The organism is Thioalkalivibrio sp. ALMg11, from assembly GCF_000377905.1.
GTDB lineage: Bacteria > Pseudomonadota > Gammaproteobacteria > Ectothiorhodospirales > Ectothiorhodospiraceae > Thioalkalivibrio.
In genome coordinates, this window is the sequence record NZ_KB898881.1 from 1 (window position 1) to 45701 (window position 45701).

General features: G+C 64.9%; 36 protein-coding genes and 1 pseudogene. 24 read left to right on the forward strand and 13 right to left on the reverse strand.

Annotated features, from left to right (window positions below; all coding sequences use genetic code 11):
• From D578_RS0113950 to D578_RS0113985, 8 genes are all read right to left on the reverse strand, one after another.
• Positions 1–832 (reverse strand): hypothetical protein (locus D578_RS0113950; protein WP_042798481.1); only part of this gene is annotated, 832 nt, incomplete at its 3' end.
• A gap of 486 nt (positions 833–1318) precedes the next feature.
• Positions 1319–3577, reverse strand: a complete 2259-nt coding sequence (locus D578_RS0113955; RefSeq protein ID WP_018950547.1) for an RND family transporter — start codon at positions 3575–3577, stop codon at positions 1319–1321.
• Positions 3577–5250, reverse strand: a complete 1674-nt coding sequence (locus tag D578_RS0113960; RefSeq protein ID WP_026289363.1) for a hypothetical protein — start codon at positions 5248–5250, stop codon at positions 3577–3579. The genes D578_RS0113955 and D578_RS0113960 overlap by 1 nt, the downstream gene beginning before the upstream one ends.
• The gene (locus D578_RS0113965; protein WP_018950549.1) at positions 5228–6043 is read right to left on the reverse strand and encodes an outer membrane lipoprotein-sorting protein; all 816 of its coding nucleotides are present in this window, start codon (positions 6041–6043) and stop codon (positions 5228–5230) included. The genes D578_RS0113960 and D578_RS0113965 overlap by 23 nt, the downstream gene beginning before the upstream one ends.
• Positions 6044–6047: 4 nt before the next feature.
• Positions 6048–6950 (reverse strand): ThiF family adenylyltransferase, encoded by a 903-nt coding sequence (locus D578_RS0113970; RefSeq protein WP_018950550.1) that lies wholly within the window; start codon positions 6948–6950, stop codon positions 6048–6050.
• Positions 6947–7822 (reverse strand): PEP-CTERM/exosortase system-associated acyltransferase, encoded by an 876-nt coding sequence (locus tag D578_RS0113975; protein ID WP_018950551.1) that lies wholly within the window; start codon positions 7820–7822, stop codon positions 6947–6949. The genes D578_RS0113970 and D578_RS0113975 overlap by 4 nt, the downstream gene beginning before the upstream one ends.
• A 2-nt stretch (positions 7823–7824) precedes the next feature.
• A complete protein-coding gene (locus D578_RS0113980; protein WP_018950552.1) occupies positions 7825–8541 on the reverse strand; it encodes an acyl-homoserine-lactone synthase in 717 nt (238 codons plus the stop codon).
• Between the two features lie 128 nt (positions 8542–8669).
• Positions 8670–9242 (reverse strand): PilZ domain-containing protein, encoded by a 573-nt coding sequence (locus D578_RS0113985; RefSeq protein WP_018950553.1) that lies wholly within the window; start codon positions 9240–9242, stop codon positions 8670–8672.
• Positions 9243–9608: 366 nt separating this feature from the next.
• On the opposite strand from D578_RS0113985, the gene D578_RS0113990 reads away from it, so the two are divergent.
• From D578_RS0113990 to D578_RS0114055, 14 genes are all read left to right on the forward strand, one after another.
• Positions 9609–11129 (forward strand): XrtA system polysaccharide chain length determinant, encoded by a 1521-nt coding sequence (locus D578_RS0113990; RefSeq protein WP_018950554.1) that lies wholly within the window; start codon positions 9609–9611, stop codon positions 11127–11129.
• Between the two features lie 114 nt (positions 11130–11243).
• The gene (locus D578_RS0113995; protein ID WP_018950555.1) at positions 11244–12140 is read left to right on the forward strand and encodes an XrtA-associated tyrosine autokinase; all 897 of its coding nucleotides are present in this window, start codon (positions 11244–11246) and stop codon (positions 12138–12140) included.
• 22 nt (positions 12141–12162) lie between these two features.
• Positions 12163–13638 carry a TIGR03016 family PEP-CTERM system-associated outer membrane protein gene (locus D578_RS0114000; protein ID WP_026289364.1) on the forward strand — a complete coding sequence of 492 codons (1476 nt, stop codon included), beginning with the start codon at positions 12163–12165 and terminating at the stop codon, positions 13636–13638.
• Positions 13639–13641: 3 nt separating this feature from the next.
• Positions 13642–14721, forward strand: coding sequence for an XrtA/PEP-CTERM system-associated ATPase (locus D578_RS0114005; protein WP_018950557.1), 1080 nt, complete (start codon positions 13642–13644; stop codon positions 14719–14721).
• A gap of 15 nt (positions 14722–14736) precedes the next feature.
• On the forward strand, positions 14737–15642 hold the full coding sequence (locus D578_RS0114010; RefSeq protein WP_018950558.1) for an XrtA system polysaccharide deacetylase: 906 nt from the start codon (positions 14737–14739) through the stop codon (positions 15640–15642).
• Positions 15626–16693 (forward strand): FemAB family XrtA/PEP-CTERM system-associated protein, encoded by a 1068-nt coding sequence (locus D578_RS0114015; RefSeq protein WP_018950559.1) that lies wholly within the window; start codon positions 15626–15628, stop codon positions 16691–16693. The genes D578_RS0114010 and D578_RS0114015 overlap by 17 nt, the downstream gene beginning before the upstream one ends.
• Before the next feature lie 82 nt (positions 16694–16775).
• On the forward strand, positions 16776–17147 hold the full coding sequence (locus D578_RS0114020; RefSeq protein WP_018950560.1) for a GxxExxY protein: 372 nt from the start codon (positions 16776–16778) through the stop codon (positions 17145–17147).
• Positions 17148–17192: 45 nt separating this feature from the next.
• The gene (locus D578_RS0114025) at positions 17193–18443 is read left to right on the forward strand and encodes a TIGR03087 family PEP-CTERM/XrtA system glycosyltransferase (RefSeq protein WP_026289365.1); all 1251 of its coding nucleotides are present in this window, start codon (positions 17193–17195) and stop codon (positions 18441–18443) included.
• Positions 18433–19983 carry an exosortase A gene (gene xrtA, locus D578_RS0114030; protein WP_018950562.1) on the forward strand — a complete coding sequence of 517 codons (1551 nt, stop codon included), beginning with the start codon at positions 18433–18435 and terminating at the stop codon, positions 19981–19983. The genes D578_RS0114025 and xrtA overlap by 11 nt, the downstream gene beginning before the upstream one ends.
• Positions 19984–20030: 47 nt before the next feature.
• A complete protein-coding gene (locus tag D578_RS0114035) occupies positions 20031–21155 on the forward strand; it encodes a TIGR03088 family PEP-CTERM/XrtA system glycosyltransferase (protein ID WP_026289366.1) in 1125 nt (374 codons plus the stop codon).
• A gap of 198 nt (positions 21156–21353) precedes the next feature.
• Positions 21354–23249: an XrtA/PEP-CTERM system amidotransferase gene (locus D578_RS0114040; RefSeq protein WP_018950564.1), complete on the forward strand. Its 1896-nt coding sequence runs from the start codon at positions 21354–21356 to the stop codon at positions 23247–23249.
• Positions 23250–23262: 13 nt separating this feature from the next.
• Positions 23263–24480, forward strand: a complete 1218-nt coding sequence (locus D578_RS0114045) for a TIGR04063 family PEP-CTERM/XrtA system glycosyltransferase (RefSeq protein ID WP_018950565.1) — start codon at positions 23263–23265, stop codon at positions 24478–24480.
• Positions 24473–25714 carry a glycosyltransferase gene (locus tag D578_RS0114050; RefSeq protein WP_018950566.1) on the forward strand — a complete coding sequence of 414 codons (1242 nt, stop codon included), beginning with the start codon at positions 24473–24475 and terminating at the stop codon, positions 25712–25714. The genes D578_RS0114045 and D578_RS0114050 overlap by 8 nt, the downstream gene beginning before the upstream one ends.
• 2 nt (positions 25715–25716) lie before the next feature.
• Entirely contained in the window at positions 25717–27090 is a 1374-nt protein-coding gene (locus D578_RS0114055) for a phenylacetate--CoA ligase family protein (protein ID WP_018950567.1), read from the forward strand.
• 413 nt (positions 27091–27503) lie between these two features.
• On the opposite strand, the gene D578_RS0114060 is transcribed toward D578_RS0114055, so the two are convergent.
• The gene (locus tag D578_RS0114060; RefSeq protein WP_042798478.1) at positions 27504–29333 is read right to left on the reverse strand and encodes an asparagine synthase; all 1830 of its coding nucleotides are present in this window, start codon (positions 29331–29333) and stop codon (positions 27504–27506) included.
• A 330-nt stretch (positions 29334–29663) separates the two neighbouring features.
• On the opposite strand from D578_RS0114060, the gene D578_RS0114065 reads away from it, so the two are divergent.
• The 5 genes from D578_RS0114065 (at position 29664) to D578_RS0114085 (ending at position 33535) form a co-directional block, all read left to right on the forward strand.
• Entirely contained in the window at positions 29664–29915 is a 252-nt protein-coding gene (locus D578_RS0114065) for a phosphopantetheine-binding protein (RefSeq protein WP_018950569.1), read from the forward strand.
• A 9-nt stretch (positions 29916–29924) separates the two neighbouring features.
• Positions 29925–30728, forward strand: coding sequence for a hydrolase 2, exosortase A system-associated (locus D578_RS0114070; protein WP_018950570.1), 804 nt, complete (start codon positions 29925–29927; stop codon positions 30726–30728).
• Complete coding sequence (locus tag D578_RS0114075; RefSeq protein WP_018950571.1) at positions 30725–31612, forward strand: hydrolase 1, exosortase A system-associated; 888 nt, start codon at positions 30725–30727, stop codon at positions 31610–31612. Before D578_RS0114070 ends, D578_RS0114075 begins: the two co-directional genes overlap by 4 nt.
• Positions 31612–32628, forward strand: a complete 1017-nt coding sequence (locus tag D578_RS0114080; RefSeq protein ID WP_018950572.1) for a glycosyltransferase — start codon at positions 31612–31614, stop codon at positions 32626–32628. The genes D578_RS0114075 and D578_RS0114080 overlap by 1 nt, the downstream gene beginning before the upstream one ends.
• 82 nt (positions 32629–32710) lie before the next feature.
• Positions 32711–33535 carry a GNAT family N-acetyltransferase gene (locus D578_RS0114085; protein WP_018950573.1) on the forward strand — a complete coding sequence of 275 codons (825 nt, stop codon included), beginning with the start codon at positions 32711–32713 and terminating at the stop codon, positions 33533–33535.
• Positions 33536–33578: 43 nt separating this feature from the next.
• Here the strand turns inward: D578_RS0114085 and D578_RS0114090 are convergent, their stop codons facing one another.
• A complete protein-coding gene (locus tag D578_RS0114090; protein ID WP_026289367.1) occupies positions 33579–35186 on the reverse strand; it encodes an amino acid adenylation domain-containing protein in 1608 nt (535 codons plus the stop codon).
• Positions 35187–35446: 260 nt separating this feature from the next.
• On the opposite strand from D578_RS0114090, the gene D578_RS0114095 reads away from it, so the two are divergent.
• The 4 genes from D578_RS0114095 to D578_RS0114110 all read left to right on the forward strand — a co-directional run bounded on the left by D578_RS0114095 (position 35447) and on the right by D578_RS0114110 (position 41632).
• The gene (locus tag D578_RS0114095; RefSeq protein ID WP_018950575.1) at positions 35447–37249 is read left to right on the forward strand and encodes an ABC transporter ATP-binding protein; all 1803 of its coding nucleotides are present in this window, start codon (positions 35447–35449) and stop codon (positions 37247–37249) included.
• 713 nt (positions 37250–37962) lie between these two features.
• Positions 37963–38871, forward strand: a complete 909-nt coding sequence (locus D578_RS0114100) for a hypothetical protein (RefSeq protein WP_018950576.1) — start codon at positions 37963–37965, stop codon at positions 38869–38871.
• A gap of 8 nt (positions 38872–38879) precedes the next feature.
• Positions 38880–39884: a hypothetical protein gene (locus D578_RS16210; RefSeq protein WP_231364130.1), complete on the forward strand. Its 1005-nt coding sequence runs from the start codon at positions 38880–38882 to the stop codon at positions 39882–39884.
• Between the two features lie 203 nt (positions 39885–40087).
• Complete coding sequence (locus tag D578_RS0114110; RefSeq protein ID WP_018950578.1) at positions 40088–41632, forward strand: asparagine synthetase B family protein; 1545 nt, start codon at positions 40088–40090, stop codon at positions 41630–41632.
• A gap of 338 nt (positions 41633–41970) precedes the next feature.
• Here D578_RS0114110 and D578_RS15735 read toward each other — a convergent pair whose 3' ends face one another.
• Together D578_RS15735 and D578_RS0114120 are read right to left on the reverse strand one after the other, a co-directional pair.
• Positions 41971–43191, reverse strand: a complete 1221-nt coding sequence (locus D578_RS15735; RefSeq protein WP_081617386.1) for a hypothetical protein — start codon at positions 43189–43191, stop codon at positions 41971–41973.
• A gap of 212 nt (positions 43192–43403) precedes the next feature.
• On the reverse strand, positions 43404–44264 hold the full coding sequence (locus tag D578_RS0114120; protein ID WP_018950580.1) for a hypothetical protein: 861 nt from the start codon (positions 44262–44264) through the stop codon (positions 43404–43406).
• Between the two features lie 109 nt (positions 44265–44373).
• Between D578_RS0114120 and D578_RS0114125 the strand changes: the two genes are divergently transcribed.
• Entirely contained in the window at positions 44374–45384 is a 1011-nt protein-coding gene (locus tag D578_RS0114125; protein ID WP_026289368.1) for a glycosyltransferase family 2 protein, read from the forward strand.
• 14 nt (positions 45385–45398) lie between these two features.
• Here the strand turns inward: D578_RS0114125 and D578_RS16220 are convergent.
• A pseudogene (locus D578_RS16220) lies at positions 45399–45701 on the reverse strand (hypothetical protein); the annotation flags it as partial.

Sequence of the window (45701 nt, forward strand, 5' to 3'; positions counted from 1 at the left end):
CATCGTGGGTGGACTGGGTTTCGCTGAACAGGGACTGGCCTTCCTGGGTGTCGCCGTACACGTTGTTGGCATCTTCACCGAAGAAGGTCTCCGGCGGCGGTTCCTGGATGGTGCCGGCGCTGGCGAAGGCCGTGACCTGGAAGGTCGGGGCGCCTTCCTCGTCCATGATCAGGTCGGCGAAGTCGATGCCGTCGCTGGTGAACCAGAAGCCCGGCAGTACGTCCACCACCTGGAATTCGAAGGTGAAGGTCCCTTCGATGAAGGCCCCGCCCTGGCTCTGGAATTCCAGGATGCTGTTCCCGGACTTCAGGGCCAACTCCATGATCTGTTCGCCGGCGGTGTAGTGTGCCGCCGCCGCTTCATAGTCCTGACCGAAACCGGGCGTCACGCCGGACATGAACAGCTGGAAGTTGTCGGTGCCCACCGCGGTGTAATTGGCGTTGACCACGTAATTGCCGCCGACCGTATCGGTGCCGGTTACCACGCCGCGGAGTTGGTCCCAGAGGAGCCCCATGGAGTAGTCGTTACCGAGGATGTCGCCGGACTGGGGCGCGGCCGCGTTGGTGGAGGTCCGGTAGGACGTGGCGTCGCCGTATCCGCGGTCATAGAACACATCGCCGACCTGAACCGGGTTGTTCGGGTCCTGAATGTACTGGAAGGTCTGGGTGTTCAGGTCGAACTGGATCCGGCGGACGTTTTCGACCGAGCCGCTGTAGTCCGCGGTGGCGTCGAGGTTCATGTCGAAGTCGATCACCTCCGCTGTCGCGGTACTCGCACCTGCGGCGAAAATGCCGACGCAGAGCGAAGAAAGAAGTACTTTTTTCGCGTTCAAGGGATTCTCCTGATACTCAATTTAAAGCGATTCAACCATCGCCGGGGTTTGGCCTGGTGGCCGAGTCTGTTGCTGTCGCAGTTGTTACAAAGCAGATGTCGTGCCAATTTCGGCCTCGAGAATTAATCGTTCACAACCCATTGTTTTTGAAAGAGAGATTTTAGGGGCTTGGCGGCGGGTTTTGGATTCGCCGCCGCATGCTGGTGGTTTGCCCGCGATCCCGGGGCGGAACTGTAAAGGGGGTCGACGAAGGCTGGCGTGGGTTCGGGGCTTCAGGCCGACGGGCAGGGGCCCATGGAAAACAAGTTTCATAAAATCAGCGACCTGTGGGCAATGGCTTCTTGTAAAGCCTATCGACAACGGGCCACGGGAGGCCCCGGGGTCGGCAAAGGACCGGGGCGACGGGCCGATTGGGAGGGGGAGTGGTGATGGGCGGGGGCGCGCGAACACCGAAGGACCGGTCGCGCCTCGCGGGGAGCGATGGGGTCAGGCCGTGCGCGCCCGCGACAGTCGATGCGCGACGACCAGCATGGCGGGGAGTACCAGCAGGTCGAACAGCAGGGCTGCGATCAGCCCGAAGGCGGTGAGCAGGCCAAAGGCGCGGGTCGGTTCGAAGTCGGACATGGCCAGCAGCAGGAACTGGCCTACCAGCACGATGGTGCTGGCGGTGATCGCGCGGCCACTGCGGCGAAAGCTACGCGCGAGTGCCCAGGCAACCGGGCTGCCACGACCGCGGCGCTGGCGGTAGTTGTGCAGTACGTGAATGGTGTCGTCCACGGCGATCCCGATGGCGACACTGGCAATCATGGCCGTCGCCATGTCCAGCCAGATGCCCAGCAGGCCCATCAGGGCAAAGATCATCGCCACTGGTGCCAGGTTGGGGATCATGCTGAGGATGGTCAGGGGAACGGAGCGCCACATCAGCAGCATCAGCAGCGTGATCATCGCGGCCACGGCAAACAGGCTGTGGAGCTGGCCCTGAATCAGCAGGCGCTCCTGGTCCGCAAACAGCCTTGCCATTCCGGCCATGTCCCATTCGAGGTCGGCTGGCGGGTTGGCCTCCAGATACCCGCGCAGGTCGTCCATCAGGTCGTTGATGGCGCGGGCCCCGTGCGCGTTCAGGTTGAGCAGGATGCGGCTGCGTTCGAAGTCGCGGTCGACGGCATCGAACAGGTCGCGCCCGTCGTAGATGAACAGGTACTGGGCGACCAGGTTCGGGTCGTCGGGGATCCGGCGGTAGTCCGGGTCTTCCTCATTGAAGGCCCAGTGCATTTCCGCGACCAGGTCCGGCAGGGACAGGCTGTAGTCGACCTCTGGTCGCTGGTCCAGCCAGTGTTGTACGCGCTGGATCGCCTGCAGTCGGCCCGGATCCTGGAGGCTGTCCCAGTCCGGGCCGTCGAACACCACCTCCAGTGCCATCACCCCGGAGAGTTCGCTCTCCACCGCGCGGGTGGCCTGGGTAATCGAGTGGTTGTCGTCGAAGAAGGCGTACAGATCGGTCTCGACCTCGACGTGCCGGATTTGCGGGATCGCCAGTGCCAGCAGGATGGCCGCGGCCAGCAGCACCCAGCCGGCCCGGCGGATCGCCAAATGCGCCGCCAGCGTGGTCACGCGGTCGAGCAGGAGCAATCCGCGCTTGGGCGTGAGCCAGTCGCCGCGGTCCCAGCGCCCCATGATCGCGGGCAGCAGCAGCAGCACGATCGCGGCGGCGATGAGTACGCCGAAGGCGCCGATCAGGCCGAAGGTCTCGATTGGCCGGATGCTGCTGACCTGTAGCGAGGCGAGCCCCGCCGCGGTGGTCAGTGCCATGAACCAGGTGGGCCGGGCCACGGCGGCCAGCGCCACCTCCACACGCGCGCGGCCGCGGTGGCCGCGTTGTGCGGCATGCAGCATGGCGTTGAAGAAGTGCATCAGCATCGCCACGGTGAGCGCGGTCAGCAACGGCGGCAGGATGGCGGAGATCAGGGTGAACGGGCGGTCGAGCAGGATGAGCAGGGCGATCGCGGGACCGGTCACTGCACTGATGGTGGCTGCGGACAGCACGACCACCAAAGGGCGGCGGAAGAGCCACCAGAGCAGCAGCAGGCCCACGGTCATGGTGCCCGGGATCAGCAAGGCGAGGTCCTTGACCATCGCCCGGAGCTGGGCGACATCCAGCGCAATATGTCCGGCAATGGCCGCCAGCTCGTCTTCCAGGTCGTGTTCGCCGATCCGGTCGCGCAGCAGGCGTTCCAGCTGCAGGCGTTGCAGGCTGTTGTCGAGGGCATGCGGACGCACGATCACGGCGAGCGCCTCGCCTCCAGCGCCAGCCACCAGGCCGGGGGCAAAGCGATCGCGCAGCACCCGCTCGCGCCATTGTTCCGGGGAGCGCTCGTCCAGTGCCTGGGCGTCCACCAGGCGGTCCACCGTGAACCCGTCCGCCGTCGCCCGGATGTGATCCAGGGTGGTGACCGACAGCACCCGTTCGACGGCGGGGTCGGCCTCCATGTCCCGTGCCAGCGCATCGATGCGTTCCAGGAAGTCCTTCTCGAACAGATCGCTTCCGGTGAACAGGCCGACCAGCACCTGGTCCTGGGGGAAGCGTTCGCGCAGTTCACGATCGAAGGTGACGGCCGCTGCGTCCTCGGGGAAATAGGATTCGGGTGCGTTGTCCAGATTGACCTGTAGCAGGATGGGACCGGGCAGGAGGATCAGCAGGGCCAGGATGCCCAGTGCCAGCAGTGGTCGCCCCCGAAGCCACTGCATCAGAATTGACCCCGCCATCCGGTGACCAGCATGCGGTTATCGCGGTAGAAGCCCCCGGCCGTGCCTTCCCGGCCGTCCAGCCAGTGCAGGCCGATATAGAACTCCATGGGCTCGCGCGCGATCCATGCGAGTTCCGGATTCAGGTAGATGTCGCGCTGGTCGAGCCCGACGGAATAGCGCAGGCGGGCGCGCCATGCGTGGTCACGAAACGGGCTCTCGAGCTCGCCGGTAAGGAAGTAGGCATCCCGGTTGTCGAGGATGTCGCCCGCATTCAGCAAGTGCTGGCCGGCGAGCTGGGTGGTCATGCGGAAGTCCCCGTCACCGGGGAAGCCCTCGAGCCCGACGACCCAGTCGAGGCCGCGTGCCGTGTCCATGGCCAGGTCGTTCGACCGGGTGACCGGGACGTCGCTGAGCCAGGCGGCCTCGGCGCGCCAGGTCCAGGCCCCGGTGGCGAGGGCGGCATCCCCGCCCAGCACCCAGGTGCGCGGATGCACTGCCTCCAGTACCGGAGTGGATTCGGGCGTGGTGCCGGCAAGGACCGCTTGCCGGGTGGCATCGTCCAGGCGGTAGTAGGGCTCCGAATGACGGGCCCTCTGGGCGGTCAGTGCGAAGTCGATGCCGCGTCCGGTGCGCGCGAGGCGGACGCCCCCGCCCCCGGTGCCGGAGACGTCGTCGTCCACTTCCGCCGCGCGGATCAGGGGCGCCAGTCCGGGCTGGTCGGGCACGCCCAGCAGGCGCCCGCGCGTACGGTCGACCGGGTGCCACAGGCTGTCGCGGTGAGGCAGCTCGGCGGCCCGGAACAGCGGCAGAAAAACCATGTCGGCATGCCAGGGGCCCTGGAACCATTCCAGCCGCAGGGCCGGGCTGGCGCGCCGGCGGTCGGCGAGGTCGTCGAGGGCGAACCGCGTGAGGTCACGGGTTGCGAGGCGGTCGGTGGGCGGGATTTCGTCCACCCGTCCCCACAGGATCTTTTGCGCTCCGGCGGTGAAACGCAGGCGATCGCCGTTGTAGCGCAGGTAGGTCTCGTCGTAGTCCCCGCGAACGCGCGCGAGGTCCGGGCGATCGCCGCCCTGCTGCAGCCGGACATCGAGGCGGGCGCCCAGGCGCAGGTCCCAGGCCTCGTTCAGGTCGCGGCGGGCGCTGACCACGCCGCGACCGTATTGCACGTAGTCCACCGGGCGGTCGGAGGTGCCCAGGGCGCCCAGTTCGATCGCCGCGTCATCCACGCGGATGTCCCAGGCCGGGGCGAACGCCTCGTCTTGTGGGTCCGCGTCTTCCTCTTGCTCCTCGCCAAAGACAAACGCGCGCCGCGCGCCGTCGTCGGTACTGGCGGTCGCGACCGCGCGGGATTGCGTGGGGGTGCTGACCGCTGTGGCCTGCTGGCCGACCGTATCGGGGATCTGCAGAACGGCGCCCACCTTCAGGTTTTCCGGCCCGCCGGAGAAGGCATGCGGGTTGTGGGCATACAGCGCCTCCATCGTTCGCGGGAGACTGCTGGATGGATCGGGGCGCAGCCGATTGGCTACGACCGAGAGATTGTCACCCGACTGGACAGTGTAGGAGTCCGCAGACGCGGCCGCCGCCGGCAGGGGTGCCAGCACCAGCAGCGCGGCGAGTATCGCCGCGCACCGCCGCCCCTGCGGGTGGGCCTCATGGACGATGGGGGCGCGCAAGGCTCGGGTCCGAAAGGCCGCGGATGGTGAACAACTCGCTCGGCAGGCCGCTGTTGTAGGTCACGTCCTCGACCTCGAGGATGGTGGTGCGGTCGCTGGCAAGATCGGTCATGGTGCTGCGGATTACCGTCCAGTAGCCCTGGATGTCCTCGATCCGCTGTACTTCCAGGCGTTTTCCGGGTTCGTCGCCTCCTTCGTACAGGTCGATTCGCAGCGGGAGCATGGTCTCTTTGTGGACCCAGCTGACGCGCTTGCTGTAGACGGAGTTGCCGCTGTCCACGGGAATGCTCTCGAGGATGGTGACGGGCGTTCCTTCGTAGGTGTCCTCGCCCAGGATGCGATGGTGGTCCTTGTGTGGTTCGCGGTCTTCCAGGTCCTCGAAATAGAGTTCGGACTGTACGAAGCTGCCACCCCGGTTCTCGCTGCTGATGCGGCGCTCGCGCTGGATGGCGGGGAGATAGAGCCACTGGTCCACGTCGTTGCCCGGGTGGTTGTGGATCAGGATGGCCGTGTCGGCGATGTTGCGCGGCGAGGTAAAGCGGATCAGGTTTTGGCTTGCACCGGGTTCTTCGCCTTCAAGACGGTATTCGTAGCTTTCGCGCACCCGCTCGCGGCGGCCGCCCCCGGTCAGCGTCATGATCCCGCGGGTGATGGCGTCGTCGCCGTCCGGGCGCTCGTGTACCGCGCGAGCCAGCTCGCGGGCCGCACTTTCTTCGGCCAGGGCCGCGGAGGGCAGGGTGCCGGCAGACAGCAGCAGGGCGGTACCGACGAGCATGGCGATCCGGTTCTTCATGGCGTCATTGTACTCCCGAGGTTGCCGCCCGCTGCCGGGCGCGCTGGGCGTGCAGCTGCCTGCGGGCCATGCGGATCAGCAGGCGATGGAGCGGATTGCGGTTGCCGCCGGGGCGCCAGGTCCGCGCGAGACGCTGGCTATAGGCGTCGAAATGCACGCCCCGGGGGGCCCAGGTTAGCCGGCCGCGGCCCAGCAGCAGCTTGAGAACCTCGGTGCCCATCACCCCGGCGCACAGGTCACAGGCCATGGGGGTGGAGGGTCCGCGTCGCGCGGCCAGGTCGACGGCCGCGGGGTCGGCCAGGTAGCCCATCTGCAGCATGGAAGGTGCCAGGCCGATCATGAAGCGCAGCGCCAGCTCTTCGTCGTCCAGGTCGTCGTGCAGGTCGAAGTAGGCATCGAAGCTCATCCCGCCGGGACGGAAATTCAGGAGCGCCGCCCCCATACCGAGGGGCGCCACCGTGACGGCAGGGATGCCGCGTTCGGCGCAGGCCGCGAATACCCGGCGCCGGATGTCGAAGGCGAAGAAGTCGAGGCCATCGACATAGACGTCCACGTCGGCGAGGAACGCATCCAGATTGTCCGGGTGTACGCCCTGCGGAAAGGCGTCGATCTCGAGTTCCGGGTTGATGTCCCGGGCCATCTCCTCCAGCACCTCGACCTTGGGACGGTCCAGGCGCGACAGGGCCGCCCCGACCTGACGGTTCATGTTGTGCAGTTCGAAGATATCCGGATCGGCAATCCGGAAACGGCCTACCCCGAGGCGCACGAGTGTCAGCAGATGAGCACCGCCAACACCGCCCAGGCCGGCGATCGCAATCCGCGCCCCGCGCATCCGCTGCAGTTCGCTGGCGGTCACCCAGCCGACGGTGCGAGCGAATGCCGTCTGGTAGTCGAAGGCGGAACTCAATTCCTCAACCCGTGGTATCCATTTTCAGGTCTCGTTGGTTGCGGGCGCCACGTCCGCCCGGCCGGCAAGCCTGCGGGGCGCATGGGGGCAGCGCGTGGCCGGATGGCCTTCATCGGCATCGCGGTGGGGAGTGGATGTGGTCTGCGCAGCAGGGTCGACTCCACGTGCCGGCACAGCTCGCTCAGCGCACTGGATCGCCGGATGCTTTCGTACGCCTCCCCGGAATCGATATAGAACGCCGCACGCTTGCCGTGATAGTGCACCATCTCGCCGATTTGGGTGAACTCGAGTCCGGTGTGCCGCAGGATGCGGGCGAGTGCTGGCTCCATCATGGCAAAGGCATGCTGCTTGCGGTGGTGCACGCAGAGGAGGGTGGCGGCCACGAACAGGCTGACCGCCAGGATCGGGAATACGCGAACCTGGTCGGGCGAGATTTCCAGTGCCTCGATGTCGCCGAACGGTGTGGCGGCCTCGCCATGGCGCCGCCGGAACATGCCGTGGACGGCGAGGCGGGATACCTCGCAAATGTTGTCGCGGTCCAGCCGGTCGGGACGCCAGGCGCTGTCGAAAAAGCTCTCGCTGCAATGGCGTTCCATCGGCAATTGCGTGATCGAATCATGGGCGTCGACATGGACCACTCGAACGCATCCGGCCGCCATGGCGCTGGGCTTGTGCTCCAGCAGGCAGTGCCAGGCCTGGGTATCGTACTCGTCGATCTCCTTGTGCCCCGGGCAGTCTTCCTCGCGCTCAAAGCCGAACTCCTTGCAGTACACCTGATAGCGAAGATGCTGGATCTCCTCCAGGCTTTGCCCGGTACGCGTGGAGAGGTCGAAGTACCGATTGAATGCACTCACCACCGAGTCGTTTTCCACGACTAGTTCCCTCCTACTGCAAGCCCCGCCGTATCCGAGGGCGGACCCCATGGCTCGGGAGCATCCGCATGGCGCGGCGTGCATTCCGGTCCGGGACTCTCCCATGCAGTGTAGTGTGGAACTTCCGAAAGTGCCGGAAGCTGCAATCGCTGCCGCCAGGCCTTCAGGGCCTCGCCCGCTTCGTCCGTGTACGCCAGGCAGGGTACGCGTGTGCCGCGATGCCGGTGCGGCGCGCCACATACCTCGACGGGCAGGCCATGACACCGCAGCAGTCGGGCGAGCGCCGGGCGTACCAGAAAGAACATGCGCGCGTATCCATGCCGTCGCGCGTATTCCTGCGACGCCTGACACAAGTGATAAAGCACCTCGGGCGAAGCCCCGCGCACGATCAGGCGCGAAACCTCCACTGCCGGAACATCGGCATCGGCCTCCACCTCCGGGAACAGTCGGCAGTTCGCCGTGGTCGGCAGGGGCTGCTTGCCCGGGAGGATCAGGCGCATCGCGCCGACCCAGCGCTTTTCCGGCGGGCGACCCTCGTGGCCGATCAGGAAGTGTTCGGCATGCTCGTCGTAGGCGTCGCGCTCGATTCCTTCCGGGTGCTGCTCGGCGGGTTCGAACCCGGTTTCACGGCAGTACACCTCGTAACGCAGCCGGTAATGGATGCGTCGAGCGGTCTCCGAACGGGCGAGGTAGGCGCGGATCCGGCCGGGGCTACCCATCTGAAAGGGCGCGTCCGAAATCGGACGCGACGAGCGGTTGCGGGGTCGCTTTTGCGATTTCGGTCTGAATGGCCATCCAGTGATTCATCTGTTTGCTCCCAATGGTCGGAGATTGGTAGCCGCTCGTTTCAGGCAGCGGCATTCGCGAACTGCAGCCCGACCCCCCGTGGACTGGAAAACACAACGACGCCGTCACGCGCGCCGCCATCCGGCACTATTACCCGGATAGCGGTCCCGGGCGGCAGCCGCGGCTCGTAGAGCAGCGGCATGACGCGCGCGCCGGAGCGCGAGACATCCACCAGTCGACAGCGAGCTGGCCGTCCCTGGACCCACATTTCCGTGCGCAGGTTGACCGCCTCGCGCGGCCAGCGCCGTCGTTCCCTCTGCTCGCGTGCGGCCTCGTCGGCCTCTTGTCCCTCTCCGAACTGCCACGCGATGGCTGCACTCCAATGCTGCTCCTCCGCCGATCCGGCGTAGATCCGTGCCTGTGCCGGATGGGTGATCGGGGGCGACCCCAGCCGGTCGATCAACGCCGCGACGAAGCTGGCGGAGACCTGTTCGTACTCCCCGGCGGTTTCCAGGTCCTGGTATAGCTGGCCATGGATCTCGTCGAGGATGCGGAGGCGTTTATCCCACGTCTCGTTTGCGATTGCCGGGAACCAGAAGTCCGCGAGTTCCAGTGCCAACTTTTCGTGACTCATCAGCGATCCTTGATGGTCGGTGCAGGGGCCGCTGCAGTTGTGAAACTCTACCCTGTGTGCCCAGCAGCAAACTCTGTACCAGTACACAGAAACGACAGGGATTCGCTCACCCTCGCGCGAGTAGCCTGCGCCGTGATGTGCCCGTCAGTTCGCCAGCTGTAAACAATCCCGACATCTGTGGACAGTCCCTGGCAAACCCACTTCAATGAACCTGGGATTTCTCCCAACCCGGCCTCACCGGCACGCCGGTGTCGAGCCGGGGGGTCCCGGCGCAACGCAGGCGCGTCCGGGGGGGCAGGTATTTGTTAGCAGATCGGCCCGCGGGCGCTACCAGGCGCCGGTGCGGTCGGCGGGAAGCTGGGTTGTATGGAAAAGATCGTTCAAGAACTCTGGCAACATGTCCGGGCCACCTGGCGCAAACGCTGGTGGATCCTGCCCATTGCCTGGCTGATCTCTCTCGGCGGCTGGGCCTATGCCCACAACCTGCCGGATACCTATCAGGCGGATGCCCGGGTCTATGTGAATACCCAGTCGGTTCTGGATCCGCTGCTGCGCGGGATGACGGTGCGCCCGAATACCGAGCAGCGCCTGCGCATGATCACCCGCACCCTGTTCAGTCGTGACAACCTCGAGGAGATCGCCCGCGAGAGTGATCTCGACGTACTGACCGGAAACTCCAACCTGGATGCCCAGGTAGCGTTGCTGCGCGCACGGCTGACGTTGGACGTCGGCGAGCGCGACAACATCTACAGCGTGAATTTCCGTCACGGAAACCCCGAGGTGGCCTATCGCGTGGTTCGCGAGACGGTTGACCTGTTCATGGCCCGCGGCATGGGCGACTCGCGCCTCGATCTCACCACCTCGCAGCAGTTCATCGAGCGCCAGCTCGATAACTACGAGCAGCAGCTGCAGGAGAAGGAGGCCAAGATCGAGGAGTTCAAGCGCGACAATGCGCGCTTCCTCAGCGGCGACGGAAACTTTTACTCGCGTCTGGAGCGCACCCGTGACCAGCTGCAGCAGGCGCGCCTGCAAGAGCGGGAGGCGCAGAGTCGGTTGCAAACCCTCCAGCGGCGAGCCGGAAGCGGACCGGGGAGTTACGAAAACGCGGAGCTGGATCGGCGTATCAGCGACCTGCAGGAAAGCATCGATTCGATGCGTCTGCACTACACCGACGAGCACCCGGATTTGGTCTCGTCACGGCGCATTCTGGAGGAGCTCGAGGCGCGTCGTGAACAAGAGGCGCGGAACCCGCAGGCCATCCAGCGCCCGGGTAGCGGAAACGAGGCGCTGCAAAACGCCATCGGCGAAACCGAAAGCGAGATCGCGTCGCTGACCACTCGGATCGCCGAGTTCGAGGACCGGGTTGCGCGGCTGGAGGGCGACGTGGATCGCGCACCGGCGGTGGAGTCCGAGCTGACATCCTTGACCCGCAATTACGACGTCATGCGCAACTCCTATCGCCAGTTGCAGGATCGTCGCGAGCAGGCGGTGATGTCGGGGGCCGTCGAGAGCCAGACCGACGCGGTCGACTTCCGTGTGCTCGAGCCGCCGCGTCAGCCCACGGCGCCGGCCTCGCCGGATCGACCCATGCTGGCCACGGCAGTACTCCTGGTCGGTCTGGGTGCGGGCACCGGCTTTGCGTTCCTGCTGTCGCAGCTGCGCCGAACGATCAGTAGCAGCCAGCAGCTGGCGGCGGTTACGGGCCGGCCGGTTCTGGGCAGTGTCTCGCGGGTGCGTACGCCGATGAGCCGCCATCGCCGGTTGTCCGAGCTGATGGTGTTCACCGCCGCATTGGGGACGCTGGTGCTGGTATATGCCGTGGTTATGGGACTTTACGCGACCGGATCGGAAGCCGTTCTGGACGATCTCCTGGGGCTGTTGCGATGACGGCACCGCGCAGGTGCGGGATGGGATGCCCCGGCAATCCGGGGCGTGCCGACTATCTTTCAGGGAACCGGCCGACTCGACGGAGTCGGTTGCCGGCAAGGGGCTGACAGCATAATGAGCATTATCGAGAAGGCACTGGACAAGAACCGGGCGCGTCCGCCGGTCCATGAAGAAACGGCCGAACAGGCGGCCGCCCCCGAAGCCGCCGAGCGCGAGCCCGAACGCTGGCGAGAGCCGGTGTCGCAGGAAGTCAGCATCGATTTTGCCTGGCTGCGCAAGCAGGGGCTCATCGTTCCGGGGGATCAGCGTTCCAGCGTGGCGGAAGAGTTCCGCATGATGAAACGCCCCCTGCTGAACAATGCATTCGGGCGTCATGCCGCGATGCGCGTGCCCAAGGGCCGGCTGATCATGATCACCAGCTCCCTGCCGGGGGAGGGCAAGACCTTCACCAGCGTGAATCTGGCCCTGAGCATGGCGATGGAGCTGGAACGCACCGTGTTGCTGGTGGATGCCGATGTATCGCGACCGGCCATCCCCCGCACCCTCGGTTTCAGTGCCGATCTCGGGCTGATGGATGTCCTCAGCGAACCCGATATCCAGATCCCCGATGTCCTCCTGCGCACCAATGTGGAAAACCTGACCATTTTGCCCGCAGGTCGCCCTCACGGACGTTCGACCGAGATCCTGGCGAGCGACGTGATGCGGGATCTGGTCGATGACCTGCATGACCGGTACGAGGACCGCATCATTCTGTTCGATTCCCCACCCTTGCTGGCCACCAGCGAGCCGGGTGTCCTGGCGACTCACATGGGGCAGGTCGTGATGGTAGTGGAGGCGGATCGCACCCCGGCGAGCACGGTGGAGCGCGCCATGCATCAGCTGGATTCCTGCGGCGTCGTGCTCACCTCGCTCAACCGCGCGACGCCCGGTATCGGCATCGGTGGTCAATATTACGGGGGTAGCTACTATGGCATCGAGCGTGATCATGTCGCCGGCACCTCGGCCCGCTAGCTTCCAGCGCCAGGGGCGGCAGTTGCCGGCCCGCTGGTGGCTGGTCGGCACGGCCGTGGTCGCGCTGGCATCGCCCGGCAGTGCGCTGGCCGTCGAGTGGACGTTGACCCCGCGGGTCACGGTGTCGGCCGAGGTGACCGACAATGTCCGCCTGGCCCCGCGAGGCCAGGAGAAAGCGGACCTGATCGTGACCATCAGCCCCGGGTTTACCCTGCGCGGGGATGGTGCGCGCAGCGACACCCGTATCGATTACCGCATGAACTCGCGCTTTAATGCCGACGACCCGTTCGAGGGCCGCACGACTCACACCCTGCGCGGGCGCAGCAACTGGGAACTGGTGGACGACACCTTCTTTGTCAATGTCGGGGCCTCGCGTTCCGAGCAGGTGGCATCGATCCTCGACCCGGTGGGCATCAGTGGCAGTACCCCGCGCGGAAACCTGCAGGAGACCACCTCCTTAAGCGTCTCGCCGATGCTGCGGACTCGCTACGGCAGTTTCGCCACGCAGGAGGTCCGCTACACCTATGGCGCGACCCTGTACCACCAGAGCAATCGCCAGGACAGCGACTACCACCGGGGCGAATACGTCCTCAACAGTGGGGCTGCCTTCAACCGCCCGTTCTGGCAGGTCGCCGGGTTCTACGAGGAGGAGCGCTTCGACAATGGCCTGGAGGGCGAGTTCGGGCAGGTCAGCGGGACGCTCGGCTATCGTTTCGGGCGGTCCCTGCGTCTGTTCGGCGTGGTGGGCGAGGACTTCAATAACTACGCGACGACCCGCGAAGACGATGACGGCGGCTTTTGGCAGGTCGGCGCAGGCTGGGCCCCGACGCGGGCCACCAATATCGAGGCGCGTTACGGCGAGCGCTATTTTGGCAAGGATCGTTCGCTGTCCGTAAGTCATAGCAGTCGCCGCGCGACCTACCGCCTCAGCTACGACGAGGGGGTGAGCTCGACCCGGCAGCGCCGTCAGGGACCCTTTGCCCAGCTGGCGGAGGATGCACAGTTCATGACCATCGGCGAGTTGCTGGAGAGCTACACCCTGGAGGAGATCTTCCTGTTCGCCCTGAATCCGGACCTGGGCGACGAGGCCCTCGTCGAGGGCTACTACTTCACCCGTAGCTGGCGTGCGGGCTGGAGCTATGACACCGGCCGCAGCGTGTTCGGGATCAATCTGGTGCAGACCGAGCGTGAATCCGAGACCCAGACCCAGTTCGGCCTGTTCGAGGACAACCGGACCCAGCGCGGGGCCAATGCCTTCTGGCAATGGCGGTACGGCCCGCGTACGACGTCCCTGGTGAGCACCGGCGTCACCCGGACCGATTTCGCCGACAGCGATCGCGAGGACGACCTCTGGTACCTGCGTGCCAGTGTCAGCCGTCAGCTGACCCCGGACACCACCGCGAGCCTGGCCGTCCGGCACCAGCGCCGGAATTCGAACACCGCGGCCAACGAGTATCGCGAGAACGCGATCATCGGCACGCTGACCAAGGAGTTCTGAGTCATGTACGAGGAATTCTACGGCTTCACCGGTCGGCCCTTTGCCCTGAGCCCCGATCCGCGCTTTTTCTATGCCAGCAAGGGCCACAGTCGGGCGATGGCGTATCTCGAATACGGCGTGCAGCTGGAGGAGGGCTTCATCGTCATTACCGGCGAGGTTGGGGCCGGCAAGACGACCCTGGTGCGCAGCCTGTTCGAGACCCTGAGTGACAAACCCCTGGTGGCGGCGCAGTTGGTCAGCACCCAGCTGGATGCAGAAGACTTGCTGCGTTCGGTCTGTCTCGCGTTTGGGCTGGACGATGCCCCCAGTCACAAGGCCGGCCAGCTGCGCCGTCTGGAGACCTTCCTGCGTGATACCCGGGCCCGTGGCCAGCGCGCCCTTCTGGTGGTCGACGAGGCCCAGAACCTGGGCCCCGACGCCGTGGAGGAACTGCGCATGCTTTCCAATTTCCAGGGCGAGGACGGCCCGTTACTGCAGAGCTTTCTGCTCGGGCAGCCGGAATTCCGGCGCCTGCTGCGTAGCGAGGACATGCAGCAGCTGCGCCAGCGGGTGATCGCGACCTACCACCTGGGGCCGATGGACGAAGACGATAGCCGGGCCTACGTCGAGCACCGGCTCGCCCGGGTCGGCTGGAACGGGCGTCCGCATTTCGACGACGACATCTGGGCACGCATCCACGACTACACCAGCGGCATCCCGCGCAAGGTGAATACCTTCTGTGACCGCCTGTTGCTGATGGGGTATCTGGAGGAATGTACCGATCTGGATGCCGCGCGGGCGCAGCAGGTGATCGACGAGATCGAGGAAGATCTGGAAGGCGTCCTGCTGGATGAGGGTCCGTCTGCCGCGGTACGCCCCGAAGCCGGGGCGGAGGCGGGCGGCCTGGATGATCGCCTGGTGGCGAGCCAGGTCTCCATGCTGCGAATCGAACAGGATATCGAGGCACTGGAGGAACGCCTGCAGCGGATCGAGCGCAATCTCCTGGTCAACTTCCGGGCGACCCAGGAGGTGCTGAAGATCGTGCGCGACGAGGGCTATGAAACGGAGTCGCTGGCGCCGGTTTCCAGTGCCGCGCAGTCGTAGCTGCCGAGGCCTATCATGCAGATGCAAAGTGCCGATCGGCCCAACGCCCTGACCGTCGATGTGGAGGATTACTTCCAGGTCTCGGCACTGGCCCCGCGCATCCCGCGCGACACCTGGGACACCCGCGAATGCCGGATCGAGCGCAACCTTGATCGCATCCTCGAGCTGTTCGACCAGAACGGTGCGCGGGCGACCTTCTTCACCCTCGGCTGGGTTGCCGAGCGCTACCCGCATGCGATCCGCCGGATCGTCGACGCCGGACACGAGCTGGCGAGTCACGGCTACGGCCACGAGCGGGTCACGGATCTGACGCCCGCCGCCTTCCGCGCCGATATCGAGCGCGCCCAGAGCATCCTCGAAGACCTCTCCGGAGCCCCGGTCCGCGGCTATCGCGCGCCCAGCTTCTCGATCGGCGAGAGCAATCTCTGGGCGCTGGAGGTGCTGCGCGAGGCGGGACTGGAGTACAGCTCGAGCATCTACCCGGTGCATCACGATCACTACGGGATGCCGAAGGCCCCGCGACACCCGCATCGCCCGGTGCCCGCCGGGGTCCTGGAGCTGCCCCCGGCGACCCTCCGCATGGGCGGGCGCAACCTTCCGGCGGCCGGTGGTGGCTATTTCCGGTTGCTGCCCTACGCAGTGTCGCGCCGGGCCCTTCGCCGTATCGGGGCGGTGGACGAGATGCCGGCGGTTTTCTACTTCCACCCGTGGGAGATCGACCCCGACCAGCCGCGGGTGTCCGGGCTCGGGGCGCGGAGCCGTTTCCGGCACTACGTGAACCTGCACCGTATGGAGCCGCGCCTGAAGCGTCTCCTGCAGGACTTTCGCTGGGACCGCATGGACCGCGTGTTTGCCGTGGAACTGGCGGGACCCGGAGACCATGCAAGGGTGACGAGGGAAGACAATGTACGAACCGCCTGATCAACGTGCCAGCGGTACCGGTGCCCTGCAGGTCCGGACTTTGTGTGCGGCCGACCATGAGCGCTGGGATGCGTTCGTGGAGAACTGTCCGCAGGCCACCTTCTTCCACCGCGCGGGCTGGTCGACGGTGTTGCGCGAGGCGTTCGGGCACGAAACCCACTTTCTCTATGCCGAGGTGGATGGCGCCATACAGGGCGTGCTGCCGCTGGGCCGTATCCGTTCCCGCCTGTTCGGGGACTCGCTTTCATCGCTGCCGTTCTGTGTCTACGGCGGTGTTGCCGCGGTCACCGATGCTGCGGCGGCGGCGCTGGATGCCCGCGCGCGGGATCTCGCCCGCAGCCTGAATGTCGACTATCTCGAGTATCGCCTGCGCGAACCGAGGCACCCGGACTGGCCGACCAAGAGCGAGCTCTATTTCACCTTCCGCCGCCAGCTGGATCCGGATGTTGAAGCGAACATGAACGCGATCCCGCGCAAACAGCGGCGCATGGTGCGCAAGGGCATCAAGGCGGGCCTGGTCAGCGAGGTCGATCGCGACATCGACCGCTTCTATCCCATCTACGCGGCCAATGTGCGGCGCATGGGGACCCCGGTCTTCGGCCCGAATTACTTCCGCAAATTGCTCGAAGTGTTCGGCGATGATTGCGACGTGCTGACGGTCACGCACGAGGGCGAAGCGGTCGCCAGCGTGGTCAGCTTCTGGTTCCGCAACGAGGTGCTGCCCTACTACGGCGCGGGAACCCCGCGGGCTCGCGAAGTCGCGGGCTACGACTTCCTCTACTGGGAGCTGATGCGCCGTGCCTGCGAGGCGGGCTACCGCGTGTTCGACTTCGGTCGCAGCAAGCGTGATACCGGGTCCTTCAGCTTCAAGAAAAACTGGGGCTTCGAGCCGCAGCCGCTGTACTACGAATACGACCTGGTGCGTGCCCGCGAGATGCCGGACGTCAATCCGCTCAACCCCAAATACCGCTACTTCATCGCCGCCTGGCAGCGCCTGCCCCTGCCCATGGCCAACTGGCTGGGCCCCAAAATCTCCCGCTCCCTCGGCTAACGATCGGGTTCGCCACAGAGGTCACGGAGAACTGTGGAATCGAAAGAAAATGTCGCGCATGGATTGCGCAAGGAGCGTGGGAATGGATGCCACGGATCTGACTGGCCGGGTGATTGGTGCAGCCATTGAGGTTCATCAAGAGTTGGGGCCTGGGTTGCTGGAGTCAATTTGCGCGAAATGCCTGTTTCACGAGCTTACCGAGAGGGGAGTCGATTGTTTCGTGGAGGTGCCCCTGCGGGTCAACTACGAGGGGTGCCCCATCGACTGTGGGTACCGAATCGATTTGATGGTCGAGCAGGAACTAATACTCGAACTGAAAAGTGTGGATGCCTTGCAGGCCGTCCACCATGCCCAGCGTCTCACCTGCATGAAACGGGCGAACACCCCAACCAGCTTGCTAAGCAATTGCAACGCCCTGCTTCTGAAAGACGGCATCAAAAGATTCAGGCTTTGAATTCTCCGTGTTCTCTGTGCCCTCCGTGGTAAATCAGGCCCTTTAATGGAAGATCTTCTTTATCTTGTGCACCGGATTCCGTGGCCGCCCAACAAGGGCGACAAGATCCGTTCGCACCACATCCTGCGCTATCTGGCGCAGCACTATCGCGTGCATCTCGGCACGTTCATTGATGACCCGGCTGACGCCGCCTACCTGCCCGAGCTCGAGGCGCTGTGCGCCAGTGTCTGTGCCCGTCCGTTGCCGCGCCGGCGTGCTCAGTTGCGCGCCCTGAGCGGCTTGCTGAGTGGCGAGGCGCTGACCGTGCCGTGGTATCGCGATCGGGAACTGGCGCGCTGGGTCCGTGCAACGCTGGCGCGGCAGCCGGTCGCCGGTGCCCTGGCCTTTTCCTCGGCGATGGCCCAGTACCTGCCGGAGGGGGACGGGCTGACCCGGGTGGTGGACTTCGTGGACGTGGATTCCGACAAGTGGACGCAGTATGCGCCGACGCGGCGCTGGCCCATGAGCGCCGTATATCGGCGCGAAGGGCGGCGGCTGCTGGCGTACGAGAGACAGGTCGCGCAGGCCAGCGACGCCAGCCTGTTCGTGTCGCCGGCCGAGGCGGACACCTTTCGCAAGCAAGCACCGGAGGTGGCGGACCGGGTGCATGCCCTGAACAACGGCGTTGATGCCGCCTTTTTCTCACCCGACGTGGTTGCGGCACCCGGTCCCTATGCGGACGGGGTGCGCACCGTGGTGTTCTCGGGGGCGATGGATTACTGGCCCAATGTCGATGCCGTGATCTGGTTTGCCGACCACGTTCTGCCTGCGCTGCGGGTCGAACATCCCGGTGTGGAGTTCTGCATCGTTGGCAGCCGGCCGGCTCCGGAGGTGGTGGCGCTGGCGGATCGCCCCGGGGTGACGGTGACCGGATTCGTGGACGACGTGCGCCCGTGGATTGCGTACGCGACGGTCGTCATCGCGCCGCTGCGAATCGCCCGTGGGGTGCAGAACAAGGTCCTGGAGGCGATGGCTCTGGCGCGCCCAGTCGTGGCCAGCCCGCAGGCCCTGGAAGGCCTGACCGCGACGACCGGGCGCGAGGTGATCCGTGCCGAGGCCGAACCGGGAGCGTTTCTGAAGGCCGTTTCCGAATATCTGCGTGCACCGGATCCGGCGCTCGGGCACGCGGCGCGCACCCGGGTGCTGGCGGACTATGACTGGGCGCGCAATCTCGCGCACCTGGGCGAGTTTCTCCGCCCGCACCCCGGCGGGGTCCCCGGCGCCGAGCCAGTCCCGGAGGCTGCCCATGGACGCTGAAACGCTCGATATCCGGACGTCCGTGCGCGGCTCGTCCTGGTGGCTGGCCGGGCCGGTGCTGATGCTGGGCCTGGTCGTGCTGGGATGGATGTTCTACCCGACGTTCGAATCCATCGTGGCCGTCTGGAACCGTTCGGAGACCTTTGCCCATGGTTTCCTGATTGTCCCCATCGTGCTGTTTCTGTTGTTTCTCAAGCGCGAGGAGGTGTTTGCCCTGGAGCCGCGTCCCTCCTGGTGGGCGCTGTTGCCCCTGCTGGCCTTTTCGCTGGTCTGGGTGGCGGGAGAGCTGGTGGATGTGGTGTCCGTGCGTCAGTTCGCGGCCGTCCTGATGGTCCCCGCGCTGTTCTGGCTGGTGCTGGGCAATGCGATCGCCTGGCGCTTGCAGTTTCCCCTGGCGTACCTGCTGTTCGCGGTCCCGTTCGGCGAGTTCCTGGTGCCGCCGCTGATGGACTTCACCGCGGACTTTACCGTGACGGCGGTGCAGCTGAGCGGGATCCCGGTCTATCGCGACGGGTTGTATTTCGACCTGCCCACCGGCCGCTGGTCGGTGGTCGAGGCCTGCAGTGGCGTGCGCTATCTGATCGCGTCGGTCGCGCTCGGCACCCTGTACGCCTATCTCATGTACCGCAGCACCTGGCGGCGGCTCGTGTTTGTCGGCGTCTCCATCGTGGTCCCGATCGTTGCCAACGGCCTGCGTGCCTACATGATCGTGATGATCGGTCATCTGAGCGAGATGGAGTATGCGGCCGGGGTCGATCACCTGATCTATGGGTGGATATTCTTCGGGGTGGTCATTGCGCTGATGTTCGGGATCGGGGCCTTCTGGCGCGAAGACATGGACCCGCCCGCCGCACCCGTGCGCACGCCGAAAGAGTGGCGCTCGCTGCATGCTGGACCGTTCGCTGTGGCGGCCCTGCTGGCGGTGGTGCTGGCCAGCGCGGCCCCGCTGTATGCGGGCTGGATGAACCAGCGTGATCTCGGTCCGGTGGCGGGCCTGGGCACGGGCCCGCTGGCCCCGCCCGGCTGGCGGGTGCTGGAGGATCAGGCCGGTGCCTGGGAGCCGGGTTATCGCGGTGCCCGCGACGGCCGGGGCGGTCTCGTCGCGGCGGAGGATGGCGGGCTGCCGGTGGGCATGCACGTGCTGTTCTATCGCGAACAGCACCACTACGGGAACATGGTGGGCTGGAGCAATACCCTGGCCGGGCGTCACCGCGTGGGTTCCTGGTCGCAATCCCATCGCGGGCAGGCTACGGTCGACGGCTACCCCAATCCCGAACGTTTCCTGCTGCACGGGCCCGGGCAGCAACTGCTGGTCTGGCGCTGGTACTGGGTGGACGGCCAGCTGACCACGCTGCCGCATACGGTCAAGGCCCGCGAGGCGCTGAACCGCCTGGTGGGTGGCCGCGATGACGCGGCCCTGGTCGTGCTCTATGTGCCCTATGGCTCCGAGCCCGGGGAAGAGGATGCGACGCTACAGGCCTATGCGGCCGACGTCCTGCCCGAGCTCATCGAGCAGCTCGCCGCTGTCGCGCGACAGTGACGGGCGCATCCGCCAAGACCGTCCGGGATGGCGATCCGCGACCCTGCGTGGCGCATATCATCCATCGCCTGGACATTGGCGGGATGGAGAACGGGCTGGTCAATCTGATCAACCACATGCCCGTGGACCGCTACCGGCACGCCATCATCTGCATGACGGACTACACCGATTTTCGCCTGCGCATCCGGCGCGACGATGTGAGCCTGCATGCCCTGCACAAGCGCGAAGGCAAGGACCCGCGGGTCCACGTCCACCTGTGGCGACTGCTGCGCGCCCTGCAACCGGATATCGTCCATACCCGGAACTTCGGCACCCTGGAGGCCCAGGTGACCGCCGCGCTGTCCGGCGTGCGAGCGCGCGTGCATGGCGAGCATGGCTGGGATGTTGGGGATCTGGACGGCACGCGCGGCCGCAACCGCCGCTTGCGCCGGCTGGTGCGGCCGCTGGTCGGTCACTACATTGCCCTGTCGCAGCATCAGAAGGGCTACCTGCGGGATGCGATCGGGGTGCCCGCAGAGCGTCTTTCGCACATCTTCAACGGCGTGGATACCGGCCGTTTCGCACCACCGTCGGAGGCGTTCGCGCCCCCGTTTCCGGACGGCTTCCGGGGCCCCGGCACCTTCGTGATCGGCTCGGTCATGCGTATGCAGGCGGTCAAGGCGCCGCTGGACCTGGCGCGGGCCTTTGTCGCGCTGCGCGAACGGATGCCCGCGGAGTTTCCGCGCCTGCGCCTGGCGATGATCGGGGACGGCCCGCTGCGCGGGGAGGTCCGGCAGCTGCTGGAGCAGTCCGGGGTGGCCGGCCAGGCCTGGCTCCCCGGTGCCCGCGAGGATATCCCCGACTGCCTGCGGGCGCTGGACCTCTTCGTCCTGCCCTCGCTGGCCGAAGGCATCTGCAACACCGTCCTCGAGGCGATGGCCACCGGGCTCCCGGTGATCGCGACGGATGTCGGGGGGAACCCCGACCTTGTCCAGCCGGGGGTGACCGGGGCGCTGGTGCCGGCCGGCGATCCAGGCGCGATCGCGGCTGCGCTGATGGCCTATCCAGGCGACCCCGAACGGACCGCACGGCAAGGCACGGCCGCCCGTGCGCGGGCCGAGGCGGAATTCAGCATGGAGGCGATGGTCGCGGGGTATATGCGGGTGTACGACCGGGTACTGGAGCGGCGTTGAACGTAGGCGTGTGCCGGCGTTAGTTCCGCCGCTAACGCCAGGGGCCCTGTGGCGCGTATCGCGGTCGGTCCGCGGCGGGGTTGTCGTTTATGCTGGATTTTCCGTGATGGTGCGGCGGGGCTTGCGCCAATTAGTGCCTCCCCGGGTGCACCGTCCAGCGTCATTTGGCCTCGGCAAGGAAGCGATCAGGAACCCGACATGTGCGGCATTACCGGAATCTTCGATTTGCGTGACCGGCGGCCGATCAATCGGTCCCTGCTGGAGGCGATGAACGAGACCCAGTTTCACCGCGGTCCGGACGAGGGTGGCGTGCACCTGGAACCGGGCGTGGGGCTGGCGCATCGTCGCCTGTCGATCATCGATCTCTCCGGCGGGCAGCAGCCGCTGTTCAACGAGGACGAGACCGTCGTCGTGACTTACAACGGCGAGATCTACAACTTCCCGGAGCTGACCGCCGAGCTGCAGCAGGCGGGGCACCGGTTCCGCTCCCACTGCGATACCGAGGTGATCGTGCATGCCTGGGAGGAGTGGGGCGAGGCCTGCGTACAGCGCTTTCGTGGCATGTTCGCGTTCGCCGTCTGGGATCGCAATCGCGACACCCTGTTCCTCGCCCGCGACCGCCTGGGGGTCAAGCCCCTGTACTACGGCGCGCTGGCGGACGGGCACCTGATCTTCGGCTCGGAGCTCAAGGCGCTGATGGCGCATCCGGGGATGCCGCGAGAGATGGATCCGCATGCGGTGGAGGATTATTTCGCCTTCGGTTACGTGCCGGAGCCGCGCAGCATCTTCCGCGGCGTGCACAAGCTGCCGCCTGGCCACACGCTGACCGTGCGCCGCGGACAGGGCAACCTGAGCGAGCCGCGTGAATACTGGGACATCCCGTTCGGCGACAGTGGCGTGGCGGATGCAGCGACTGCCGCCGAGGAACTCACCGCTCGCCTGCGCGAGGCGGTGGACGTCCGCATGGTCGCGGAGGTCCCGCTGGGGGCCTTCCTCTCGGGCGGGGTGGATTCCGGTGCGGTAGTCGCGATGATGGCGGGCCTGTCCGACGACCCGGTGCGCACCAGCTCCATCGGCTTTGCCGATCCGGCCTACGACGAATCCCGCTACGCGCGGATGGTGGCCGAGCGCTACCACACGGATCACCGCACGCAGGAGGTCGATCCCGACGACTTTGCCCTGCTGGATCGCTTGAGTGGCCTCTACGACGAACCGTTTGCCGACAGTTCCGCGCTGCCGACCTATCGGGTCTGCGAACAGGCACGCCAGCAGGTAGTGGTTGCGCTGTCCGGGGACGGCGGAGACGAGAACCTGGCCGGCTATCGGCGCTATCGCCATCACCTGGCGGAGGAACGCCTGCGCGCGCCGCTGCCACTGGGGTTGCGACGGGCCGTATTCGGGACCCTGGCGCGGTGGTATCCCAAGGCCGACTGGGCCCCGCGCCCGTTGCGCGCCCGCGCCACCTTCCAGGCCCTGGCGCGGGACTCGGTCGAGGGCTATTTCCAGGGGGTGTCGATCCTGCGCGACGACCTGCGCGCGCACCTGTTTTCGCCGGCGTTTCGGCGCTCGCTTCAGGGCTACAGCGCGGTGGAGGTCCTGCGCCGGCATGCGGCGCGCGCCCCCACCGAGCACCCGCTATCGCTGGTGCAGTACCTGGACATGAAGACCTACCTGCCGGGCGACATTCTGACCAAGGTCGACCGCGCGAGCATGGCGCATTCGCTGGAGGTCCGAGTGCCCCTGCTCGACCACCAGCTGGTCGAGTGGACCTCGGGGCTGCCCCCGGATCTCAAGCTGCGGGGGACGGAGGGCAAGTACGTGTTGAAAAAGGCCATGGAGCCCTACCTGCCGGAGGAGATCCTCTATCGTCGCAAGAAGGGCTTCGCCGTCCCGGTCGCCGAGTGGTTTCGCGGACCGCTGCGTGAACGCATGCGGGCGCAGGTGCTGGGGCCGCGCATTGCCGACTCCGGCATCTTCGACATGGACTATCTCAAGACCCTGGTGGACCAGCACACCAGCGGTGCCCGCGACCACAGCCCGGTCCTGTGGTCGCTGTTGATGTTCGAGGGCTTCCTGGCCCGGTCGACGGCCTGATGCGGGGGTGGCAATGAAGATCCTGCATGTCCTCGATCACTCTATCCCGCTGCACAGTGGCTATACCTTCCGCACGGCCGCCATCCTGCGCGAGCAGCACCGGCTCGGCTGGGAGACGTTTCACCTGACCAGCCCCAAGCAGGGGGCGGTGGAGGTGGACGAGGAGGATGTCGACGGTCTGCACTTCTACCGCACGCGCTATCGCCCCGGTACGCTGCCGGGGCTGGGCGAATGGGGGCTGATGCGTGCCCTGACCCGGCGCCTGGAGGCCGTGGCCCGGGAGGTGCAGCCGGATGTGCTGCATGCCCATTCCCCGGTTCTCAATGCCCTGCCGGCGCTGCGGGTCGGCCGGCGTCTCGGTATCCCCGTGGTCTACGAGGTGCGGGCCTTCTGGGAGGATGCCGCGGTGGATCACGGGACCAGCCGCGAACACGGGCTGCGCTACCGCATGACGCGCGGTTTCGAGTCGTACGTGTTCCGCCGGGTGGACCACGTGACGACGATCTGCGAAGGCCTGCGGCGGGACATCGTCGCCCGGGGTATCCCGCAGGACCGGGTCACCGTGATCCCGAATGCCGTGGATGCCGAGGCCTTCCGTCTGGGCGGGGCACCGGACGCCGAGCTGAAGTCGCAACTGGGGCTGGCCAATGCCCGGGTGCTGGGCTTTATCGGCTCGTTCTATGCCTACGAGGGGCTGGACCTGCTGCTGGAGGCCTTTCCGCGCATCCGGGCGCAGGCCCCGGATGTACGCATCCTGCTGGTCGGCGGCGGACCGCAGGCGGAACGCCTGCAGGAGCAGGCTCGACGCCTGGGCATCGCCGATCAGGTCGTGTTTGCGGGCCGGGTGCCGCACGACCAGGTGCAGCGCTACTACGACCTGGTGGACCTGTTGGTTTACCCACGCCACTCGATGCGGCTGACCGAGCTGGTGACCCCGCTCAAGCCGCTGGAGGCGATGGCCCAGGGGCGACTGCTGGTGGCCTCGGATGTGGGCGGACACCGGGAGCTGATCCGCCATGGCGAGACCGGCTGGCTGTTCCCGGCCGACGATCCGGACGCGCTGGCGGACACGGTGCTCGACACCCTGGGTCGCGAGTCCCAATGGGCCGAGGTGCGGTCCGCGGGGCGTCACTTTGTCGAACAGGAGCGCACCTGGGCGGCCAGTGTCGCCCGCTATCAGGCGGTCTACGACCGTCTGCGGGGAATCGTGGAGCCCGCGCCCGTTGGCTAGCCAACGCCCGCGCCTGGTGGTCTTCACCCGCGTCTACCCCAACGCGGCGCAGCCCAACCTTGGGCTGTTCGTGCGCGAGCGCATGCGGCGGGTGGCCGGACATCTGGACCTGGTTGTCGTGGCGCCGGCCCCGTGGTTCCCCTTCCAGGGGCTGCTGGGGCGTCTCCGGCCGCATTCGCGACCGCCCTTGCCGCGTTACGAGGAGCAGGACGGGATTGCGGTGTACCACCCCCGGTTCTTCTGCTTTCCGGGGGTGCTCAAGTGGACCGACGGGTTCTTCCTCGCGCTCGGCAGTTTCGGGCTGATGCGGCGACTGCGGCGTGATTTCGGGTTTGACCTGATCGACGCCCACTTTGTCTATCCCGATGGCGTGGCCGCGCGCTGGCTGGCGCGCTGGTTGCGCTGCCCCTACACCATCACCCTGCGCGGCAGCCTGGTCCGTTTCGCCAGCAGCGCCTTGCATCGGCGCCAGATCAACCGGGCGATGAGCGCGGCGGCCCGGGTGTTCTCGGTGGCGGACTCGCTGCGTCAGGATGCGATCGCCTGGGGACAGGCCCCCGGACATGTGCAGGTGGTCGGCAACGGGGCGGACCTGCGGCGTTTTCATCCCGAAGACCGGGCCGGGGCCCGCCAGCGCCTGGGTCTGCCGCAGGAAGGCCGTTTTCTGGTTTCGGTGGGCGGATTGACCGAACGCAAGGGCTTTCACCGGGTGATCGCGACCCTCCCCGAATTGCTGCGCACGCAACCCGACCTGCACCTGGTTATTGCGGGCGGAGCGACCCCCGAGGGCAACAACGAGGCCGAGCTGCGCCAGCAGGTAAAGGGGCTGGGTCTGGAAGACCGGGTCTGGTTCCTGGGCCAGGTATCGCCGGAAGACCTGCGTTTCGTTTATTCGGCCGGCGACGTATTCGTCCTGGCCACGCGGTTCGAGGGCTGGGCGAATGTCTTCCTCGAGGCGTCGGCCTGCGGGCTGCCGATCGTGACAACCCGGGTCGGGGGCAACGCCGAGGTGGTGAATTCCGATCAGGTCGGGATCGTGGTCCCGTACGGCGACCATGACGCGCTGCGCGATGCCCTGCTGGAGGCGCTCGAGCGCCACTGGGACCGCGAGGCCATCCTGGAGCATGCGCGGGCGAATGCCTGGGAGACGCGGATTCCGGAGCTGGTTGCAGCCTTCGAGCAGATCGCGGCCGCGGATACCGCGACGGCCAAGCGTTCGTTTCCGTCCGGTTGAGCATGGGCCTCTACACGCAATGGGTCGCGCATGGCCTGTTTCCGCTGCAGGAACGGCTCAAGGGTCACCCCACGGTGGCCTGGCACAAGGCCCTGGAAGCCAGTCAGTGGTGGACGCGGGAGGCCCTGCAGATCCTGCAGGAGCAGCGGTTGCAGGCGCTCCTGGAAAGTGTCGCGCAGCGGGTGCCGTTCTACCGGGAGTGGTTTGCGCAACAGGGCGGGTCGCCTGCGGAGTTCTCCGGCATCACGGACCTCCAGCGCCTCCCGGTCGTCGACAAGGCGCTGATCCGCGAACAGGGTGCGGCTTGGCGCGCGGAGGGCGCGAGGAACCTCGAAGAGCAGCACACCAGCGGGTCATCCGGCGAGCCCCTGAGCTTCTGGCTGGGCGCGGATCGCATCGGAATGGATATCGCCGCAAAGTGGCGGGCAACCCGCTGGTGGGGTGTGGACGTGGGCGATCGCGAACTGGTCCTGTGGGGATCCGCCGTCGAGAACGAGGCCCAGAACGGTGTGCGTGCCTGGCGCGATCGCCTGTTCCGTTCGTATCTGGTGCCGGCCCGCGACCTGAATCCGGCGCGGCTCGACCGGATGATCGAGCAGATCCGCCAGCGGCGCCCGCGCATGCTGTTCGGTTATCCGTCGGCACTGTCTCGCGTGGCCTGGCGGGCGCGCGAGCGGGGGCAGCGGCTGGACGACCTCGGGATCCGTGTCGCCTTCACGACCTCCGAGGTGTTGCGTCCGGAGTGGCGCGAGGTGATCGGCGAGGTGCTGGGCTGTGGGGTCGCCAACGAGTACGGCGCGCGTGACGCGGGGTTTATCGCCCGCGAATGTCCGGCGGGTGGCATGCACATCACGGCCGAGGCCCTGATCATCGAGATCCTGGATGCCGAGGATCGACCGGTGCCGCCCGGCGAGACCGGAAACATTGTGGTCACCAACCTGGTGGGCCCGGAATTCCCGTTCATCCGCTATCGCACCGGGGACCGGGGTGCGCTGGACCCGCGGCCCTGCCCCTGCGGGCGCGGCCTGCCGTTATTGCGCGACATCGACGGCCGCGCCAACGACGGCCTGATCGCGATGGACGGCTCCTGGATCCACGGTAGCCGCTTCAACTACCTGATGCGCGACCTGCCCGGGCTGCGCGCCTACAAGGTCATCCAGCACGACCGACACCGCGTCGAGGTGCTGCTGAGCCTGGTCGCCCCGCTGCCGGCGGCCGCCGAGGAGCGCCTGCGCCGTGCATTCATCGACGCGCTGGGGCAGGCGGTCCATGTGGATGTTCGCGCGGTGGATGCCATCCCGCCGGAGCCCAACGGCAAGCACCGCCACGTCGTCTGCCGCGTTCCCGACGCCGACCAGCCAGCCCGGAACGCCTGAACGCGCGCCACGAAGCGCACGAAGACGCGAAGAAGGGCTGATTCACAGGAAGCGGGGAAGGCAGGAAGATTCTTGATGGTGGTGCCGGGGCGTGCCGGGCGATCGTGGCGGCCCCAGCGCGGCGCGTGCAGGTGAACCGCCAAGCCGGCGTCTCGTGCGTGGGCGTGGGCGTGGGCGTGGTCGAGGCCGCGATGCGTTTCGCTGCGCTCAACGCATCCTGCCCGCTACCCGCTACCCGCTACCCGCTACCCGCTACCCGCTACCCGCTACCCGCTACCCGCTACCCGCTACCCGCTACCCGCTTGAGCCGTAGGATGCGGATGAGCGGAGCGAATCGCATCGACCGAACTCTCCGGGTCCTCTGTGGTGCAGCAGCCCTTGCCCTCGCTTCGTGTCTTCGTGCGCTCCGTGGTTCATGCCAGGCGGGCGGCCGGGTGCGATTCGAGCCAGAGGTCGAGCATCATCAGGATCCAGACGAAATCGCCGTAGTAGGCCGCGTGGCCCTCACGATGCAGGCGGATCAGTTCGTCGATGAAGTCGTCGCGGAGGAAATTGCGCCCCTTCAGTCGCAGCAGGCTGTCGTATGCCAGCTCCCGCAGCGGGGCGTGCTCCTGCATCCAGACGCCGAACGGCAGGCCGAAGCCGTGTTTCTTCTTGTCGATGATGGTGTCCGGCAGGAAGCCGGTGAACGCCTCCTTGTAGAAGTGGCGCAGGCGGCCTTTTGTCAGCTTGAGACCCGACGGCACGCGACAGGAGAACTCGACCAGCTCGTCGTCCAGCATCGGGAAGGCCACATCGACGCCGGCCAGCTGGCACATCCCGGTCACCTTGCGCAGATCGTTGTCGGCCAGGGTTTGCTGCCAGTCCAGGTACATCATGCGGTTGAGGGGCGACGCCGATTGGGGCTGCGCGTAGATCCCGCGCATCAGCTCCCAGGGGGCCTCGCGGTCCACCGCCGCGAGAAACTCGGGTTCGAACATCGTTTCCGGTGCCAGGCGGTGCAGGTAGTTGTAGGTCTGCAGTCGGTCCGGCAGCGGGATGCGCGCCTGCTCCACGTAGCTGCGGGCCTTGCCGGCCAGCGGCAGGCCGCGCGGTAGCCGGGTGAACAGGGGCTCCAGCAGGTGGTGGCGTAGCGGCGCAGGGATACGCGCCCAGTGTTCGAATACGCCCTGTTTGGCGTAGCGCGCATTCCCCGCGAACAGCTCGTCACCGCCATCACCGGCCAGTAGCCGGGTGATCCCGGCGTCGGCCGCCATGCGGGCGCAGAAATAGGCCGGCAGGGCGGATGAGTTGCCGAACGGTTCGTCGTAGCTGCCGGCGATCCGGGGCACGGCTTCGACTACGTCCTCCGGCGTCACGTAGTACTCGTGCGCCTGGGTCCCGAAGTGTCGCGAGGCGATGCGCGCGTACTCCATCTCGTCATATCCGGGCGCATCGAAGCCGATGCTGAAGCTGTCGGCCCCGGGGTGCATGCCGGCGAGCATCCCGGCCACCGTCGAACTGTCCAGGCCGCCGCTCAGAAAGGCGCCGGGGCGGGGGGTGTCCGCACGTCGTTGCACCGCCGCTTGCACGTGTTCGTGCAGGGCATGTTCCAGGGCCTCGGGCGTGGCCGCGCTGTCGTCCTCGAAGCGCGGGGTCCAGTAGCGGGACACCTCGGCCCGGTCGCCGTTGTGGGTCAGGCGGTGGGCGGCCGGCAGTTTCTCCAGCCCGGAGAACAGGCTGACCGGGGCCGGAAGCATGTGGAAGAAGCAGTAGTGGTAGAGCCCCTCGCGGGTCACCTCGGTGGCGACCGCCGGGTGCGCGGCCACGCATCCGGCACTGGTGCCGAAGGCCACGCCGCCATCCAGGCGCGCAAAGTGCAGCGGTGTCTGGCCCAGGCGGTCGATGCCGGCCACCAGCCGACCGTGCCCGGCATCCACGATGACCAGCGCGTAGTCGCCGCCAACCTGCTCGAAGAGGCCGGCGCCGTGTTGCCGCCAGGCCTCCAGCAGGGCTTGCGCCGGGTCGCGCTCTCGCGCCCGTTGAGCCAGGGCTGGGTTCCGCCATTGCGGGTGGCCGGTGATGGCGGCAATGACGTCGGCATCCTGCGCGATCCAGCCGCCCCGGACCCGGCAGCCGCCCAGACGGTTCGTATACTGGGCGTCAGGCGCCCCGGAAAGCCCCGGGAGCGCCTCTCCCTGCGCATCGAGGGCGCCGGCCGGTGATGCGGCATTCACCGCGAACCATCCACAAAGTCCCGCCATCCGTCCGCCTGTTGCCTGGTCGGGCCAGGGAAACACTGTTTGAGTATGCGTGCGCGCTCGAGTCGATCTTGCTTGCTGACAAGGCGCGGGATGCGCGGGGCCAGGCCGCGCGCACTGCTCGCGAGCACGAATCCGTGTCGTGCTGTGGCTCATTCTACGTGGGGGTTCGGGTGCGCGAAGTGGTCCGGGGCCAGGGGCCTTAACGAGCCGATCACGCGGGGGGCGCGGCCAGCCGGCACCGATCTGGACAGCCCGTGCAGATACGGTAACCTGCCGACTAATCCCGCATCCCGGCCGGGCAGAGATACCCGACCTTCAGGAACCCGTCATATGTCGACTCTCGATCACACCAAGAACCTGCTGGACAGTGCCCTGAGCCTGAACGGGCGAGCGCAGCACTTCGACCGCAACACCACGCTGCTGGGTGGCGTGCCGGAATTGGACTCGATGGCGGTCGTTTCGCTGATCACCTCGATCGAGAGCCATTTCGACATCGTGATCGATGATGACGATGTCAGCGCCGAGACCTTCGAGACGCTCGGCACTCTGGTCGATTTCATCGACTCCAAGCTCGACGGCTAGGCGCGCGAGATGGAAGCCGGGTTCCTGGAGGGCAAGGCCGGGCCGGTATTCCATGTGCTCCATCTGCCGGATGGTCCCTCCATCCGGGGCGCCGTGCTGTTCGTCCCGCCCCTGGCCGAAGAGCTCAACAAGTCCCGCCGCATGGTGAACCTGCAAGCGCGCCGCCTGGCGCAGGCGGGTTATGCGGTGCTGATCCCGGATCTCTACGGGTGCGGCGATAGCGGTGGCGACTTTGGCAACGCGGACTGGGACCTCTGGCTGGACGACCTCGCTCGCTGCAGTGAACACCTCGAGACGCGCTGCGCGGCGCCGTTCATGGTCTGGGGGTTGCGAGCGGGTTGCCTGCTCGCGGGTGACTTTCTGGCCGCGCGTGCGCAGCCGGCGACAGTCGCGATCTACTGGGCCCCGGTCCCGAATGGCGAACAACACCTGATTCAGTTCCTGCGCCTGCGCATGGCCGCCGGGCTGATGGGTGGGCAGAAGGAAGGTACCGCCCAGCTGCGGGCCCAACTGGATGCGGGAGAACCGCTGGAAGTCGCCGGGTATACCCTGGCGCCCAAGCTGGCCGCGCGCCTGGCGGCGGCCCGTCTGCAGCGGCCGCACGCGGACGCGATCGAATGGTTCGAGGTGGCGGCGCAGGACGCGGCACCGCTGCCGCCGGCGAGCGAACGCCTGATCGAGCGCTGGCGCGAGGAGGGCGCCGCGGTCACCGCGACGGTCGTTGCTGGCGATGCCTTCTGGTCGACTCAGGACATCGTCGAGGTGTCGCAGTTGCTGGACGCGACCCTGCGCCGGCTGGAGCTGATCGCGTGAGCGAGCGCGCCGTCATCTTCCGGGTTGGGGACGAAGAACTGCTGGGGATCCTGCATCCCGGGGCAGAAGGCGCCCGGCGCGGGGTCTTGATCGCGGTGGGCGGGCCGCAGTACCGGGTGGGCAGCCACCGTCAGTTCCTGCTTCTGGCGCGGTTCCTGGCCGAACGCGGGATTCCGGTATTCCGCTTCGATTTTCGTGGCATGGGCGACTCGTACGGAGCCCAGCGGACGTTCCACGAGGTGCATGACGACCTGCATGCTGCCGTCGATACCTTTGCAGGCGAGGTGCCGGGGATGCGCGAGGTGACCATATGGGGCCTGTGTGGCGCGGCCTCCGCGGCGTTGTTCTATGCCTGGCGAGACCCCCGGGTGACAGGCCTGGTGCTGGTGAACCCCTGGGCCCGCACCGAGGAAGGGCTGGCTCGGGCCTACCTGAAGACCTACTACCTCCAGCGCCTGTTCTCGCGCGATTTCTGGTCCGGGGCCCTCAAGGGGCGTTTCAACCCCTGGGTGTCCCTGCGCTCCCTGGGCCGCATGCTCGGTACAGCGGTTGGTTCCGGTTCCGGGGGGGCTTCTGGCGAGCGCGACAACACAAGCCCCGATAGCATCGACAAAGGCCCCCTGCCGGACCGGATGGCCGAGGGCTGGCGGCGCTTCCAGGGGCCCATCCTGGTGATCCTGAGTGGCGAGGACCTGACCGCGGCCGAGTTTCGCGACGTGGCGACGAACGCGCCGGCATGGAGCGGGTTGTTGCAGGAGCCGCGGGTGACCCTGCGGGAACTGCCTGGTGCCAATCACACCTTTTCCCGCCGCGAGTGGCGCGACCAGGTGGCCTTGTGGACGCACGACTGGGTGCAAAATGTGCCGGAACGAGGGCGGGAGTGATGTCGTCGATGGAACAAGCCCATGCGGGCAGCAAGCCCCCGGCCGCGCCGGAGGATCGTAACCGCGAGCCCCTGGTCTCGGTGATCATGCCGGCCTACAACACGGCCGCATATATTGCCGAGTCCGTCGACAGTGTTCTGGATCAGGACTACCCGGGCATCGAGTTGATCGTGGTGGACGACGGCTCGACCGACGGGACGATAGACATTCTGCGCGGGTATGGCGACCGCCTGACGCTGCTGACCCAGCAGAACCAGGGGGCGGCCGTGGCCCGCAATGCCGGCGTCGCGATCGCGGGCGGTGACTACATCGCCTTTATCGATTCCGACGATGTCTGGTTGCCGGGAAAGGTCGCGGCTCAGGTGGACTACATGGACCAGCATCCCGAGATCGGGATGACCTTTACCGCCTGGGCCAGATGGAAGCCCGATCCGTCCGGCACGTTCCTGAAACCCGATGCGGCCAAGGGCGCGTACCCTATGAACCCTGACGGCAAACCGCTTGTGGATGGTGGGTCCGGCTGGCTTTACAACCGCCTGCTTTTCGGGTCGCTGCCACACACCATCACGGTCATGATGCGACGTGATCTCGTGGAACGCGTCGGACAGTTCGACCCTGAACTCAAAAGGGGGCAGGACTACGATTACTGGTTGCGCGCATCGCGCTTGACCGAGATCCACCAGCTGAACCTTGTGACGGCTCTTTACCGGCTTCATGGCGAGGGCTGTATCACCAAGTACCCCGATACGAACTATGAATACGAGGTCGTCCGCAAGGCGCTCGGTCGCTGGGGTCTGGTTGGCCCGGGCGGAGAGAGGACGTCACGCGGCGCGATTCGCAAGCGTCTTGCCGAGACCTGCTTCAGTTTCGGCTATCACCACTATTGGGAGGGGGACCCGAGGCTGGCGGCACGGTCGTTTCTGCAATCGACGGTCCGGGACCCCTGGTCAGTGTCCACTTGGGCCTATCTGGTCCTGAGTGCCGGGAAGAGTCTAGGGAGACGCACGGCGCGGTAAGGCATTGGATGGTCGAGCCCGGCGTCGTCCTGGGTGATTGGGGCCCTCGGCAACACCCAAGCCGGAGACAGGAGGAGGTTCCATGATTGCAGATACGTCTTCCGCACAGGCCGAGCTGGTCGAGGCCGAGGCCTACGAGAGCATGATGCGGCTGGCTGAAAGCGCGGGCATCCCGGGTTTTCGAGCGGTCCGTAGCGAGATGAGTCTTGCTCTGATTGCCCCGGACCTGAAGAAGATGCTGGTCTTTAACCGGGTGCTGGGCCTGGGCGTTTCGAGCCCGGCAACCGAGGCCCATATTGATGAACTAGCGGCCCTGTACGCCGAGCATGACCTCCCCTGGGCAATCGAACTCAGCCCTCATGCCCGCCCGGAGTCCGTTATTCAATGGATACGCGATCGCAGGATTCGCCGGGGGGCGGCTTCTGCAGTCCTGATACGGTCCAGCAGCGATGTCCCCGAGGGGAAGACCGATCTCGAAATTCGCCCCTGGCGACCCGAAGACCAAGATGCCGGAGCCGCGCTGGCGGTGGACGTTTTCTCCGTGCCGCAGGAGGCAAAGGCTCTTCTGGCGGAACTGCCGCGTTCACCCAAATGGCGTCAGTGGCTGGCGCTCGACAATGGAACGGTGGTGGCAACCAGCCTGTTGTATCTCGGGGATGGGGTGGCCTGGGCCGGGTGGGAAGCAACCCGCCCGGACTACCGTGGACGTGGCTTGCATGGGGCCCTCGTCTCCGCGTGTCTGAGGGACGCGTCACTGCATGGCTGTACGTCGGTGATCACGGATACCGCCGTGGGGACACCGGACAAACCGGACCCGTCCTATCAAAACCACCTCCGCAAGGGTTTCGAGGTTTTGCATCTCCGGCATACGTACCTGGCTGTGCCTGGAGTGGTCGCGTCGGCGTAGCCTGGTAACCGACGGTGTCCAGGGCCCTGGCGCAGCCTCGTGGTTACTGTGTCGCCGTCTTTTCCAGAGTCGAGATCAGTGCCTTTCGGTCGGCCTTGCCATTGGTGTTGAGCGGCAGGCTGTCCAGCGAGTGAATGGCTCGGGGCACCATCACCGCGGGAAGTCGCTGGCGGAGCCGGTCGCGTATGGCCGATTCGTCCATATCTTCCGCGACCACGAAGGCCACGATCCCCGAGGCGCCGCTTTCCGTTCGTGGCCATCCGACGGCCACTGCCTGGTCCGTTCCGGCGGCCTTACGCAGCGCGGCCTCCACCTCGCCGAGCTCGATCCGAACCCCGCCAATCTTGATCTGGTGATCCAGGCGCCCGAGAAAGATGACCGGTTCGCCCGGGGCCGGGCGGCGCACCAGATCCCCGGTGCGGTAATGCACACGGCCGTCATCCAGGTGCACGAAGGCCTTCGCCGTGCGCTCGGGGTCCTTCCAGTAGCCGGGTGTCACCTGTGGGCCACTGATCAGCAGTTCGCCCTCGGCCCCGACCGGTACCTCCTGCAGGGCCTCGTCCGCTACACGCAGTCCGACCTGGTTGCCCGGATAGCCGATCGGGGCCATGCCGTGCTCGCACTCCGCGGGTGAGCGCTCCCCGTCCCAGCAGTAGAAGCAGGCATCCACGGTGCATTCGGTGGGCCCGTAGGCATTGTCGACAAAGGCATTGGGGGCGGCGGCTGCCATCGCCTCGGCCAGCTCCGCTGACAGGGCCTCCCCGCCAAAGCGGCACAGGCGCAGATCCGGGAACCGTCCCGGCGCCCAGCCGTTGCGGCGATTCATCCCGTGCCCGGCCGAGGGGGTGATGTCGATTACCGTGAGCGCCTTGTCCGCGATGTAGCGGTTGGGGTTGAACCACTCCTTGGCGGAGGGGCAGCACAGGCAGGCACCAAAGGCCCACGATACGTACAGGTCGAACATCGAGGAATCGAAGGTGATGTCGTAGAACTGCGAAAAACGGTCCGTCTCGCTAATACCGAAGTCCCGATACCGCTCCTGCGACATCTCCACAAAGCGCGCTGCATTGCGCTGCAGAACGCCCACGCCCTTGGGTATGCCCGTGCTGCCGGAGGTGAAGAACAGGCAGGCCAGATCATCCGGGGATACGGTCGCCGGCGCCCAATCCGCGGGCCCAGGGGAATCGCCGACCACCCGGAAGTCGTGTCGGGGCCAGCGCGTTTGCAGGTCCTCCAGTCGCTGCGTATCGGGTAGCAGGATCAGGAGCGGCCGGGAGAATGCCTGCAGCAGTTCATCGAGCCGCTCCAGACCCTGAGCATCCACCAGCAGCGCCGACAGATCGGCCTGTTCGGCCATGGCCACCGTACGTTCCGTGGGAAACCCCGGGTTCAGCGGAACCAGGGTATGGCCGGCCATCAGGGTGCCCAGAATCCCGCGGTACATCGCGAGCGAGCGCTGGGCCAGTACGCCGACCCGGCCGGGTCGGGTCGGGCTCTGCTGCAGCGTGTGGGCACTATTCGCGCCGGCCGCGAACAGCTCCTCGTAGCTCAGGACGCGACCCTCGACATCCAGGGCGGGGCGTTCCGGGAAGCGTTCGACGGAGCGCAGGAAGCCGGTCAGCAAACCCTTCGTTATCCTGGCGTTTGGCATGGATGCAGTCCTCGCTCTCCTCGGGAACCCTTTACTGCTGCGGCTCTCAGGGGTTTTTGGGTCGGCCCGGACCGGCGATCCAGCGGGCCAGTCGTGCCCGCGCACGTCCGCCGTGCCTTCAGCGAAGCATCCGCGAACGCCCCATCTCGTACAATCCAAACGAGAAGCTGGCCTCCTGGCCTGGCTAACGGCCGCCTGATGGCGGTTGTCACGGGCCGCTCGAAGGCCCCTCGTACGAAGGATCCCCGGTCGGCGAAACCATGCTGCAAACCCTGCACAAGCTGAATGCCCTGCTCGACCCCCGCGATCGCGGCAAGGTCGTCTTGCTGCTGATCCTGATGATCGCCACGGCGTTCATGCAGACCGCGGGCATCGCCTCGGTCATGCCGTTTCTGGCGGTACTCTCCGATCCGGACATGGTCCACGACAATGAGATGCTTCGTGTCGCCTACGACTGGCTTGGCTTCGAGTCGACCAGTCGTTTCCTGTATTTCCTGGGGTTTGCGGCCTTCGTCCTGTTCATGACCGGTACCGCGCTCCAGGCGTTCAACCAGTGGGCCATTACGCGGTTCACCCACATGCAGCAGTACGAGCTCTCCCGGCGCCTGATGGGGGACTACCTTAGCCGTCCGTTCACGTTCTTCCTTAATAGAAACTCCGGTGATCTGGCGAAAACGGTACTGCAGGAAACCACCCAGGCCATCAATGGTGCACTGATGCCTGCGCTGAAGCTCGCGAGCCAGCTGTTACTTGCGGCCTTCATCATTGCACTTCTGGTTGTGGTGCAGCCCTGGCTGGCCTTGATCGCAGCGGCGGGCCTCGGCGGCATCTATGCGGTCATTTATGTGGCGTCGCGGACCTGGCTGAACCGCATTGGCGTGGACCGCGTGGAGGCCAATCGCGAGCGTTTCACGGCCGCGGCCGAGGCCTTTGCGGGTGCCAAGGAGATCCGTCTATTGGGGCGGGAGCGTGATTACCTGGAACGGTACCGGAAGCCATCGAAGCGGTTTGCGAGTCATCAGGCGAATGCCGTCCTTCTGCAGAGCCTCCCGCAATACGCGATCGAGGCGATTGCATTCGGCGGCGTCCTCGTTTTGGTGCTCTATCTAATGGCAGGCGACGGCGGTCTGGCTCAGGCCTTGCCCCTGATCGGCCTGTACGCGCTGGCCGGACGCCAGTTGATCCCGGCGTTTCAGAAAATCTTCCAGCAGGTTGCCTCGCTACGTTTCAATACGGCAGCGGTGGACAGCGTTCTTCGGGACCTTGGCCAATTCCCTGACAGTACGCCTCCGCTTTCGCGCAATGATCGACTCGTTCCGCTGGCTCCGACTCGGTCCATCAAGGTGCAAGGCCTCACCTATCGGTATCCCGAACACGAGCACCCTGCCCTGAAAGACATCTCTCTGGAGATTCGCGCCAGAACCACGGTCGGATTCGTGGGATCGTCCGGTGCCGGAAAGAGCACCCTGGTCGACGTGTTGCTGGGCCTTTTGGAGCCCGAGCAGGGCACCATCCTGATCGATGGCGAACCCCTGACACGAGCGAACATCCGTCGCTGGCAGGCGGCTCTGGGCTACGTCCCGCAGCACATCTTTCTCGCCGACCAGAGTGTGGCCGCGAATATCGCCCTGGGCGTGCCGGAAGAGCAGATCGACCAGGCTGCCGTCGAGAAAGCGGCTCGCCTCGCCAACCTGCACGATTTTGTAACCCAGGAACTACCTCACGGGTACGCCACCATCATCGGCGAACGCGGTACACGACTCTCCGGCGGGCAACGCCAAAGGATCGGCATTGCCAGGGCCCTGTACCGTGATCCCGATGTGCTTTTCTTCGACGAAGCGACGAGCGCCCTGGATAACGCCACCGAGCGCGCCGTGATGGATGCGATCCAGAACCTCTCCGGCAACAAGACCATCCTCTTGGTCGCCCATCGCCTGACCACGGTGCGTAATTGCGACACGATTTACCTGTTGGACAAGGGGGCGGTCTCGGCGGAAGGCGCATGGGACTGTCTGAATTCGCAAAGCAAGGAATTCCAGAAGTTGGCGTCGGGTTTGGCTTGATGGTTACCCGAGGTCTGTAGAGCGGCATCTGAGGAAACACTGACTGAGAGGCCTTCCTGCCCGAAATAGTTACCCGCCGAGCTGGAGCCAGGCGGGTTTCTTGCATTTTGGGCCGCATTGAATCCCCTGTAACCGCCGAAAATGGCGATAACAGAGATCAAAACGGGCCGTAAGGGCCCCAGCATCCTTCCAAAAACCCTTCGGCGGGGCACGAAGCCGGGTGCGGGAGCGTCAATTAGCGCTTGCCTTGGAGGCAGTATTACTGCGCACCCAGATCGAACACTGCTTGCTGCGATTGACCGGGCCGAGGCCTTCGCGCCGCAGGGATGAAGAACTACCCGCCTGTAGGTTGTTATGTGCGCTTTCGCACTGACGGGCGTCTACAAACTCCGCACCATCGGCCTTAGGCCGTTGGCATCGACGGTGAGCTGAGTGCTCGTCTCGACCACCACACTCTCGCACCTCCTGAATCGACTGTGGTGGTGCGCCCTTTCGAGGGCCCGGCCAAAGGCATCTTGCGCGAATATCCGACTTGTCTAGCGTCTCCCTGGGGCTCCGAACGATGCTCAACCCGTGCTCTGAAGCTTCCGCCGCTTTCCTAAGTGACTTGCTGTTATCCCGAATCTGGGAACCACCGCGCGATAGGCAAACTGGCTCTCTTTGGTGGGCTATCGTCTATGGCGGCCGTCTGACTTGCCAGGAGGGCGCAGGCATTGTCTAGAACACCGGTCGAGGATGCCAAAGGAGTCGAGGAAGAAGCGCTCCGTCCGTTCTATGTCGGCAAGGGGAGCTGGCACTGGATCTCTACAGAGCAGGCAGAGCAGGCCCAGTCTCTCGCCTCCGGAAAATGGGCGGATGCTCTCGCCGGAATCGATTTTCCCTGGCTGTGCTGGAACGTCCAGAGTGACTGGTGTTTGGTCCAGCAGAGGATGGTGGCATCTGCTGGCTGGACTCCGATCGTCGGATTCGATCCCCGAATCGGGCCGCCACCATTAATCGAGGGTGCCCGCCTGGTCGATTTCAACGAAGGCCTTGATCTGCCCGCAATGTCGATGATGTTCCCGATCGAGTTTGCCTGGCTCTTTGCGCCTCGCCTCGCTTTTTGGCACTCCGACTTGTTGGTCCGCGAGCCGCTGTTCCGTCGTTTGTCCGATCGTTTCAAGGCCCTCCGGGATGGCCAGACGGCAGCGGTAGACATGCGGCTTGGATGGCTGCGCAGGCTCAGGGGCCACTACGGTCGTTACTGGGAGCTAATCGGTTGTACCACCCGGCGTGCCAGTCTGGATCAGTTCAACGCGGGCTGTGGGTGGTGGCGGCGCCCAATGGCCCACCCCAACGCCCCGACGGGTCCGCGAGCGAAAACTCGTGAAAAATACATGAAAGACCATGGCGTGGGCATCCTTATATGGGACGAGCAGGCGAGTGGGGATGTCGTAGCAATCAACGCCAAGCCCCTTCATGAGGGGCATTGCACTCGAATCGGAAACCCCCGCTATCGGAAAAAATCCCCGATAGATGCTCGACGGGACTTGAGCAAGGACCTTCCCTATAACTACGACTTGCAGGAAGTCTGCGCGCAGCTTGGCCTCTCACATTTTCTTGGCCGCCCGGCCACGTACTGACTGACCCCATGCCCGCTGCGCTCGACTTCCCCTATCCGCTGCATTTTCTGGCTCCGTCACCCATTCGGGATTTCATCGACTCATCCGCCACTGTCTCCCTTGATGACTATCCCGGTCTTTTCCATACCAGCAGCTGGGCCTGGATCGGTCAGACTGCGTTCGAACTCCGAAAATATGGACTGGACGTCAGCACTGGAGAGGATTATCGGCCGGGTGCGATCAACTTCGGCCTGGCGGCGGATATCCGGCGGCGCCCTGTCTGTTCCGAGATTTTCAAGGTCAGCCTCGATGCCGATCAACTGCGCCCTCGATGGGCCAATCTCTCGTTTGTCCAGAATCAGCGGCAAACATCCCGTTGTGCATTCTGGGTGCCCCATTGGCCGCAACCGGGCCTGGTCAGGCGCGACTCGTCAAGAGCCGAATTTCGCACCGTTGGTTTCTTTGGGCTTGAGCGAAACCTTTGTCGCGACCCGGAATGGTGGCGGCATATTTGCGCGGCGTACGGAATGGAATTTCGTTTGAAGACGGCCGCCGAATGGAATGACTATCACGATATCGATGTGGCCGTGGGTGTACGCGATTTTTCCTGCAAGAAACATGACGAAAAACCGCCAACCAAAATGTTCAATGCGTGGTTAGCTGGCGCCGTTTTTATTGGTGGGTGTGACTCGGCCTATTCTCAAGTGGGAAAAGACGGACGGGACTTCTTGAGGTGCGCTACTGAGCAGGATTTGTCGCGATACCTTGGCCGTCTGCAGAGAGACCCCGAATGGGGGCGCGATGTAGTCCGCACGGCGGCCGAGTCGGTCTCGCGTACAGGGTCCCGTGCGAGCACGGTCGAACGGTGGGTCGAATTGATTGAACGCGAGGTGGGGCCGCGGTTCGAAGCCTGGCAGAGGGCGAGCGAACTCGTCCGCCGACTGTCCTCCGACTCGGGGCGATTCCAGGACTGGACGATCAGAGTGCGGAACTCTTCCTGGCGGTTGCTAAAGACTCGTGTGCGCAGACGGTAGCGACCCATCCGGGATTTGAAGGCTGGGCGTTTCTGTGAGACGGACGTAAAAATTGGTGCAGCGTGCGCGCTCCACCATTGCGCGGAGGTCCAGGTGGCTGCTGGAACAGCCATTGATGAAGGCTCTTGCGCGAAATGGGTGTTGGCGCCGGGACAAGAGTCTCAGAGTAGCGTTTTCTAACAATCAGATTCAGGAGTAACCCTTTGCAATATCTGTATAACGCGCCCAGGTCATCGCCGTTTTTTGCTGCCCGAAGGACGCCCTCGGGCGCACGGGTCGAGGGGGATGAGCGCGTTCGCCTGGGGCACAAGATCGATCTTGGCCCCGGACGAGAAGCGGACGGTATCTTCGGACACTGGACCTGGGACGGCAGAACGCTGGTCGTCGAAAACGATCGGTACGGGATGTACCCGCTGTTCTACAGCATGTGGGGGGGCGAGATACGGATTTCGCCATCGATTCGGCATGTGCTTGACGGCGCTTTTCCGAAGACGCTCGACTTCGCGGCGCTAGCGGTTTTTCAGAGGCTGGGAATCTTCCTGGCAGACGATACACCCTTCGAACACGTGCGGGCGTTGCCCCCGGGCGTGCGGCTTGTATGGTCGGACGAAAAGAGTTCCGTGGAGTCGCGTTTTGTCGGCGAATCCTGCACGACGCCGAAGGCGGGAAACTTCGATGAGGCTGTCGACCAGTATGCCAACCTGTTCGCGCAAGCGATCAGGCGCAGGGCTCCCCCCGATGGCCGTTTTGATTTGGCAATTAGCGGGGGAAGAGATTCGCGCCATATCTTTCTCGAGTTGCTGGCTCAAGGTCATACCCCCGAGCGAGCCGTGACGGTCCAGGGGTATCCGCCAATCGATGACGAGGACCGGGTAATCGCACGACGTCTCGCACAGGCCACCGGCCAGCCGCATGACGAGGTGGATTATCCGCGCTCCTACGTGGATGCAACCCTGCAGGATATCGATCGGACCGAATTCTGCGCGAGTGGGCACACCTGGCTTGATGCTCTGGTCGGTTATTTCTCGTATCGCGGGACGAAGTGCATCTTCGATGGCATCGGGGGTGACGTGCTTTCGGCAGGCCATACGCTTACGGAGCAGAAGCAGCAGCTACTCGTTTCTGGCCAGACATCACGGCTAGCTGAGCACCTGTTGGGCGAATCAGGAAACGAGGGTTTTATCCAGTCATGCTCTCAAGCCGGTTTTCAGAAGCGGATTTCCCGGTCGGTGGCGATCGAGCGCTTGGACGCGGAGCTGGGGCAACACCGCAGTGCAGCGAATCCACTGCTCTCGTTTGTTTTCTGGAACCGTACTCGTCGATGCGTCGGCCTAGTTCCCTTTGGCCTCTTGCGAGACGTCGAAACGGTATTCTGCCCTTATCTCGATCACGATCTGTTCGACTTTCTGATGGGCCTGGATCCAGCCTATGCGCGCCAGGGACTGCATGACGAGACGATCCGCCGCAGCTACCCGGAATACGCGGACATACCCTACGAATGTCGGACCACGACGACGCCCGGCCAGCGGGAGCTCGATCGCTATTACCGCAAGGCCGCCCGCGAAACGCTGGTATATCTGGCCAGAAACCCCGGGCTGATGCGTTCCCGTCTAGTGAGGACTGGGCGCTTTGCGGCAATGCTTGCGCGTTCTGCTGTTGCCACGCATCCGGGCAAGCTTTGGTATCTCCAGCCGTTGTTAAGAAGACTGGAAATGGAGCGGGCAGCGGGAGGAATCGACGGCCTCTGATGACGGAAAGCCAGGGTGGCGCGCGGTGCATCCGCGGTGATCGCGCCATGTATGCCCAGCAGCTTAGCCCTACACAGCCGGTCGAAGGGCTGGCGGCCGGTCGGCCCGTGCTCTCCGGGGGCGGCCAAGCGGTCGGTGAACGTTTTCCTGTTGTCGGTCACGGTGTGGGTGACATGGAGCGGGGCTTTCCCCAGTAGCTTCTTTAGAAAGCCACGGATGGCCACGGCCGACATGGACAGACGCACCTCCAGATACACCCATTGGCTGCCCCGGTCGATGTGTCGGCTTGCCAGGATTTGGCCCTGAAACTCCGCCCCGAATTGGCCGGTAATGTTCGATTAACCTTTTTCTGGTGTCTCGCTATCCGGTTTCTCCCGGAAAGTCCGCATTGTATTACGAACAAGGTGCCTTAGTTGCCGAATCTTGTATTGCAACTCTGGCATCCTGGAGCTGGCAATGATTCGCGCCTTCAAAGGCCCGCGGAATCGGTACAGCTTCATCGCCTCTTGTAATTCCTTGTCGTATGCCCTTCGTCCTCGAAGTGTTTCGGCAATGTATCGGGTTCGATGTCTTTTGTAGATTCCGAGATCGAAGGCTTCGCTGAAATTCTTCAGGTTTCCTGTGATTTCCAGGCACAGGAGTGTCCTCAGGCATTTTTCACAGCGCGAGCAATTCTCCCCGCTTTCATTGGTTACGCATACGTCCAGGCCTCTTCGCGCGGTGCGGTTCTCTCCGAGGGCCACCGTCTTCTGAACCCGGGTGAGCTCGCCACCCACGGGCACCAAGTCGATGGATTCAGTTCCGAGAAGGGGCAGCAAGACCGGATCTGCGTGCCCGATCGAGCGTGTTTTTCCAACAAAGGTAGATCCATACGGATAGGCTGATGAGTACAGAAATCGGCACGTCCTTTCCTGGAAGAGAAGTGCTGTCGCCCCGTTCCGTATGGAGTGCGTCTGCATAAAGTCAAGTTCTTTCAATGCGTGGAAGAAGTCGTCCATGTTAGAATCGACCGGAACAAGTCCGAATCCTTCCTGGGATGCTTTTTGTTTCAGAGTCTCGTATCGCTCGATGAATTCTCTTGTATCGGAATTCCGTTGCGATCCTACGTTGTTGTAGGTTAGAAACGAGAGCCCGAAACCCTGTGGCGCATGGTCGGGGTGATATTGGGTTAGCGTGCAGAAGGAATCGACCCCAGCAGAGAAGCCTGTCGCAACTAATGCGTCTCCATGGTGAGGGGTGCGCCGTGCGGGGGCTGCCTTTACCTCTACGTGTGTTAGGTGGGGCGCAATAGCGAAGAGGATCGTCTGAATGGGCCCGTTAAGGTTTCGGAGAAGTTTCTCGGACACTGTCGTGGAGAAGTGTATGTCTTCGCCAAAAGCCATGGCGGGGATAAGGAGGGCCAGCGCGGGCGCGTCGGACGCTTCGGATAACTGGTCGGCGTAACGGCTGAGGGTGCGGAAGTACAGCCTGTCGGGCAGTCGTGGGTGGTGAACTGGAGTTTCGAAAATGGCCCAGCCATCTTCTTCGCGTTTTTCTGTTCGGTCGACGTAGATGGTCATGACGGTCCCCCCCCGGGGTGGTGTTTTAATATAGCGCGAACCCGATCTCGCGTGTGTGGCGTGTTTTCGTCACTTGGTTGGGTCGGACGCCTTGCTTTTTCTTCATTATAAGATGCGAGCCGGGAGTATCTTTGTACGGCTTCGTTTGGTCCGGCAGTCTCTGGTCGAGAGGGGTGGAGTTTCTCGCCCTATGCAGCCGTTCTTTTTTGGGCTTAATTCGGTGGTTGGTCGGCTCGGTTGGTTTCGCTGCATACCTGTGAGTTGAACGCGTCTATCTTGTTCTCCATGCGTTTGATCCGGTCCTGAAGAATAGCGTCGTTCCCTAGTTGGAAAGCACCTTTGCGCGAAAGTTGTTGCAGCTTCCGCGAGAAGGTGTGGCCCTTGAGCTTCGCAAGTACCCAGCCATGGGGGGACCGGTGGGCCTGAGACCATATTGTTGGAAGCTTGTGGAAGTGGATGTCAGTTTGAATGCTGGCTGACCAGTCGTACCACTTGCTCAGTAACATTTGTCGGTTTGTAATCACTGGAAGCCACGGTACACGAAGTGCTTCGGCGGTGATCGCGCCATGCATGGCGGAGCAGATGAGCTTGCGGGATCGTCCGATCTGATCGATTACGCTGTCGCAAGGGGCTTCCGGATGAATGAAATGAACGCCGGCCTGCTCGCAAAGCTGGCTCATTCGTTCGGAGAAAAGGGCGTGGTGCGGCATGAAGGCGCAGTCGATATCTTTTTTCCGGTTGAGGTCTTCGGTGCGGTGGAGGAGGATGCCGGGATCAGAGATGGCGAGTTTCGGGTCCAGGTTCAGGGAAGCGGCGGTCAAGGGACCCCGTACGAAGTGGACCGTCCAGCGCGCGATGGCTTCTGCTGGGACCGTTCCATAACCGAGGCCGCTGCCGAAGATGTGGAGAGTGCCCGAGGCGGGCAGGCGTTCATTGAGCAAGGTCCCAATGCCGACAAACACCTCGTCGGATCCCGGCTCAGTCTCCAGTGGCGTATTGATGAAGCGTGGCCAGAGGTAGTCGTTGAGGGCGTCCCCAAAGTTGGGGTGTTTACGATAGCTGTAGAGATACATCTCTGGCTCCAGCACAATCCGGTGGAGTGCTTCCCGGATGTTGGGGTTGCATGAAATGGCGCTGAGCGCCACGCGTCAGCCGCTTGATCCCCATGATGGAGAGATCGCCTTGTCCGAGAGTCCTTTGAAGATCGCTGTGGTTATCCCGTATTTTCAGCGAGAGCGCGGTCTTTTGCGCCGTTGTGTCCAATCGGTGCTCGATTGGCGGGCTGGACTGTCGATACACGTGATTGTGGTAGACGATGGTTCGCCCTTGCCGGCTGATCAGGAGATCGGGGACCTCCTGGATAATGGAGAGATCGTGATCATCCGCAAGGAAAATGGTGGACCTGGTGCGGCAAGAAACACCGGTCTGGATCATGTTCCTCGCGACATACCGTTCGTGGCATTTCTCGATTCGGATGATCAGTGGATTGGGCCGTTTCTGGGGGATGCGGTTCGCGCGCTCGGCCGGGGGTTCGACCTGTTCATCGGCGATACGCAACGAACAGGGATTTCGAGGACGCGGTTCCAGTGGGCCGGTTCCCCGGAAGGCAATATTCTCCCCGAGGACCACCCACTGATCGATGCGGAGCACGAACTTTACGAGTTTGCCGGTGACTTTTTCGATCTGCTGGTACGTCGAAGCAGCGTCATTAGTGCAAACGCCATGGCATATCGACTGGATCGATTTTCCAGGAACCGATTTCCTGAGGGTCTGATGCAGGGCGAGGATCGGTTCTTCAAGCTGCAACTGGGGCAATCGCTGCGCCGCGTGGCATTTTCGCCCCGCGTTTATGCCGACGAAGGCGAGGGCGTTAATATCTTCGACAAGTCGGGCTGGAAGACGGAAGGCTATCTTCGCCTGACAGCCAACTACATTGCGCTCTCCCGGATGGTCCTTGAAGAGATCCGGCTGGATGGGAAACAGCGGGCGTTCGTACGGGGACAGCTGGCGGACTCGCGGCGTTCTTTCGTCGCGGCCGTCTTGCACCAGCTGAGGCACCGTAAACCCCTGGACTGGTCTCTGGTGAGGGCGACGCTGCGTCGAGATCCGGTCGGGGCCGCCCTGTTCTTGCCGAACATCCTTCGCCTGGCCGTCGGACGCCTTGGAGAGAAGGGTGGGCGGCCAGCGGCGTAAGCGATGTTGGCCGGCTAGCATGGCGACCCCGTAGCGTCCCGGTGCCGACTGGGCCATTCGAGTGTCAGTTCGGACATGTAAGTGCCTTTCAGGACGCTTTCGGGGCTTTGGCAAAATCCCAGGCCACCGGCGATGGCGGAGGGCAAGGGCGTCTCGTGCAAGTCGCCCGATGAGCGATCGCGCGTGGCTCCGTTCAAGGCTTGTCTGAACCAGCGATTCACCAGTCGCGCTGTCGGTGCCAGCGACGTCCCGCGATGGTGGTCTCCGAAGGACTGCCCGCTGGCCCAATGCCCCATCTAACGACAAAAACCTAGTCG

Excerpts from the sequence above, each read along its gene's own strand:
- D578_RS16210 (WP_231364130.1), top strand. The coding sequence starts at position 38,880 with ATGCCCGCTGCGCTCGACTTCCCCTATCCGCTGCATTTTCTGGCTCCG.
- D578_RS0114060 (WP_042798478.1), bottom strand. The coding sequence starts at position 29,333 with ATGGCGGGACTTTGTGGATGGTTCGCGGTGAATGCCGCATCACCGGCC.
- D578_RS0113985 (WP_018950553.1), bottom strand. The coding sequence starts at position 9,242 with ATGAGTCACGAAAAGTTGGCACTGGAACTCGCGGACTTCTGGTTCCCG.
- D578_RS0114065 (WP_018950569.1), top strand. The coding sequence starts at position 29,664 with ATGTCGACTCTCGATCACACCAAGAACCTGCTGGACAGTGCCCTGAGC.
- D578_RS0114020 (WP_018950560.1), top strand. The coding sequence starts at position 16,776 with ATGGATGCCACGGATCTGACTGGCCGGGTGATTGGTGCAGCCATTGAG.
- D578_RS0114040 (WP_018950564.1), top strand. The coding sequence starts at position 21,354 with ATGTGCGGCATTACCGGAATCTTCGATTTGCGTGACCGGCGGCCGATC.
- D578_RS0114045 (WP_018950565.1), top strand. The coding sequence starts at position 23,263 with ATGAAGATCCTGCATGTCCTCGATCACTCTATCCCGCTGCACAGTGGC.
- D578_RS0114080 (WP_018950572.1), top strand. The coding sequence starts at position 31,612 with ATGTCGTCGATGGAACAAGCCCATGCGGGCAGCAAGCCCCCGGCCGCG.
- D578_RS0113995 (WP_018950555.1), top strand. The coding sequence starts at position 11,244 with ATGAGCATTATCGAGAAGGCACTGGACAAGAACCGGGCGCGTCCGCCG.
- D578_RS0113990 (WP_018950554.1), top strand. The coding sequence starts at position 9,609 with ATGGAAAAGATCGTTCAAGAACTCTGGCAACATGTCCGGGCCACCTGG.
- D578_RS0113965 (WP_018950549.1), bottom strand. The coding sequence starts at position 6,043 with ATGAAGAACCGGATCGCCATGCTCGTCGGTACCGCCCTGCTGCTGTCT.
- D578_RS0114015 (WP_018950559.1), top strand. The coding sequence starts at position 15,626 with ATGTACGAACCGCCTGATCAACGTGCCAGCGGTACCGGTGCCCTGCAG.
- D578_RS0114090 (WP_026289367.1), bottom strand. The coding sequence starts at position 35,186 with ATGCCAAACGCCAGGATAACGAAGGGTTTGCTGACCGGCTTCCTGCGC.
- D578_RS0114005 (WP_018950557.1), top strand. The coding sequence starts at position 13,642 with ATGTACGAGGAATTCTACGGCTTCACCGGTCGGCCCTTTGCCCTGAGC.
- D578_RS15735 (WP_081617386.1), bottom strand. The coding sequence starts at position 43,191 with ATGACCATCTACGTCGACCGAACAGAAAAACGCGAAGAAGATGGCTGG.
- D578_RS0114070 (WP_018950570.1), top strand. The coding sequence starts at position 29,925 with ATGGAAGCCGGGTTCCTGGAGGGCAAGGCCGGGCCGGTATTCCATGTG.
- D578_RS0114055 (WP_018950567.1), top strand. The coding sequence starts at position 25,717 with ATGGGCCTCTACACGCAATGGGTCGCGCATGGCCTGTTTCCGCTGCAG.
- D578_RS0113955 (WP_018950547.1), bottom strand. The coding sequence starts at position 3,577 with ATGCAGTGGCTTCGGGGGCGACCACTGCTGGCACTGGGCATCCTGGCC.
- D578_RS0114010 (WP_018950558.1), top strand. The coding sequence starts at position 14,737 with ATGCAGATGCAAAGTGCCGATCGGCCCAACGCCCTGACCGTCGATGTG.
- D578_RS0114025 (WP_026289365.1), top strand. The coding sequence starts at position 17,193 with ATGGAAGATCTTCTTTATCTTGTGCACCGGATTCCGTGGCCGCCCAAC.
- D578_RS0114085 (WP_018950573.1), top strand. The coding sequence starts at position 32,711 with ATGATTGCAGATACGTCTTCCGCACAGGCCGAGCTGGTCGAGGCCGAG.
- D578_RS0114120 (WP_018950580.1), bottom strand. The coding sequence starts at position 44,264 with ATGTATCTCTACAGCTATCGTAAACACCCCAACTTTGGGGACGCCCTC.
- D578_RS0114095 (WP_018950575.1), top strand. The coding sequence starts at position 35,447 with ATGCTGCAAACCCTGCACAAGCTGAATGCCCTGCTCGACCCCCGCGAT.
- D578_RS0113980 (WP_018950552.1), bottom strand. The coding sequence starts at position 8,541 with ATGGGTAGCCCCGGCCGGATCCGCGCCTACCTCGCCCGTTCGGAGACC.
- xrtA (WP_018950562.1), top strand. The coding sequence starts at position 18,433 with ATGGACGCTGAAACGCTCGATATCCGGACGTCCGTGCGCGGCTCGTCC.